Origin of the sequence: Pseudomonas sp. fls2-241-R2A-110, assembly GCF_030209165.1 — a bacterium.
Lineage (GTDB): Bacteria > Pseudomonadota > Gammaproteobacteria > Pseudomonadales > Pseudomonadaceae > Aquipseudomonas.
In genome coordinates this window covers 1-56,047 of sequence record NZ_JARVSN010000038.1, presented here as the reverse complement: position 1 = coordinate 56,047, position 56,047 = coordinate 1, and the positions used below count along the sequence as shown (strand labels likewise).

Annotated in this window: 45 protein-coding genes and 1 riboswitch; of the genes, 13 read left to right on the top strand and 32 right to left on the bottom strand. The window is 59.1% G+C overall.

All coding sequences use genetic code 11. The features are described from left to right. Nucleotides 1-103 precede the first annotated feature (103 nt). From cpdA to QRN31_RS28235, 3 genes are all read right to left on the bottom strand, one after another. Nucleotides 104-919, bottom strand: a complete 816-nt coding sequence (cpdA, locus tag QRN31_RS28245; RefSeq protein ID WP_285435975.1) for a 3',5'-cyclic-AMP phosphodiesterase — start codon at nt 917-919, stop codon at nt 104-106. A gap of 104 nt (nt 920-1,023) precedes the next feature. Next, nucleotides 1,024-1,476 (bottom strand): DUF1249 domain-containing protein, encoded by a 453-nt coding sequence (locus QRN31_RS28240; RefSeq protein ID WP_090176324.1) that lies wholly within the window; start codon nt 1,474-1,476, stop codon nt 1,024-1,026. Further along, nucleotides 1,467-2,084, bottom strand: coding sequence for an NUDIX domain-containing protein (locus tag QRN31_RS28235; protein WP_090176327.1), 618 nt, complete (start codon nt 2,082-2,084; stop codon nt 1,467-1,469). Before QRN31_RS28235 ends, QRN31_RS28240 begins: the two co-directional genes overlap by 10 nt. Before the next feature lie 227 nt (nt 2,085-2,311). Between QRN31_RS28235 and QRN31_RS28230 the strand changes: the two genes are divergently transcribed. Beyond that, complete coding sequence (locus QRN31_RS28230; RefSeq protein ID WP_285435974.1) at nt 2,312-3,055, top strand: RsiV family protein; 744 nt, start codon at nt 2,312-2,314, stop codon at nt 3,053-3,055. On the opposite strand, the gene cytX is transcribed toward QRN31_RS28230, so the two are convergent. Further along, entirely contained in the window at nt 3,024-4,316 is a 1,293-nt protein-coding gene (cytX, locus tag QRN31_RS28225; protein WP_285435973.1) for a putative hydroxymethylpyrimidine transporter CytX, read from the bottom strand. The two genes, QRN31_RS28230 and cytX, sit on opposite strands and share 32 nt — an antisense overlap. 151 nt (nt 4,317-4,467) lie before the next feature. Further along, on the bottom strand, nt 4,468-6,357 hold the full coding sequence (thiC, locus tag QRN31_RS28220) for a phosphomethylpyrimidine synthase ThiC (protein WP_285435972.1): 1,890 nt from the start codon (nt 6,355-6,357) through the stop codon (nt 4,468-4,470). Nucleotides 6,358-6,520: 163 nt separating this feature from the next. Further along, a riboswitch (TPP riboswitch) is annotated at nt 6,521-6,626 on the bottom strand. Nucleotides 6,627-6,818: 192 nt separating this feature from the next. On the opposite strand from thiC, the gene QRN31_RS28215 reads away from it, so the two are divergent. Further along, nucleotides 6,819-8,258 (top strand): TolC family outer membrane protein, encoded by a 1,440-nt coding sequence (locus tag QRN31_RS28215; RefSeq protein ID WP_285435971.1) that lies wholly within the window; start codon nt 6,819-6,821, stop codon nt 8,256-8,258. A 39-nt stretch (nt 8,259-8,297) separates the two neighbouring features. Here QRN31_RS28215 and waaA read toward each other — a convergent pair whose 3' ends face one another. Then, nucleotides 8,298-9,581 (bottom strand): lipid IV(A) 3-deoxy-D-manno-octulosonic acid transferase, encoded by a 1,284-nt coding sequence (gene waaA / locus QRN31_RS28210; RefSeq protein WP_285435970.1) that lies wholly within the window; start codon nt 9,579-9,581, stop codon nt 8,298-8,300. Between the two features lie 11 nt (nt 9,582-9,592). Further along, on the bottom strand, nt 9,593-10,495 hold the full coding sequence (locus QRN31_RS28205; RefSeq protein ID WP_285435969.1) for a LysR family transcriptional regulator: 903 nt from the start codon (nt 10,493-10,495) through the stop codon (nt 9,593-9,595). Nucleotides 10,496-10,598: 103 nt separating this feature from the next. Between QRN31_RS28205 and QRN31_RS28200 the strand changes: the two genes are divergently transcribed. The 4 genes from QRN31_RS28200 (at nt 10,599) to QRN31_RS28185 (ending at nt 14,119) form a co-directional block, all read left to right on the top strand. Then, nucleotides 10,599-10,931: a DMT family transporter gene (locus tag QRN31_RS28200; RefSeq protein WP_285435968.1), complete on the top strand. Its 333-nt coding sequence runs from the start codon at nt 10,599-10,601 to the stop codon at nt 10,929-10,931. A gap of 202 nt (nt 10,932-11,133) precedes the next feature. Then, nucleotides 11,134-12,309, top strand: a complete 1,176-nt coding sequence (locus QRN31_RS28195) for an NAD(P)/FAD-dependent oxidoreductase (protein ID WP_285435967.1) — start codon at nt 11,134-11,136, stop codon at nt 12,307-12,309. Further along, nucleotides 12,306-13,118, top strand: coding sequence for an aldo/keto reductase (locus tag QRN31_RS28190; protein WP_285435966.1), 813 nt, complete (start codon nt 12,306-12,308; stop codon nt 13,116-13,118). Before QRN31_RS28195 ends, QRN31_RS28190 begins: the two co-directional genes overlap by 4 nt. 32 nt (nt 13,119-13,150) lie before the next feature. Further along, nucleotides 13,151-14,119 carry a metal ABC transporter ATPase gene (locus QRN31_RS28185; RefSeq protein ID WP_285435965.1) on the top strand — a complete coding sequence of 323 codons (969 nt, stop codon included), beginning with the start codon at nt 13,151-13,153 and terminating at the stop codon, nt 14,117-14,119. Nucleotides 14,120-14,233: 114 nt separating this feature from the next. On the opposite strand, the gene hldE is transcribed toward QRN31_RS28185, so the two are convergent. From hldE to msbA, 4 genes are all read right to left on the bottom strand, one after another. Then, nucleotides 14,234-15,658, bottom strand: coding sequence for a bifunctional D-glycero-beta-D-manno-heptose-7-phosphate kinase/D-glycero-beta-D-manno-heptose 1-phosphate adenylyltransferase HldE (hldE, locus tag QRN31_RS28180; protein ID WP_131058771.1), 1,425 nt, complete (start codon nt 15,656-15,658; stop codon nt 14,234-14,236). Between the two features lie 102 nt (nt 15,659-15,760). Beyond that, entirely contained in the window at nt 15,761-16,366 is a 606-nt protein-coding gene (cysC, locus tag QRN31_RS28175; RefSeq protein WP_285435964.1) for an adenylyl-sulfate kinase, read from the bottom strand. Continuing rightward, on the bottom strand, nt 16,359-17,063 hold the full coding sequence (locus tag QRN31_RS28170; RefSeq protein ID WP_285435963.1) for a sulfotransferase family 2 domain-containing protein: 705 nt from the start codon (nt 17,061-17,063) through the stop codon (nt 16,359-16,361). The genes cysC and QRN31_RS28170 overlap by 8 nt, the downstream gene beginning before the upstream one ends. Nucleotides 17,064-17,220: 157 nt before the next feature. Further along, on the bottom strand, nt 17,221-19,023 hold the full coding sequence (gene msbA / locus QRN31_RS28165) for a lipid A export permease/ATP-binding protein MsbA (RefSeq protein ID WP_285435962.1): 1,803 nt from the start codon (nt 19,021-19,023) through the stop codon (nt 17,221-17,223). Between the two features lie 156 nt (nt 19,024-19,179). Here msbA and QRN31_RS28160 point away from each other — a divergent pair, with 156 nt between their 5' ends. Both QRN31_RS28160 and QRN31_RS28155 read left to right on the top strand, forming a co-directional pair. Continuing rightward, nucleotides 19,180-21,042, top strand: a complete 1,863-nt coding sequence (locus QRN31_RS28160) for a bifunctional O-antigen ligase/aminoglycoside phosphotransferase family protein (RefSeq protein WP_285435961.1) — start codon at nt 19,180-19,182, stop codon at nt 21,040-21,042. After that, nucleotides 21,042-22,265 (top strand): acyltransferase family protein, encoded by a 1,224-nt coding sequence (locus tag QRN31_RS28155; RefSeq protein WP_285435960.1) that lies wholly within the window; start codon nt 21,042-21,044, stop codon nt 22,263-22,265. The genes QRN31_RS28160 and QRN31_RS28155 overlap by 1 nt, the downstream gene beginning before the upstream one ends. Before the next feature lie 72 nt (nt 22,266-22,337). Here QRN31_RS28155 and QRN31_RS28150 read toward each other — a convergent pair whose 3' ends face one another. The 16 genes from QRN31_RS28150 to glnE all read right to left on the bottom strand — a co-directional run bounded on the left by QRN31_RS28150 (nt 22,338) and on the right by glnE (nt 41,471). Next, on the bottom strand, nt 22,338-23,222 hold the full coding sequence (locus tag QRN31_RS28150; RefSeq protein WP_285435959.1) for a glycosyltransferase: 885 nt from the start codon (nt 23,220-23,222) through the stop codon (nt 22,338-22,340). Beyond that, complete coding sequence (locus QRN31_RS28145; protein WP_285435958.1) at nt 23,219-24,373, bottom strand: glycosyltransferase family 4 protein; 1,155 nt, start codon at nt 24,371-24,373, stop codon at nt 23,219-23,221. Before QRN31_RS28145 ends, QRN31_RS28150 begins: the two co-directional genes overlap by 4 nt. Continuing rightward, nucleotides 24,370-25,254, bottom strand: coding sequence for a DUF6625 family protein (locus QRN31_RS28140; RefSeq protein ID WP_285435957.1), 885 nt, complete (start codon nt 25,252-25,254; stop codon nt 24,370-24,372). The genes QRN31_RS28145 and QRN31_RS28140 overlap by 4 nt, the downstream gene beginning before the upstream one ends. Nucleotides 25,255-25,307: 53 nt before the next feature. Beyond that, the gene (locus QRN31_RS28135; RefSeq protein ID WP_285435956.1) at nt 25,308-26,741 is read right to left on the bottom strand and encodes a PIG-L family deacetylase; all 1,434 of its coding nucleotides are present in this window, start codon (nt 26,739-26,741) and stop codon (nt 25,308-25,310) included. An 8-nt stretch (nt 26,742-26,749) separates the two neighbouring features. Beyond that, complete coding sequence (locus QRN31_RS28130; protein ID WP_285435955.1) at nt 26,750-27,646, bottom strand: antimicrobial resistance protein Mig-14; 897 nt, start codon at nt 27,644-27,646, stop codon at nt 26,750-26,752. Next, a complete protein-coding gene (locus QRN31_RS28125; RefSeq protein ID WP_285435954.1) occupies nt 27,646-28,776 on the bottom strand; it encodes a glycosyltransferase in 1,131 nt (376 codons plus the stop codon). The genes QRN31_RS28130 and QRN31_RS28125 overlap by 1 nt, the downstream gene beginning before the upstream one ends. Continuing rightward, nucleotides 28,760-30,517 carry a carbamoyltransferase family protein gene (locus QRN31_RS28120; RefSeq protein ID WP_208670371.1) on the bottom strand — a complete coding sequence of 586 codons (1,758 nt, stop codon included), beginning with the start codon at nt 30,515-30,517 and terminating at the stop codon, nt 28,760-28,762. The genes QRN31_RS28125 and QRN31_RS28120 overlap by 17 nt, the downstream gene beginning before the upstream one ends. A 163-nt stretch (nt 30,518-30,680) precedes the next feature. Continuing rightward, nucleotides 30,681-31,016, bottom strand: a complete 336-nt coding sequence (locus QRN31_RS28115) for a YceK/YidQ family lipoprotein (protein WP_285435976.1) — start codon at nt 31,014-31,016, stop codon at nt 30,681-30,683. Nucleotides 31,017-31,256: 240 nt separating this feature from the next. Beyond that, nucleotides 31,257-32,708 carry a lipopolysaccharide kinase InaA family protein gene (locus QRN31_RS28110; protein WP_285435953.1) on the bottom strand — a complete coding sequence of 484 codons (1,452 nt, stop codon included), beginning with the start codon at nt 32,706-32,708 and terminating at the stop codon, nt 31,257-31,259. Beyond that, nucleotides 32,708-33,460 carry a lipopolysaccharide kinase InaA family protein gene (locus QRN31_RS28105; protein ID WP_285435951.1) on the bottom strand — a complete coding sequence of 251 codons (753 nt, stop codon included), beginning with the start codon at nt 33,458-33,460 and terminating at the stop codon, nt 32,708-32,710. The genes QRN31_RS28110 and QRN31_RS28105 overlap by 1 nt, the downstream gene beginning before the upstream one ends. Then, nucleotides 33,457-34,191 carry a lipopolysaccharide kinase InaA family protein gene (locus QRN31_RS28100; RefSeq protein ID WP_285435950.1) on the bottom strand — a complete coding sequence of 245 codons (735 nt, stop codon included), beginning with the start codon at nt 34,189-34,191 and terminating at the stop codon, nt 33,457-33,459. Before QRN31_RS28100 ends, QRN31_RS28105 begins: the two co-directional genes overlap by 4 nt. Further along, nucleotides 34,191-34,997, bottom strand: a complete 807-nt coding sequence (gene rfaP, locus QRN31_RS28095; protein WP_285435949.1) for a lipopolysaccharide core heptose(I) kinase RfaP — start codon at nt 34,995-34,997, stop codon at nt 34,191-34,193. Before rfaP ends, QRN31_RS28100 begins: the two co-directional genes overlap by 1 nt. Continuing rightward, entirely contained in the window at nt 34,997-36,118 is a 1,122-nt protein-coding gene (locus tag QRN31_RS28090; RefSeq protein WP_285435948.1) for a glycosyltransferase family 4 protein, read from the bottom strand. The genes rfaP and QRN31_RS28090 overlap by 1 nt, the downstream gene beginning before the upstream one ends. Further along, nucleotides 36,118-37,179 carry a lipopolysaccharide heptosyltransferase I gene (waaC, locus tag QRN31_RS28085; RefSeq protein ID WP_285435947.1) on the bottom strand — a complete coding sequence of 354 codons (1,062 nt, stop codon included), beginning with the start codon at nt 37,177-37,179 and terminating at the stop codon, nt 36,118-36,120. Before waaC ends, QRN31_RS28090 begins: the two co-directional genes overlap by 1 nt. Before the next feature lies 1 nt (nt 37,180). Continuing rightward, nucleotides 37,181-38,215 carry a lipopolysaccharide heptosyltransferase II gene (gene waaF / locus QRN31_RS28080; protein WP_285435945.1) on the bottom strand — a complete coding sequence of 345 codons (1,035 nt, stop codon included), beginning with the start codon at nt 38,213-38,215 and terminating at the stop codon, nt 37,181-37,183. A 316-nt stretch (nt 38,216-38,531) separates the two neighbouring features. Continuing rightward, nucleotides 38,532-41,471, bottom strand: coding sequence for a bifunctional [glutamate--ammonia ligase]-adenylyl-L-tyrosine phosphorylase/[glutamate--ammonia-ligase] adenylyltransferase (gene glnE, locus QRN31_RS28075; RefSeq protein ID WP_285435943.1), 2,940 nt, complete (start codon nt 41,469-41,471; stop codon nt 38,532-38,534). A 383-nt stretch (nt 41,472-41,854) separates the two neighbouring features. Between glnE and aceE the strand changes: the two genes are divergently transcribed. The 5 genes from aceE (at nt 41,855) to msrA (ending at nt 51,915) form a co-directional block, all read left to right on the top strand. Continuing rightward, entirely contained in the window at nt 41,855-44,500 is a 2,646-nt protein-coding gene (gene aceE, locus QRN31_RS28070) for a pyruvate dehydrogenase (acetyl-transferring), homodimeric type (RefSeq protein ID WP_285435942.1), read from the top strand. Nucleotides 44,501-44,511: 11 nt separating this feature from the next. Continuing rightward, entirely contained in the window at nt 44,512-46,467 is a 1,956-nt protein-coding gene (aceF, locus tag QRN31_RS28065) for a dihydrolipoyllysine-residue acetyltransferase (protein ID WP_285435940.1), read from the top strand. Nucleotides 46,468-46,737: 270 nt separating this feature from the next. Continuing rightward, on the top strand, nt 46,738-48,132 hold the full coding sequence (locus tag QRN31_RS28060) for an alkaline phosphatase D family protein (RefSeq protein ID WP_285435938.1): 1,395 nt from the start codon (nt 46,738-46,740) through the stop codon (nt 48,130-48,132). A gap of 230 nt (nt 48,133-48,362) precedes the next feature. Beyond that, entirely contained in the window at nt 48,363-51,056 is a 2,694-nt protein-coding gene (locus QRN31_RS28055; RefSeq protein ID WP_285435936.1) for a sensor domain-containing phosphodiesterase, read from the top strand. A 211-nt stretch (nt 51,057-51,267) separates the two neighbouring features. Next, nucleotides 51,268-51,915 carry a peptide-methionine (S)-S-oxide reductase MsrA gene (msrA, locus tag QRN31_RS28050; RefSeq protein WP_285435934.1) on the top strand — a complete coding sequence of 216 codons (648 nt, stop codon included), beginning with the start codon at nt 51,268-51,270 and terminating at the stop codon, nt 51,913-51,915. 128 nt (nt 51,916-52,043) lie between these two features. Here msrA and QRN31_RS28045 read toward each other — a convergent pair whose 3' ends face one another. From QRN31_RS28045 to QRN31_RS28025, 5 genes are all read right to left on the bottom strand, one after another. Continuing rightward, nucleotides 52,044-52,883 carry a 23S rRNA (adenine(2030)-N(6))-methyltransferase RlmJ gene (locus tag QRN31_RS28045; protein WP_285435933.1) on the bottom strand — a complete coding sequence of 280 codons (840 nt, stop codon included), beginning with the start codon at nt 52,881-52,883 and terminating at the stop codon, nt 52,044-52,046. A 233-nt stretch (nt 52,884-53,116) separates the two neighbouring features. Next, nucleotides 53,117-53,440 (bottom strand): hypothetical protein, encoded by a 324-nt coding sequence (locus QRN31_RS28040; protein ID WP_285435931.1) that lies wholly within the window; start codon nt 53,438-53,440, stop codon nt 53,117-53,119. A gap of 556 nt (nt 53,441-53,996) precedes the next feature. Continuing rightward, nucleotides 53,997-54,482, bottom strand: coding sequence for a hypothetical protein (locus QRN31_RS28035; protein WP_285435930.1), 486 nt, complete (start codon nt 54,480-54,482; stop codon nt 53,997-53,999). 6 nt (nt 54,483-54,488) lie between these two features. Continuing rightward, a complete protein-coding gene (locus QRN31_RS28030; protein ID WP_285435929.1) occupies nt 54,489-54,905 on the bottom strand; it encodes a hypothetical protein in 417 nt (138 codons plus the stop codon). A 9-nt stretch (nt 54,906-54,914) separates the two neighbouring features. Further along, the coding region (locus QRN31_RS28025; RefSeq protein ID WP_285435928.1) for an RHS repeat domain-containing protein at nt 54,915-56,047 on the bottom strand (1,133 nt) is incomplete at its 5' end.

Genomic DNA, 56,047 nt, shown 5'->3' with positions numbered 1-56,047 from the left:
TCGCCGTCAGGGCGAAACCCTAAGCCGCCGTTACCGCAGCAACGGATATACACCCGCTCAACCCAAAACATGGTCGGCCCAAAGGCCGCCAAGACCAAACCCGTCAATACCCATCAGAACCGTGATCAATCTGGAAGGCAAACCCAGAAACCCGCTCAACGCCAGTCTCAACCCGCCCATCAGGCAAAAGCCGCAACCACCGATACCCCGGCGCCTCATCACTGACACTGAAATCATCACTCCCCGGCTCAAACTGAATGCACGTCGAAGGCGAAGCAATCAACCGCACCCCCTTACGCTCAAGATCAACCTCCTGATGCACATGCCCCCACAAAACCGCACGCACCTGCGGAAAACGATCAAGCACCGCAAACAGCGCCTCAGGATTACGCAACCCGATCGGCTCCATCCAGGCACACCCGATCGACACCGGATGGTGATGAAAACACACCAGATGATGCCGCTCCGGCGCCTCACTCAATGAACGAGCCAACAACTGCAACTGCTCATCCTGCAAATACCCCGGCACCGACCCCGGCACCGCCGAATCCAGCAACGTGACCCGCCAGTTGCCGACATCCACCACCGACTCCAGCAAAGCGCTTTGTACCGCCGCCTCGGCCATGATCCGCGGCTCATCGTGATTGCCAGGAATCCAGCGCGCCGGCGCATCAAGCGACCGCGTCAAATCGCGAAACAGCTGATAGGACTCCAGCGTTCCGTCCTGAGACAAATCACCACTGGCAATAATCAGGTCAATCTGCGGCTGTTGAAGGCGCACCAACTCGATGACCTTTTGCAGACTGTCGCGCGTATTCATGCCCATCAGCGTCCCGTTCGCGTCGGCAAACAGATGACTGTCAGAGAGTTGCACCAATAACGCCGAATCGGCGGTGGTCAAAGTGGATACGCTCGGCAAGGCGTTCTCCCAAGGCTGAATCACGGGATGGATGAGTGCCGCAATTATGCTGGGGGACGATCAAAAGGGGAAACCTGTGAACCGGACGCAGTTCACAACTCACGTTAACGGACGACTTCGTACTCATGCCCCAACGCCAGGCAATGGCTCAGCCATTCGCCCAGAAACATATTCAGTTGAGCCTTCTCGTCTGGCTGATGCATCGAGGCATTCGGATAAGGATAGATGCCACGAAAGCGTCGCGCATGTTCGGCGCTGACCACTTCAGCCATGCAGGCGTCGTGGTAGACCTGAACTTCCAGTTGCGGCACCGGCAACCATGGCAGGCTATGTTCCTGCCGAACCTGCAGCGTCGTGGTGTACGGACAGACTTGAAGCACCTCGAGGGCCAGCACGCCAAGCATCTGGTCACCGTTAGTCACGGCAATGCGCCGCGCCGCCGGCTCATTACGCATGTCCGGCAGCAGTCGCATCAGACGCGCGTAGTTGGCCTCGCAAGAGGCTTGCAGCCCTACAAGGTCAACCCGGTAGCGATCGCGCAGCTTGTTTACGACCATAGCCCCCTCACTTCAACGCGGTTCAAAGCCAGCCATTGCAAAGCAATGATACAAGGCGCGTTGGCAATTCTTCCGTCGCGTACGGCTTGCAAGGCGTCTTCGAATGCCCAGACCGTGACGCGGATATCTTCTGCTTCTTCCTCCAGCCCATACAGGCCGCCGACGCCGGTGCTGTCACAACGCCCCAGGTACAAATGCACAAACTCATTGCTGCCGCCCGGCGATGGAAAATATTTGATCATCGGCCAGAGCGCCCCGAACACAAGCCCAGCTTCCTCCTGCGCTTCGCGGTGAGCAACTTCTTCCGGCACTTCATCCTTGTCGATCAGACCGGCGACCAGTTCGATCAGCCATGGATTGTCGGTCTTGCCCATGGCGCCTACACGAAACTGCTCGATCAGCACCACTTCATCACGCTGCGGATCGTACGGCAGCACGCAGACTGCATCATGGCGGACAAACACTTCACGATTGATCTCACGACTCATGCCCCCGGCAAACAATTCGTGGCGCAAGTGCACACGATCGAGTTTGTAGAAACCCTCGTAGCACTTTTCACGCCGAACGATATCTACGGCGGTCGGAATGGCGTTGGCAAAATCAGTCATGACTATCCTCGTTTACTGCAGTCCGTTACGAGGCTCCTTTTGTGACTTGCAACCTCGACTTCGCGCCATCCTAACGCGCTCGCACCGTTTGATGCAGCCCCTTTCCAGTCAGCGAGATAGACGGTGAGGGCGAAACCAACTCTAATTAGCTTAGTGGCGAACTGACCGCTTCGTTGAGAGTCGAAGCGGATAACTTTTCGCCTTTCCCTGTTTTGTGAAGGACGCCCATGTCGTTTCTTAAAATCGCCTCCGTGGCCGCAATCGCCCTGACCCTGGGTGCCTGCCAGAGTTTGTTCCAGCCCAATTACCGGACACCGCTGGAGACCACCCGCGATGCCTCGGAAACATTGAAGCCGGGGTGCTCCAGTCCTGATTGCCCGCTGGTGAACATCGACACCGTGCACTTTCCGGCCGAGCCACAACTGGACGGCCTCGTGGAAAAAAACCTGCTGCAATTGACCCGCACCCCGGACGCCCCGGCAGCGCCGACCCTGGCCGCGTATCGCGATCAGTTCCTGCGCACCGCCGCACCGCATTCCAGCAGCTACTTGCAAGCCAAGGTACGTGAGCAGCATGACGGCTTGGTGATTGTCGAATTTTCCAGCTACCTGGACACCGGCAACGCGCAAGGCACACCGGGGCGCAGCTTCATCAACTATTCGCGCCAGCAGCATAAAGTGCTGACGCTGTCGGATATGTTGCTGCCGGGACAGGAAGAAGCGTTCTGGAAAGCCGCGCAAGTGGCGCACAACAGCTGGCTGATCAGCACCAAACTCGATCAGGAGCCGGAGTTCCTGAAGACTTGGCATTTCCAGAAAACCCAGAACGTGGCGCTGACCTACGGTGGGGTGATCCTCAAGTACGAAGTGAGCACCATCGCGCCTTACGCGCTGGGCCACATCGAACTGAAGATCCCTTACCCGCGCCTGAACGGCATTCTCAAGCCTGAGCTGTTTCCCGGCCGTAACTGAAGGCCCGACCCAGCACGAGCTGAAGCAACCCTGCCAGAATCAACGACGGCAGGGTTGCGCCGATGTCCGGATACAGATTGGCCAGCAAGTGATAAGTGCTCACCCCGCCCAACCAGGCGAGTAACGCCGGCCAGCGCAATGCGGCTGACGCCACCTGAGCACTGCGTTTGCGCAAGATGAAGTGATCCACCAGCACCACGCCGAACAGCGGCGCAAACACCGAACCGATCAACAGCAAAAAGTTCTGGTACTGGGCCAACGGCGCCAGGCACGCAATCAGTGTGCAGATCACGCCAATCGCCAGGGCCAGATGTTCGACCTTCAAGCGCAACAGAATCCCGCTGGACACCGCCGCCGAGTGAATATCGGCAAAGGCATTTTCTGATTCATCCAGCAGAATCAGCAGCAGCGGAATCCCCAGACCTGCACCAGCCAGTGCCAACAACAAGGCATTCACTTCACCGCTCGGCGCGAACGCCAGGGTGTACGCAACGCCCAGGCTCATCAGCCAGAAGTTACCGATAAAGAAACCCAGTGCCGTGCCACCGAACACGTCTTTCGCACGCTTGCCGAAACGTGAATAGTCGGCAATCAGCGGCAGCCACGACAGCGGCATGGCGATCGCAATGTCGAAGCCGACGGCGAATGGCATCGAACCGTCACCGGCCTGCGCCCACAAAGCGGCCAGATCGGCTTTGGTGAACAGGTTCCAGGTCAGCCAGATGCACGCCGCCAGCAACAGCCAGATGCCCCACTTGCGCAGAATCTGCCGCACGAATGTCAATGGCCCGCTGACTGCCAGCAAGGTCGCCAGTGCGCCGAAGAACAAGGTCCAGAGCAGCGGATTCGACAGCAGGCTGCCTTCGCTGAAGGCCCGCGCGCCGAGCAGGCTGGCCGCGTCGCGCATGACGATAATTTCGAACGAACCCCAACCGATCAGTTGCAGCAGGTTCAACACGGCCGGCAGGCTGGCGCCGCGTTTGCCGAGGCTGAGTTTGAGCGCAGCCATCGAGGACAGGCCTGTGTCGCTGCCGATCACACCGACGGCGGCCAACAGCAGAACGCCGACCAAGGTGCCGAGGAAGATCGCCAGCAACGAGCCGGACAGGCCCAGACCTGGCGCGAGCAAAGCGCCGGTTTGCAGCACCATCAAACCGATGCCGAGGGAAAACCACAGGGAAAACAGATCGCGACCGCCAAAGACTCGTTTGTCCGTCGGCACCGCGATGTCTGGAGAATAAGTACTGGGTTGAATGCTCAAGGGTGTTATCTCAGAGGGACATTTGTTGTTGTGTAGATCTCAATCGCCAGCAGGCTGGCTCCCACAGGGGACTCGTGAACGCCACAGATCCAGTGTGGGAGCCAGCCTGCTGGCGATGGGGCCTGTGCAGGCCCCACCGTTTCAGGTCAGATCAAACCTTCTTGTACAGCTGACTGCCTTCCTGCTTGAACCGCTCGGCCTGATCCGCCAATCCCTGGGCGACTTCGGCATCGACGGTTTCGATCCGTTGGTTGGCCGCGTATTCGCGGACTTCCTGGGTGATTTTCATCGAGCAGAATTTCGGCCCGCACATGGAGCAGAAGTGCGCGACCTTGGCCGAATCCTTCGGCAGGGTTTCATCGTGATACGAGCGTGCAGTGTCCGGATCGAGGCCCAGGTTGAACTGGTCTTCCCAACGGAATTCGAAACGCGCCTTGCTCAAGGCATTGTCGCGGATCTGCGCGCCCGGATGCCCTTTGGCCAGATCGGCGGCATGTGCGGCGATCTTGTAGGTGATGATCCCGGTCTTCACGTCATCCTTGTTCGGCAGCCCCAAGTGCTCCTTGGGCGTGACGTAGCAGAGCATCGCGCAACCAAACCAGCCAATCATCGCCGCGCCAATGCCCGACGTGATGTGGTCGTAACCCGGCGCAATGTCGGTGGTCAGTGGGCCGAGGGTGTAGAACGGCGCCTCGTCACAGCACTCGAGCTGCTTGTCCATGTTCTCTTTGATCAACTGCATCGGCACGTGGCCCGGGCCTTCGATCATGCACTGCACGTCATGCTTCCAGGCGATCTTGGTCAGCTCGCCGAGGGTTTCCAGCTCACCGAATTGTGCGGCGTCGTTGGCGTCGGCAATCGAGCCCGGACGCAGGCCATCGCCCAGCGAGAAGCTGACGTCGTAGGCCTTCATGATTTCGCAGATGTCTTCGAAATGCGTGTAGAGGAAGTTTTCCTTGTGATGCGCCAGGCACCACTTGGCCATGATCGAACCGCCACGGGAGACGATGCCGGTCACGCGTTTGGCGGTCAGCGGCACGTAGCGCAGCAGCACGCCGGCGTGGATAGTGAAGTAGTCGACGCCTTGCTCGGCCTGTTCGATCAGGGTGTCGCGGAACAGCTCCCAAGTCAGGTCTTCGGCCGCACCGCCGACTTTTTCCAGGGCCTGGTAGATCGGCACTGTGCCGATTGGCACTGGCGAGTTACGGATAATCCACTCGCGGGTTTCGTGAATGTGCTTGCCGGTGGACAGGTCCATGACCGTGTCCGAACCCCAGCGAATGCCCCAGGTCAGTTTCGCCACCTCTTCTTCGATGGACGAGCCCAAGGCGCTGTTGCCGATGTTGCCGTTGATCTTCACGAGGAAGTTACGGCCGATGATCATCGGTTCCAGTTCGGTGTGGTTGATGTTGGCCGGAATGATCGCGCGACCGCGAGCGATCTCGTCGCGGACGAATTCGGGGGTGATGATTTTCGGCACGCTGGCACCGAAGCTGTGGCCGGCGTGTTGCTGGTCCAGCAGACCGGCAGCGCGGGCGACTTCCAGCTTCATGTTTTCGCGGATCGCGACGTATTCCATCTCGGCGGTGATGATGCCTTTGCGCGCGTAGTGCATCTGGCTGACGTTGGCACCGGCCTTGGCGCGGCGCGGGTTGTTCACGTGGGCGAAACGCAGCTTGGTCAGCTCGGCATCGGCCAGGCGTTCCTGGCCGAAATTGGAGCTCAGGCCGGGCAGGCGCTCGGTGTCGCCGCGGGACTCGATCCACGGCGAGCGCACATCGCCCAGGCCTTTGCGCACGTCGATGATGACGTTGGGATCGGTGTACGGGCCCGAGGTGTCGTACACCACTACCGGCGCATTGACCTCGCCGCCGAAGTCGGTCGGGGTCACATCGAGGCTGATTTCGCGCATCGGCACGAGGATGTCCGGACGGGAGCCCTGAACGTAGATTTTTTGCGAGCGGGTAAACGGCTGAACCGACTGTTGATCGACTTGGGCCGAGTCACTCAGGTTCGTATGGTCTTTTAGTTTTATCGTCATCACGGGCTCTCCGAACACATCCAGGCAGTGGATTTTTGTCGGAGCGAACCTGTAAACGAATGGACGCACGTGCGCTGGGAAAACCAGCTGTGCTGTGCTCAGTGCTCGAGGGGTGTTCGATTGTCGAACAACATCCCGGACGAAGCACAAGAGGACTCGCCGGGTGACGAGAAATCTTGTTCCCTACGCAGGCGCTAACCTGATCAGGTTCAACGGGATCCGAAATTATTCGATCTCAGCCTCATAGCAAGGCACCCCGACAAGAACCCGGCCAGTCTAGACACAACCAGCAAAGAACGCCAACACCGCGGTAAACACCATGATGAATGGCGCAATTAACGGATTGTTGCCGAACGTGGCCACCACTACACTCGCAAGCCATGCCGCGCCTTGACGCTGTGTGGCCCGCGCCGTAGCCTTGGCGCTCAAATTATCAGCGTAATTTTCTTAGGGATGGCCTCATGCTGCGCAAACTCTCACTGGCCCTTGCCGTGTCTTGTGCGTCCAATGGAATGGCCTGGGCAGCAGAAGCGCCCTTATCGACAAAAAACGATCTGGTCAGCGTGTATCAGGAAGCGAAGGACAACAACGCCGACCTGGCCGCCGCCGTTGCTCAATATGGCGCGCAGAAAGAAGTCGTGCCTCAGGCTCGCGCCGGGCTGCTGCCCAATATCTCGGGCGGCGCAGAAATGGCCAACGTGCGCACTGTCATCGATCAGCCTTCGGCGACCGCCAACCGCAACGCCCACTCCTACCAGGCGACGTTGGCTCAACCGCTGTTCCGCGCTGATCGCTGGTTCCAGTTCCAGGCCGCCAAAGACGTCAACGAGCAGGCTGCACTGCAACTCTCGGCGACCGAGCAAAACCTGATCCTGCAAACCGCCAACAGTTACTTCAACGTCTTGCGCACGCAGGATAACCTGGCCTCGACCAAGGCAGAGGAAGCCGCGTTCAAACGCCAGCTCGATCAGTCCAACGAACGCTTTGACGTCGGCCTGTCGGATAAGACTGACGTGTTGCAATCGCAAGCGAGCTACGACACCGCGCGCGCCAACCGGATCGTCGCGCAGCGTCAGGTGGATGATGCTTTCGAAGCTCTGATCACCCTGACCAACCGTCAGTACAACTCGATCTGGGGTATTTCCCATACGTTGCCGATCCTGCCGCCCGCGCCGAACGACGCCAAGGCCTGGGTCGATACGGCGGCGAAGCAGAACCTTAATCTACTGGCCAGCAACTACGCCGTCAGCGCGGCGGAAGAAACCCTCAAGCAACGCAAGGCAGGCCATGCGCCGACCCTCGACGCTGTAGCGAAATACGAGAAAGGTGACAACGACGCCCTGGGTTTCAGCAACCCGAACGCCTTCCCCCAACCTTACGGTGGCAACGTCTCGCAAACGACGGTGGGCCTGCAACTGAACATCCCGATCTATAGCGGCGGCTTGACCAGTTCCCAGGTGCGCCAATCGTATGCGCAACTGGATCAGTCCGAGCAGCAGCGCGAATCCCTGCGTCGCCAGATCGTGGAAAGTACCCGCAACCTGCACCGCGCGGTGAACACCGATGTTGAACAAGTGGCGGCGCGCAAGCAGTCGATCATCTCCAACCAGAGTGCGGTTGAAGCCACTGAAATCGGTTATCAGGTGGGCACGCGAAACATCGTCGACGTGCTGGATGCGCAGCGCCAGCTGTACACCTCGGTGCGCAATTACAACAATACCCGTTACGACTATATCCTCGACAACCTGCGCTTGAAGCAGGCGGCGGGTACGTTGAACCCAGGAGATCTGCAGGATCTGGGGCGTTATTTGAAGGCCGACTACAACCCGGACAAAGACTTCCTGCCGCCGGATCTGGCCAAGGCTGCGGCGGCGCAGTTGAAGGCTAATCCGACGCAGTAAAAACAAAAGATCGCAGCCATAGGCTGCGATCTTTTTGTGTCAGGCAATCCGATCGATCAACCGTCCCAACCCGTCCAGCAATCGCTGCAAAGCACCCTGATTGGTGCGCATCACCTTCAAGCCCGCCTCCGCCATCCGCTGCGCATCGCGCGGCAATTCGAACAACCGCTGCACGGCCAGCGCCAGACCTTCGGCATCTTCTACTTCCTGTAACGCCCCGGCGCTGCGCAATTGCGCGGCGATTTCAAGGAAGTTGAACAGGTGCGGGCCACTCAGCACCGGCTTGGCCAGCGCCGCCGGCTCCAGCAGGTTGTGCCCGCCGTTTGGTACCAGACTGCCGCCGACAAACGCGCTGTCCGCCAACGCATACAGAAACAACAACTCACCCATAGTGTCGCCCAGCAACACCGATGTGCCGGCGGTGACCGGTTCGCCAGCGGAACGACGCACCGTGGAAAACCCCTGTTGCCGGCACAATTCGAACACCGAATTGAATCGTTCCGGATGACGCGGCACCAGAATCAGCAGCGCATCGGGATGATTGGCGAGCAACTGACGATGGGCCGACAGCACCACTTCGTCTTCCCCTTCATGAGTGCTCGCAGCGATCCACACCGGACGCTCCTGCGCCTGCCATTGCGCCCGCAGCTCGGCGGCACGCTGAAGCAATGCAGGGTCGATGGTCAGGTCGAACTTGATCGAGCCGGTCACTTCCACCGTTTCCTCACGCGCGCCCAATTCACGAAAGCGCTTGGCCTCGGCTTCGGTCTGCACCGCGAACAGGCTCATCTCGGCAAGCATAGGTTGAGTCAGTTTGTTGAAGCGGCCATAACCCCTGGCCGAACGCTCGGACAGTCGCGCATTGGCCAGTGCCACCGGAATGCCGCGTTTGGCGCATTGGTGAATGTGGTTTGGCCACAGTTCGGTTTCCATGATCACCGCCAGTGTCGGCCGGACCCGATCGAGAAATCGCTTGGCGGCACACGGCAAGTCGTAAGGCAAATAGCAGTGCTGGATGCGCGGTTCGTTGGCGAACAGTGCACGAATGCGCTCGGACCCGGTCGGGGTCATGCAGGTCACGGTAATAGGTAGCTGTGGATAACGTTGCAGCAAGGCGCGAATCATCGGCGCCGCCGCAATGCTTTCACCCACGGACACCGCGTGCACCCAAATTCCGCCCGGCTTCATTGCCGGCAGGCCCAGGGAGAATCGCTCGCCAATGCGTTTGGCATACGCCGGCGCCTTGCGCGAGCGCAGCCACAGCCGAATCGCTACCAGTGGCAGCCCCAGGTAAAACAGCGCGGTGTAGAGAGTTCTATTCATGGCGGCGGAGTTTATCGGCTTTTTTGACCGATCGCCTGCAAGTGCACGGCAAAACGTTCCGCCAACCAACGTGCCGCCGGGCCGAGGGGCTCGTCACGGCGCCAGACCAGTTCCACCACCAGCGCTGGCGGAGTCCATTCGCTATCCAGTTCGACCATCAGGCCCTGATACGCCGGGTATTGCACCACGTGTCGCGGCAGCCAGGCCCAGCCGAGGCCGCGCACCAGCCATTCCGCCATGACGTAGAAGCTGTCGGCCCGCCAGACCTGCGGACTGGCCGGCTCACTGCCGGGGTAGACGCTGGACTGCGTGGACATCAGCAGCTGTCGATGCTGCGCCATTTGCTGACAATCAATCTGCATCTGCCTGGCCAGCGGATGTCCGACACCGCACACAGTCACCATCTCAACGCTGCCCACCACGCGCCGCTCAAGGGCTTCGGGAATCTGATCGTGATAAAACAGCAAGCCCAGATCGGCCCGCCGCTCCACCAGTTTGCGCGCCACATCGCCTTGGGCGGCGCTGGTCAGTTGCACTTCAAGGCTGGGAAATTTTTCCGCCAGGGCTTCAAAGCTTTCGATGATCGGCTGATAGGGCATCGCCTCATCCTGAGCCACGCGAAGGCGTGCCTCCTGGCCGCGCATCATCGCCAACGCCCGACCATTGAGGCGTTCACATTGACGCAACACTTCGCGTGCCTCTTCCAGCAAGGCGTTGCCGGCTTCGGTCAGTTTGGGCTGACGACCACTGCTGCGGTCGAACAGGCTCACGCCGAGGTCGTCCTCCAGCTGCGCAATCGAACTGCTGACCGCCGATTGCGCCTTGCGTTGATCCCGCGCAACCGCCGAAAACGAACGCTGCTCCGCTACGCTGACAAACAGCCGCAGCTGCTCCAGATTCCATTGCATGCTCATGAGGCAACCCATCTTCAGAACAGATAGGTAATGACTTTACCGCATCTGGAGAATCTCTAGAATGCCGACCATAGAAAGCAACACTTCACACGAGGATGCACCCATGACCGCTTACTACTACCTGGCCATTGCCATCTGCGCCGAAGTGATCGCGACCGTTTCGATGAAAGCCGTCAAAGGCCTCAGCACTCCGCTGCCGCTGATTCTGGTGATTGTCGGCTACGGCATTGCCTTCTGGATGTTGACCCTGGTGGTGCGCAGCGTTCCGGTGGGTGTTGCCTACGCAGTGTGGGCCGGCATGGGGATCGTGATGGTCAGCGTGGCTGCGCTGTTCATCTACGGCCAGAAGCTGGATGTGCCGGCGATGATGGGGATGGCGCTGATTGTGTTGGGTGTCGTGGTGATCCAGCTCTTCTCCAAAACCGCCGGGCATTAAGGTTCGAAGCGCAATCCATTGTGGGAGCGAGCTTGCTCGCGATGGCGACATAACATTCAGCATCAATGTTGACTGCCCCACCGCTATCGCGAGCAAGCTCGCTCCCACAGGGTTTGTGCGTTGCCATCGATTGATCGCCAGCAAAACCTCCAATCTTCGAGTCTGTATACTGCGCCCTCGTCTTGAACACTGAGGTCGCTGCATGCCATCCGTTATTTCCACCGACGTTCTGATTGTCGGCGCTGGTGTCGCCGGCCTCTGGCTGAATGCGCGTCTGCGCCGCCAGGGTTTTTCGACCGTGCTGGTGGAAAGCGCCAGCCTCGGCGGCGGACAGAGCGTGAAGTCCCAAGGCATCATCCACGGCGGCGCCAAGTACGCGCTGCATGGCGCCCTGACCGGCGCCTCGGAAGCCATTGCCGACATGCCGCGCCGCTGGCGTGAAGCGTTGGCCGGCGACGGCGAGCTGGACCTGTCCGGCGTGCGCCTGTTGTCCGAAGCCCATTACCTCTGGTCCCCCGGCACCCTCGCCGGCAACCTCACCAGTTTCTTCGCCAGCAAAGCCGTGCGTGGCCGCGTCGATCAGGTCAAAGGCGATCAACTGCCGCCGGCTCTGCAAGACAAGCGCTTCAAGGGCAAAGTCTATCGACTGGCAGAGTTGGTGATCGATGTGCCGAGCCTGATCCAACGCCTCGCCGACCTGGCGGGAAACGGATTGCTCGCTGGCCAGAAGATTGAACCGTTGCTGGAGGACGGCGCTCTGGTGGGCCTGAAGGTCGACGAGCGCGAGATCCGTGCGCAACGCATCGTGCTCAGCGCCGGTGGCGGCACCGCCGCACTGCTCGAAGCACTGGGCCTGAGCCAGCCCGCCATGCAGCGCCGACCGCTGCACATGATCATCGCCAAAGGCCCGAGCCTCAAACCGCTGTACGCCCATTGCCTGGGCGGCGGCACCAAGCCGCGCATCACCGTGACCACCCACCCGGCGGCAGATGGCCAATGGGTCTGGTACCTGGGCGGCGATATCGCTGAAGCCGAAGGTGTCGCTCGCGAACCCGCCGAACAAATCGCCACCGCGCAGAAAGAACTCGGTCAGTTGCTGCCATGGATCGACCTGAGCACAGTGCAATGGGCAACCCTGCGCGTGGACCGCGCCGAGCCGCTGCAATCAGGACTGACCCGTCCTGACAATGCATTTGTGGCCGAACAAGGTCGGCTGCTGGTGGGCTGGCCAACCAAACTGGCACTCGCACCTGACTTCGCCGACCGGGTGATCGCAAGCCTTGCGCGTGACGGCATTCAACCCGGCCCCGCCGCACCGCTACCCGATCTGCCAAAACCACCGATGGGCATCCCCGCCTGGGAGCAACTGTTGCCATGAGCCAACCGACTCTGCACGAATTGCATCGACCACTGGGCAGCACCGGCCTGCTGGTTTCGCCGCTGGGCCTGGGCACGGTCAAGCTCGGCCGCGATCAAGGGGTGAAATACCCCAGCGGCTTCCAGATTCCCGATGACGACGAAGCGCGCATGTTGCTCAAGCTCGCGCGCAACATGGGCATCAACCTGATCGACACGGCCCCGGCCTATGGCCGCAGCGAAGAACGTCTCGGACCGTTGTTGCGCGGCCAGCGTCAGGATTGGGTGATCGTCAGCAAGGTCGGCGAAGAGTTTAGCGATGGCCAGTCGAGTCATGACTTCAGCGCCGCGCATACCCGACTGTCAGTGGAGCGCAGTCTGCAACGCCTGGAAACCGACTTCATTGACCTGGTGCTGGTGCACTCCGACGGCAACGACCTGGCGATCCTCAACGACAGCGAGGTCTATGCGACGCTCGCCGCACTCAAGGCCGAGGGCAAGATTCGCGGCTTCGGCTTTTCCGGCAAAACCGTTGAAGGCGGTTTGAAGGCTCTGGAACAAGGTGATTGCGCCATGGTCACCTACAATCTGAACGATCGACACGAGAAGCCGGTCATTGACTATGCTGCTGCTCACGGTAAAGCCATTCTGATCAAGAAAGCCCTCGCCAGCGGTCACGTCTGCCTGAGCCCCGGTGTAGACCCGGTGCGCGCCAGCTTCGAGTTGTTGTTTGAACATCCCGGCGTTGCCAGTGCTATTGTCGGGACCATTAATCCGCTGCACCTCGCCCACAACGTCGCGACCGTTGCCCAGGTCCTTCGTAGAAACTGATGCCGCCCACGCGGCCTTAAGCAGGAGCCGACATGCCGCGTACGCTCATAAGAAAGAACCCGAGCAACTTCAAGACCCTGCCGTTGTACGTCGAAGCGACTCCCGAAGGCCTGAGCTACCAGAGCGTCGGGATGCCGCTCAATTTCTCCCAGACCCTGCAACGTCGCCGCCCGGTGGCAGTGGCCGACACTCAGCGCTTTGCGCTGGAACTGGCCAACCTCGGGGTCTCGGTGCGCCTGACCCTGCATTGGCAGAATCGAGATTACTGGGTATTGGTGCGTCAGCGTCGGCAAGACCGTGGCGATGTGGTGCTCAAGCTGATCTCGGGTTACGTGCCAGCCCACGAACTGAACCTGCCGCTGCACACCGCGATTCAGGAGATAGCCGAAGAGTGCCTGCTCGAAACCCCGGAAGGCTGGCTCGGTGGACGCTTCAACGACACGTGGTTACCGGCGCCCTACTCGTCCGCGCTGCATTATCGCGAGGCATTGCCCTTTCGCCTGACACCGTTGTCCGGCTCTGCGCGGCCGGTGCGTTGCGCCAACATGCAGCTGATCGAACGTCCGAATGCCTATGTGCATTTGCCGACGGCTTCGTTGCAATTGATCTATGACTTGCGTCTGGAGGTGCCCAAGGAAGCCAAATCCCTGAGCCTGTTCCATGTCGACGAACGACTGGAGGGTGATCAACTGGTGGCCCGGCTCGATCGCAAGCGCCCCGATTTGTACCTGATGCCTCTGCAGGACGGCCAGCCGATGGCTGAGCTGTATACCTTGAAAAAGGATCAGCTATACCCGGCGAGTACACGTGGATTGTATCTGGCAGAGAGTTTTGCCCAGCAGGAAGGCTGGCTGGTGCGCGATGAACGGATTCGCTGGAAGGACTGGATGCGACAGCAGGGACTGAGTCCGCCAGGGAAAGATTCCGGTTTGGCGCGGCTGCGTGGGAAAGCGAAGCTACTACTGAAGAAAATTGTGCCGCGGAAAAAAGTCAGCTCCTGACCACTCTCACGTCGAACCGTCGGCGCGGAATGCTTCAATGGACGCGCTTCGCCCGCTCTGGGACGCAGAGCGTCCCGGGCTGCATTCCCACGCGGAGCGTGGGAACGATCAGTGTTACTCGGATTTGCGGATTTTCTCGACTATTGCAGTCGTAGAGCTGTTCGCAACCAGCCCCAGCACTTTCACCGTCCCGCCATAAGCAGTCACGATGTCTGCGCCGACTACCTGGTCGATTCCGTAATCACCGCCCTTGACCAACACATCCGGCTTGACCTCGCGCAGCAGGTTTTCCGGGGTGCCTTCAGGGAAGCTGATAACCCAGTCCACCGCGCCGAGACCGGCCAGTACGGCCATGCGACGGTCAACGCTGTTGATCGGACGGCCCGGTCCTTTCAAGCGGCTCACTGACGCATCGTCATTGACCGCGACGATCAGACGATCGCCCTGGGCCCGAGCCTGCTCAAGATACGTTACGTGGCCGGCATGCAGGATGTCGAAGCAACCGTTGGTGAAGACGATCTTCTCTTTATGCGCACGCGCATCGTCGACCGCCAGCAGCAATTGCTCCAGGCCCAGCACACCGCGTTCGGAACCTTCTTCACGCTGAATCGCACGACGCAGCTCAGGCGCGCTGATGGCCGCTGTACCGAGTTTGCCGACCACGATGCCCGCCGCCAGATTGGCCAGGGCCACCGCGTGAGGCAGTTCTTCACCCGCTGCAATCGCTGCCGCGAGGGTAGAAATCACTGTGTCGCCGGCACCGGTCACGTCGAACACTTCACGGGCACGGGCCGGCAAGTGCAGCGCAGGATGATCCGGACGCAGCAAGGTCATGCCATGTTCGCCACGGGTCACCAGCAATGCACCGAGATCGAGGTCGTGCATCAGCTGCGCGCCTTTGCTCACCAGCTCGTGCTCATCGGCGCAACCGCCAACGATGGTTTCGAATTCGCTGAGGTTCGGGGTGATCAGGCTCGCGCCCCGATAGATAGAGAAGTCCTTGCCCTTGGGATCGGCCAACACCGGAATGCCACGGGCACGGGCGGCCTGGATCAGCACCTGATGGTTTTTCAGCGCGCCTTTGCCGTAGTCGGACAGCACCAGCACCTTGATGCCTTCGAGTAATTCGTCGACTTGCTCGCCCAGTGCCAGTGCGTCGGTGGCGAACGGTTCTTCAAAGTCGATACGCAGCAATTGCTGGTGACGGCTCATGACCCGCAGCTTGACGATGGTCGGCTGGTGCGCGATGCGCTGGAACAAGGCGCGAACGCCTGCACCCTTGAGACTATTGGCCAGACTGTCAGCCGCTTCGTCGTCGCCGGTCACGCCGACCAGCGAGGCCGGAGCACCGAGGGCGGCAATGTTCAACGCAACGTTGGCGGCACCGCCCGGGCGGTCCTCGATTTGCTCGACCTTGACCACCGGCACCGGCGCCTCAGGGGAAATCCGTGAGGTACCACCATGCCAGTAACGGTCGAGCATGACATCGCCGACCACCAAGACAGGGGCTTGATCGAATCGCGGCATGGACAACTTCATGGAGCAACCCACATACAAAATGAACAGGGGCGCGATATTACCACAGGGTGGGCGCTGGCTTGCGCGACGGCTGCAACCGGATGATTCGACACTAAAACCTGGTCACTTATTGAGCAGAAATGACGATAACTGCAGGCAAGCGTCTGCCAGCGCCCGTTTTTCGGTGTCGATCTCGCACCCGGCAGACAGTGGCGCCTCGTAAGGGCTATCGATACCGGTGAAATCCTTGATTCGCCCCTCCCATACCGCTTGATACAGCCCCTTAGGATCGCGTTGCGCACACACTGCAAACGGCGTGCTCACGTACACCTCAATGAAGTCGCCCTCGGCGAACAATCGCCGCGCATTCTCGCGTTCGGCGCGAAACGGCGAAATGGCTGCGACGATCACAATCAGCCCGGCGTCGACCATCAGCCGTGCCACCTCGGCCATGCGCCGGATGTTTTCCCGACGACACTCAGCACCCATCCCCAGATCACGGCACAGGCCATTGCGCAGGTTGTCGCCATCAAGCACAAACGTGTGCAGCCCATGTTGATTGAGCTGTAATTCAAGGGCATTGGCCAACGTCGACTTTCCCGCCCCGGACAACCCCGTCAGCCACAGGCAACGCGGGCGCTGGGATTTGATTGAAGCACGGGCCTCTCGGGTCAGCGACAAATGGTAGGGCCTGATGCTGGTAACGGGCATGGACCGCGACTCATTCATAACCGAGCATCTCGTAATCACGTTGATACGCTCGCCGCACCAGCCGGCGTGTGCGCGCCGTGCAGAAATCCCGGGCCGGCATTGCAAGTCGTTGCACGGAGGAGTTGAGGTGAGGCAATGCCACCGACCGGCCCAACTTTTCGCAAACCAGCTGAAAGTCACGAGCCAAGTGCTCCTGATAGCCAACGAAATCCAGGGCGAGATGCCCCAGGGAGTCGGTGATAAAGTCCGTCTGCGCGGCGAAATGCAATTGCCGGTTGATGGTTTCCGGGTGCAGCCAGCGACCGACAAAATCATCGAAATCGCGGTAGTGACTGACCAGTTGCTGCGCTGCGTGATCACGCCGCCCCAACGCGTTACCCCTTAGAAATGCGTAGGCCGAGTAAGCCCTTTCAAGTGGATCACGAACGAAGGCGAACTTGAAACTGGCGGCATACTGCTGGGGAAACTGCTGCTCGTACCAGTACAACGGCAAGTGCCCCGGGCTCCAGTTATCAAACATCGCGGCACAGATGCTGCTCCCGGCACATTTAGGGACGTGGATGAACAGACAAGCCTGCTGCTCGAAGGCCCGTGGGAAACGCAGGTTGGCCGACATCGACTTGTTCACAACCTGACGGTCCACCACCGACAGGCGCCCCAGCAGGAAGGCCCTTTGCTGCTTGGGCAGGATTTTCCAGAGATAACGTTGAAACATGGCAGTACCCGCGCGAAAGGGACGACCCTCTCGTTGAAGTCAAGATTCATTCAAGAACCTTAGCAAGCGCGGCACGCAGTTTTATTCAGGTTTGGTCAAGAAGGGTAAAGGTCTGGATACAAATCACCGGGCGCATTGCACGCCCGGTGAACGATTGTCAGGCGATGTCTTCGGCCGGAGCATCGAGGCCCATGGCATTGAGTCGGGCGTAGTAACCATTGTGCGCCAGGAGCTCGGCATGGGTGCCGCGCTCGACGATCCGCCCCTGGTCCATCACCAGAATCAGGTCCGCCTTCTCGATGGTCGACAAACGATGCGCGATCACCAGGGTGGTCCGGCCTTTCATGACCTGATCCAGTGCTGCCTGAATGTGACGCTCCGATTCTGTGTCAAGGGCCGAAGTGGCCTCGTCCAGAATCAGCAGCGGCGCGTTCTTCAACAGCGCCCGGGCAATTGCCAGACGCTGGCGCTGACCGCCGGAAAGCAGCACGCCGTTCTCGCCGACCTGGGTGTCCAGGCCTTCGGGCAGTTGCGCGATAAAGTCCATCGCATAAGCATCCCGAGCCGCTTTTTCAATGTCTTCACGGGGCGCGCCGGCCAGATCGCCATAGGCAATGTTGTTAGCTACGGTGTCACTGAACAGCGTGACGTGCTGGGTCACCTGGGCGATGTGTTTGCGCAGGTTCAGCAGTTTGTATTGTTCCACTTCAACACCGTCGATCAGGATCTCGCCCTTGTCGTGGTGATAGAAGCGCGGAATCAGGTTGGCCAGCGTCGACTTGCCGCTGCCCGATCGACCGACCAACGCCACCATTTGCCCCGGTTCGACCGAGAAGCTGATGTCATCGAGCACCTGACGCTCGGTGTCGGGATAGGTGAAGCTCAGGTTGCGCACGTCCAGACGACCGCTGACGGCATCACGCTCGACGGTACCGGTATCGACTTCAGGCGCGACGTCCAGTTGCTCAAAGATGCTCTCGGCACCGGCCACGCCTTTCTGGATGGTCGAGCTGACTTCGGACAGTTGGCGGATCGGCTTGGGCAACAGACCGGCCAGAGTGATGTAGGCAACCATGTCGCCCGCCGACGCATCGCCGCGCAGGTACAGCACCAGGAACATCAGCACCGCCATCGCGGTGTAGATCACCAATTGCAGCAACGGCGTGTAGATGGCACCGGTACGGGTCATGCGCAGTTGCTTGTCAGTGTTGCCCTGACTGGCTTCGAAGAAACGCTTTTCTTCGTAGACTTCGCCGCCGAAGCTGCGCACCACGCGATAACCCTGGATGGTTTCCGACGCCACATGCGTCACGTCGCCCATGGCCAACTGGATTTTCTTGCTCTGCTTGCGGAATTTCTTGCTCGCGGTGCGCACCATTACTGCGATCAACGGCAGGATCGCAACCATGACCAGCGTCAGGCGCCAGTTCATGAACAGCAGCGAAGCGAACAGGAAGATCACCGTCATGCCTTCACGGATTACGACCTTGATCGCATCTGTGGCCGCCCCGGTGACCATTGTCACGTTGAAGGTGATACGCGAAATCAAATGACCCGAGTTATGCTTGTCAAAATACCGATTAGGCAAGACCAACAGGTTATTGAACAGCTGCACACGCAAGTCATGCACCAGCCCGAGGGAAACCTTGGCCAGAAAGTAGTTGCCCAGATAAGATCCCAGCCCCTGCCATGCGGCAATCAGGATGATCAGCAACGGCACCGCCTGCAGCAGTTGCAGATCTCGCAGGTAAGGCACGGTTGGAAACAGTGCCGCCTCGGGGTTGGACAATCCGTCGACGAAATACTTGAGGATGTAGCCGAGCATCGGCTGCGTCGAAGCGAAAATCAGAAAACCGACGATGCTGATCAGAAACAGACTGATGTACGGCCGGACATAGCCGAGCAGGCGGAAGTAGATTTTCAAGCTCGAAGGGCTTGCGGAGAGACTGGAGTCGGTCATATCACGCGAATGTCGATAAAAAGGACGCTGACTTTAGCACAGCTTCCTCAGGGTTCTGGCAATCGCACAAAGGCTGTTATTGTTAGACGTATTGTTCAGCATCAAATAGCCATCACCCCGAAATGGCCGATCAACTTCAGGATTGAATTTTTCAGCATGCAGCTCAGCGGTTTAAACAGCGTGTCCAATCGAGTTTTCGATTTCATTTGCCTCTGGATTCTTCCCGTTGGCTATTTTCTGCTCCTGTGCGCGATGTTTTTCCTGCCGGGCCGAAGTTTGCACCACAAGCTCTTTTATGGTCTGTTCAGCATTCCGGCATTGTTTGCCATTTGTCTGCGGCCTCGTGCATTCAAGGAGCTGCTACGCGAACCGATCTTCATTGCAGCGCTGGTGTTCGTCGCCTGGGCAATGATGAGTTTATCCTGGACCCCTGACAGCAAAAACTTCTTCGGCGAATTCAAGCCACCGCTGCATACATTGTTGTTGTTCGCAGGGTGTTACTTGCTGGTGCGTTATCGCAGCGAAATCGTTCAACCACTGTTGCTCACCGCCGCAATCGTGGGTCTGATTGGCACGGCCTACGACTTATTCATGTTTTCTCGCATCTACGAGCCCGGGCTTCGCCTGATCGGTGGCGGTGCGTTTGACAATCCTTTGCTCAGCTCTCACGTATTCGGATTTTTCTGCGCGTATTGGTTGAGTTTGAGCATGACTTGCAAGCGTAAGCAGGTGCTCTGGCTAAGCATCCCGGCGATGGCCGTGATGTTCGCCGCCGTCATTGCGACCGGCTCCAGAACCCCGCTGGTTGCCCTGACCATAGCCTCGTTGTGGCTAAGTTTCATCTGCTGGGGTCGCCGGTCCATGGTCTTGCTTGGCGTGCTGCTCGTCAGCGGGGCAACCGTAATCGTGCTGTTCTCACGGATGATCATTGAGCGCGGCGACTCTTATCGTTTCGAAATCTGGCAGTTGGCGCTGAACAAAATTGCTGAACACCCATGGATCGGTCATGGCTACAACGCTGACCTGGCCATAGACCCGGGGGTCGGAACGAACTTCCAGGAGCCTCATAGCTTTGCCTTGGGCGTTCTCTATTACGTCGGTATTTTAGGCTTGCTCCCGTGGTTGTTCTTTCAGGCCTGGGGTTTGTTGAGCAGCTGGCGTAATCGCCTGCAACCGCTGTTTATCATTGCCTCGACGTGGTTGATATTCGGGATTGGCGCGGGCCTGACCGAAGGTGGCGGCATTATCTCGCGACCTAAAGAGCACTGGTTTCTGCTATGGATTCCGTTGGCACTGATCGCCGCCCTGAGCATCAACCAGCGCGCCAAACGCCTGTTGGCAATGCCGGTCAAGGCACTGAAACCCGCAGACCTGCAAGCGCTGACGGCCAATGCGCAGGTAATCGAAGAAGATGGCCTGGGCCCTAAAGTCCTGCGTCTGGTTGATGGCAGCTTCCTCAAGCTGTTCCGCCGCCGCCGCTGGTACACCTCGGGCAGTTTCAACCCGTATTCCGAACGCTTTGCCGTCAACAGCGAACAATTGCGCGACATGGGGATTCCCACCCCGAAAATTCTTGACCTGTACCGGGTACACGATGGCAGCAGTGCCGTGCACTACTTGCCACTCCCGGGCAACACCCTGCGCCAGGTGATGCAAGGCATTACAGCTCCGGCAGTACGTCAGGCACTCGTGGAGCGGTTCGGCAAGTTCATGGCTCAACTGCATGAGCAAGGTGTGTATTTCCGCTCGCTGCACCTGGGCAACGTGTTGGTGCTTGAAGACGGTGAGTTCGGCCTGATCGACGTGGCCGACATGCGCATCTACCCTTCATCCCTGAACCTGTCGCTGCGTCAGCGCAATCTGCGCCACATGCAACGCTACACGGTGGATCGACGCTGGTTGTTCGAAGATCACTTCGAAGCGTTGCTCCAGGGATATGCCATGACGGCGTCAAAATCCGCTGTCGATAACCTGCACAGGCAAGTGCTGGCCGGGAGTATCCCGGTTCGGTCTCATTGATGACCGAAACCAACCCACTCATTGCGCTGGCAGCCTATCTGCTGGCCATCGTAACCTCCGCCCTGTTGTTGCGCGCTGTCCCGAAAATCGCCCGCCACCTGGAGCATTCCGGCGAAGGCCGTTACGCCAGCATTGACGGGTTGCGCGGCTATCTGGCGTTCGGCGTGTTCGTGCATCACTCAATCATTACCTGGATCTTCCTGCGCGTCGGGGTGATCGATTTTCCGCCGAGCAACTTTTACGCACAGCTCGGCCAGGGCAGCGTCGCGCTGTTTTTCATGATCACTGGCTTCCTGTTCTGGAACCGATTGCTCACCCAGGGACGTCAACACGACTGGCTCGCCTTTGCCGTGTCGCGATTGTTTCGCCTCTACCCGTTGTACCTGCCGCTGATGCTGATCGTATTTGTCACGGTGTTTTATCTGCAGAACTGGGAGCTCAAGGAACCTGTCATCCGTCTGATCGGCCAGATCCTGGCCTGGATGTCCTTCAACCTACCGGACGTCAACCAGTACCACCAGACCGGCATGTTGATCTCCAACGTCACCTGGACCTTGGTCTATGAGATGTTTTTCTACCTCGCCCTGCCGCTCGCCGCCATGGTGTTTATTTATCGCGCAACCTGGAAGCAAGCGGTGCTGTGCCTGATCGGCATCTATGCCGTTTACCAAGTGGTCGGCTGGGAACATTCGCTGAAAAAACATTTCCTGACGAGCTTCCTCGGCGGTATCGGCGCCGCATACTGGATACGCCGGCCACAACTGATGGCCTGGAGTCAGACACGAATGGCGGGCATTGTCGCATTGCTGGCATTGGCCATTGCATTCACGGCATTCAACCGCGCCTTCAGCCTTAGGCCATTGCTGCTCATGTCGTTGTTTTTCGTGATCGTGGCGTCAGGAAACAACCTGTTCGGCCTATTGAAACCGCGCAGCATCCGCTGGCTTGGGGAAATCAGCTACAGCACCTATTTGCTGCACGGGTTCGTGCTTTGGTTATTGGTGCAACGACTGCCGCCTATGCTGGAACTGGATGCTCGCGACACTTCGACCTTTCTGGCGCTGCTGGCTGTGTGCAGCTGCCTGTTGATCGTCATCAGCAGCCTGACGTTCCTGTACATCGAACAGCCGGGTATCACCGCCGGCAAGAAAGTCTTGCAGTGGTTGCGGCAAGGCAGGAGCAGAAAGGTCGACAAGGGCCTGACGGAAAAGATCGCTCGCTGATTCACACACCCTCTAGCAACTGGCGCAGCCGAATGCAGGCTCGCCAGCTGTTAAGAATAGTGCGTCAAGACCTTAGTCTTTCTCCAGAGGCGAGAAGTACAGCCGCCCGAGACCACGCCAGGTCTTTTTGTTCCAGGCTTTGAACGGGATCTGTGCCAGCAGCTCGCGGGCCAACTTGCGATCGCGGTTGGAGGTTTTGAGAAACATTGAACTGAGGAACTTGTAGCGCACCTCGTCGTACAGCGGATGATCGCTGAACAGCGCGTAGGAGCGCAGGATATTGTCGACCATGAAGCGGTGGTTCTTGTAGGAATTGGTGGGGTGCTTGCGATAGCGCGCCATCAATACATTCAGGCCATCGATGAAGTACCCGGCACGGGTCACCTTCAATTCGATCAGCAAGTCTTCCAGCCGAATGTTCGGATCGAACCCACCCACCTTGTCCAGCGCTTCCCGACGGATCATCAGGGTCGGTGCGGGCGGATAGGGTTTGCGCTCCAGGAACATGTCATCGAAGTCCAGGCGCCGAAACGGCACATCACGGCGCTGGCGCTTCTCGGGAAACAGATTGCCGTCGGCGTCGATCAGCTCGATGTTACCGGCGCAGATACCGACCTCAGACTTGCCATCCATGTAGGCCACCTGCGTCGCAATACGTTCCGGGAGCATGATGTCGTCGGAACCGAATGGCACTATCAGGCTGCCCTTTGAACGGGCAATGGCGGCATTGAGGGTATTCGTCAGGCCCTGGTTCTGTTGAACCCGGAAATCGAAGCCGTACTTTTCCTGCAATACCTTGATGCGCTCGACACTGTCGTCCCTGGAACCATCATCGACCACCAGCAGCTCGATGTTCTTATAGGTCTGATTGAGGACGCTGAGGATACTTTCCTCGATGTAGCGAGCGTGGTTATACGACGCGATGATGACGGTTACGAGAGGTTGCGCGTCGCTCATGGTTGTTCCTTGCGAGCTTTTTCAAGGCCCGATTCGATCAGATTCAGGTATTCCTGGCGGAACACCTCGATGTCATGCTCTTTTTGCAGATAACGGAACGCCTGCTCACCCTTGGCGTTGAGTTCGTCATCCGACAGGGCAAGGTAGTTATCCAGCGCCGCGATCAGGCTCGGCACATCCTTCGGCGTAATCGCCAACCCGCCAGCCCCTTCGATCAGCGGCAGCATTGCCGGTACATTCGAGGCGATCACCGGCAGGTGTCCGCTCATCCCTTCCAGCAACGCCAGGCCCAGCCCTTCAGCCAGGGACGGCATGGTCCAGACATCGAACGCACGAATGTACTGCAAGGCAATTTCCTTGAAGCCCAAAAGGTGTGCGCGACCGGTCAGGCCCAGGCGCTCGATCTCCGCTGCCAGTTTCGACTCTTCGCGACCGGCACCGATGATCGCCAATTGGGTGTTCGGGTATTTGTCCTTGAGCGCGGCAAACGCCTGCAGCAGATAGGTGTGTCCCTTGACCGGCACCAGGCGACCCAACGCGCCGATCAAGCGCACCGACGGATCGATACCCAGCATCTCGCGGGCGCGCTCACGACTGTGCTGCAAGCCTTCGGCCTGCTCGATGTCGATCGCGTTGGTGATGGCGTAGGTGTTCTGGTCGGTGAAACCGCAGTCGCAGTCCAGCAGGTACTGTTTGACGGCCGGCGATACGCCGACAAAACGCCAGTGACGATCGATCAGGCGCTGGGTCTGGCGACGCCGGTAAAACCGGTCGTACTCGCCAAAGCCGTGGGAGATGCCAATGCACAGCGGCACTTTCAACCAACGGTTGAGGGTCAGCATCATGTTCACGGGTTTGAAGCGGTTGCAGATCACCACGTCGAATTTTTCCGCGCGGCAAAATTTGTACAGCCGCCACATCGCCCGCAGACGCATGCCCTTGAGGGACTTGTCGGAGAACTCGAAATACACCGAACGGTCAGCCCGGCTCACGGCCTCGCCTGGCCCAGGCTTGCCACGCAGGAACGCGGCGGTCACTTCATAGCGCTCGCTCGGCAAAGCCTTGACGATCTGCTCCGCAAGGTCGGCAAAATCATGGGCTTTGACGTTGTAGTCAGGCTGCAACTGCAGAACCTTTGACCGTTGACTCATAACTCTCCCCGGTGAAAACCAGTCGCATCGATGACCCAGGTTGCTTCGGTGGCAATATGCCGGACCTCGGCTGGATCGGGTAGAGGCAACCGTGACCACTCATTGCGCTTCCAGCAAACGAAGTGGAAATACGGAAACCGGCGATCGCCATCGCGATCGTTACTCAAACAGCCATTGCGCCAATACCAGTGGCGCGGAAAATCATCCGTGCCGTCGTGCCACTTGATGCAGCCTCCCGGGGTGCTGAACGCCTCGGTGAATTCACTGCGTCGTCGAGACGGATTGAGCTTGCCCACCCAGGTGAACAAGGGCTCGGGAAAATTTTTGCGCCAGTGGAAGATTCGGCTGAATGCGCCCTCGTCCAGCGCGTGGTGCACTTGGTCGGTAAAGCGCTTTCGCCAGTCCTTCATCTTCATGAACAACTCACGCTTTCGGGTGTTATTGCGCATCAGGCAAAGATGGCCCGCGACCCGTCGCTCGTGAGTCGAGAACAGGTCATGACCGGCCAGTCGCTCCGAGGTGAAATAACTGCGAAGGTCACCATACACCAGATCAATATCGCCGAACCCCCAGAAATCATAGCCTTGCAGGCGGTCGGCATGAATATGCCCCAGCGCCGGCTTGATATCGCAGAGTTTATAATGCGCATCCGGCGCAAAGTCGATGCCGAGCCGTCTAGACACCAGCACACAGTACTCACTGAATGTCATGCATTCGACCGTGACGTTGGGCGGCAGACGCTCCGGGACACCGCAGTCGCTGAACATCAACCAGTCGATATCGGGGTTACGACGACAACTCTCCAGAAAGAACGGCATCCAGAACGGCCAGCAGCCGAAGTACGGAATCAAAAAAACTATACGTGGGCATGGGTTGATCACAGAGGAATCACTACAGTTGTTTGAGTCGCAGCCATGCTAGGCCGCGCAGAACTTCATTTCTGCTGCCTAGGTGTTTCAGTATGCTTCAAAAGCCATAGCAACTCGTGACGCCTGACCGCTTTACGAAAAAATTCGTTTTCGCCATACAGCGGCGGCGCTCTGCGAGCCAACAGTCGCTGTATCAACCGACGCACACGACGCTTGAATGGCATGGGCGGTTGCAGGTCATGCATCATGCCCAGCGCCATGGCTTTATCTCGCTGCAAATCCAGCGACAGCGGCAGGCAGCACGGCTCCATGGGCGTGACCGATTCAAAGGCAGGAGGCAGTGCGATGCCGTGCCCTGCATCACCCATTGGCCAACGGTCGTTGTCGTGCAAATGGTTGGCATAGCCGAGCAGTGTCGTCGGCTGCCATTCCAGCCCCTGCAAGGCTTCGAGGACCGCTTGCTGGGCGCAGATATGATCAGGGTGCGGATCGAGTATCGGGTGCGGCAACACAATCACTTCAGGCCGCGCGCGCAGCAGCAGCTCGCGCAGATCGGCCAGCAGATTGTTCCAGGTCGCAGCGCCGTCGACATCGCCTGGCAGGGCAAATGGATTCAACTGGCGAAACACTCGGGTGTCGCTCAGATCCGCTTCGCGCGAGCCCACCGGTTGAGCCGGTGCGGCCTGCATCGCCGCCAGTTGCAGACAGAAATAACCCAACTGAACGCAATGTGCTTCAGGCACCCCGGCCCAACGCGGCACCGCGATGCTGTCCCAGGCGCGCAAACGCCCCTTCAGGCGTGCTGCCTCGACTTTGTTCAGGCCCAGTTGTCGATAGTGTTCAGCTTCGATTTCGCCGGCGGTGAGCGTGACAATCCAGGCTTCATCGGCCTGGCTGTATAGACCATAGGCCGCCAACTCTGCATCGTCGGCGTGGGGCGCGATCACCATCACGCGCTGGCGTCGATAATCGGGTTGTTCGAATGCCCAGAGTACGGGCTCGCCGAGCAATCGGCAGAACCGCCCACGCAGCCGTAATTCACCACGCGACAGCACGTGTGCCTGTCCGCTGAGGTTCAGGTAACGCAGGCCGTTGACGCCCCGTTCGAAGGTTTGCCGATCGGGATTCTCGCCGCCCGCCAGCTCGACCACCGGATCGATAAAGCGTCCCAGCCACGTGCTTTTTATCCGCAGCGCCAGCACCAGCGTGGCGTCGTCGACCAGCATGACGCCTTCGTCCAGCCGTAGACGCTCACCGTCCAGATGAACCTTGGGCTGTTGGGTGTACGGCGCAAAACTGTATTGGTAATCGTCTTTGGGCGAATAGAACAAATGGTCGGCGAACCAGGCCTCGTGGGCAATCCAGCCCAACACCGCCAACACCGGCGGCAACCACCAGGCCACCCACACGCCGATGGCAATCAGCAGCACCAGTGCGATCAACAGACCGATGCGCTTGTTGCGACGATGGCGTTTGAGCAGTTGCTGTTTGCGGCTCATGGGCTGTCTCACACGGTGAAGACCGGCACGGGATTGCACCAGCGGTCCTTGTACTCACGATCCGCGCGACCGAAGGAAAACCGCAAGGGCTTATCCAGGGCCCGCGCATGCTCCCAGGCACTTTGAGTATTGAGAAAACTCAGCACGCTGCCGGGGCTGAACTCGCGCGTTTGAGGGTCGACTCCCCCGTTGATGTATTCAACGCTGATCCACTGCGGCGCCTCGACCCGATACACGAGCTGAATCGCAATCGGCGCATCGTTGAGGAAAATCACCGAGCCGATCAGGAAGTCGCGCAGCAGTTCGATCACCTCGCCCATGCGCTCGGCCCCGGTGGCCGGGAAGCCCCAGCGACGCTGGAACAGGTCGCAGTAAATCGCTGCCAGCTCAGCGCTGGAGAAATCGGCGACCGGGCGCACCACCCCGCCCGCCTCTTCCAGCAGGCGCAATTCACGGCGCTGGTTGTAGCGAAATTTTTTCGACAATTCTTCGGGCGTACGGGCCATTGCCAGCTGTTCGGCCTGCAACTTGATGTCGGTGAAGCGGCCTTCGCTCAAGGCCGACAAATACCGCCCGCGATGGCGCAGAGGTGCTTGAGCATCCGCGGCGGCCGGCAGGATCAGCTCGGCATTACCGAGGTCGAACAGGCCCTTTTTACCGCGGCGCTTGAGCACATCCTTGGACAGCGCCAGGTCGCGCCCCCAGGTCGGGATCGCAGCTTTGACTTCACCGTTTTGCTCCCAGGCCAGGTACCGCACCGGGATCTCGGCCAACTGCGCAAGGCGTTCAACCACCAGGGGATGAGTTGCGACGCTGCCGCCAAAACGCTGCCAGGCCTGGGCATAAGTCGGGGCGTCGACCACCGCCCAGCCACGTTCGCGCCAGCCTTGAAATCGGTTGAGCATCAGCCCCTCTGCGCCAGTTCTGTGACGTGTGGCAAATGCCAGAAAACCTCACGTACCGCGCGGTCGGAGAAATGCTCGCGCAAGCGATCAAGCATCAGTTCGGCACACTGGTGACGTTGCTGGTCGTCCATTGCGGCCAGGTGTCGCAGCCCTTGGGCCAAGTGCTCGGCATCGCCCAGCGGAAACAGAATGCCCACCCCTTCAACGATCTCCTTCGCCCCACCGCACGCCGTGGCGAGCAACGGAATTCCAGCGGCCATGGCTTCCAGCAGCACCATGCCGAAGGGTTCGTGATCAGAGCTCAAGGCAAACACGTTGAATGCGCGGAAATAGCGGCGCGCATCCGGTACTTGACCGAGGAACAGCACACGATCGCCGATACCCAATTCACGGGCCAGGGCCTTGAGGTCCTGTTCGAGTCGACCGCTACCGAGAATCACCAGCTGACTGTTGGCCGGCAAGCCAGGCAACGCTGCGGCAAAACCGTGCAACAGAGTGATCTGGTCCTTGTCCGGATGCAGCCGCCCGACGTTGCCGACAATCCAGGCATCCGCCGACAGGCCGAGGGTTTCCCGTGCCTCGCGGACCGACACCTGGCTGGTCTGCAACGCCGGCACATCGATACGGTTATAGAGTGTCTGAATTCGCTCGGCCGGCCATTTCGGCAGGCAACTGCGCATGTCATCACGCACCGCATCGGAAACCCCGAGCAGGCTCAGGCGCTTGCGAAATAGATTGGCGAAAAGTTTGCGGGTGCCGCGCTTGTAATCGCCAAACGCGTGGTGCACACCGATCACCGGCAGCGAGGTGCCGAGCAAGGCGATGTAGATCGGCTTGAACCGGTGAGCGATGCAGAAACTGAAATTGCGTGAGGCGGCAATCTTGCGCAGATCGCTGATGGCGCCCAGCTTCAGGCCACGGATGGCCTTGGAGCTGTACTCCATGAACAGCACTTCGTCGGAAGCGCAGCCTGCAGCGACGTCGCTGTCGGCGGCCCCGGTGAGGAACACCGTTGTCACGCGATATCCAGTCCCGACGAACAGGCTGGCGTACTGCCGGGCGCAGTCCAGAAACGGCCCGTCATAGCCGTGACAGAACTGCAGCACATGGCGTTCAGCCGAGCGTGTCATAAGCGTTCGCACCCTCTTTGACCACCAGAATGTCTTCCATGATCAGGTACTGCAGGTCCGAGCCGAAGAACATGTTCAGAGCGTCGGTCGGCGAGCAAATCATCGGTTCGCCGCGACGGTTGAGCGAGGTATTCAGTGACACGCCGTTGCCGGTCAATACTTCCAGCGCCTTCATCATGTCGTAGTAGCGCGGGTTGTATTCGCGCTTGAGCACCTGGGCCCGGGAGGTGCCATCTTCGTGGACAACTTCCGGCACGCGGGTCTTCCACTCTTCAGCCACTTCGAAGGTGAAGGTCATGAACGGCGCCGGGTGATCGATCTTGATCATCTGCGGCGCAACGGTGTCGAGCATCGACGGGCAGAAAGGCCTCCAGCGCTCGCGGAACTTGATCTGGTGGTTGATGCGGTCCGCGACGCCGACGGCACTTGGGCAGCCGATGATCGAACGACCGCCCAAGGCACGCGGACCGAACTCCATGCGTCCCTGGAACCAGGCCACCGGGTTGCCATCGACCATGATCTTGGCGATGTTTTCCGGCATGTTCTCAAGCTTGCGCCAGACCGGCTTGCTCGGGTGACGGGCACAGGCAGCGAGCACGTCTTCGTTGGTGTAGGACGGGCCGAGGTAGACGTGTTCCATCTTTTCGACCGGAACACCACGGGCGTTGGACACGTAAGCTGCAGCGCCCACCGCCGTGCCGGCATCGCCGGACGCAGGCTGCACGAACAATTCTTTTACGTCATCGCGGGCGATGATTTTCTGGTTGAGCTTGACGTTCAACGCACAGCCGCCGGCGTAGGCCAGCTTGCCGGTTTCCTTGAGCACATCGCCCAAGTAGTGGTCGATCATCTGCAGCGCGATTTTTTCAAACAGTGCTTGAATGCTCGCCGCGTAGTGGATGTACGGCTCGTCAGCGATGTCACCTTCGCGCTTGGGCCCCAGCCACTCGATCAGCTTCGGCGAGAAGTAGTAGCCTTTACCCTTCTCTTTGTAACGACGCAGGCCGATGACGTTGGCATAGTCGGTGTTGATCACCAGTTCGCCGTTTTCGAACGACGCCAGGCGCGAGAAATCGTATTTGCTGGCGTCGCCGTACGGCGCCATGCCCATGACCTTGAACTCACCATCGAGCATATCGAAACCGAGGAACTCGGTAATCGCGCCGTACAGGCCGCCGAGGGAGTCTGGATCGAAGAATTCCTTGATCTTGTGGATCTTGCCGTTTTCGCCATAACCGAAGAAGGTCGTGGCGTACTCACCCTTGCCGTCGATCCCCAGGATCGCGGTTTTCTCTTTGAAACCTGAGCAGTGATAAGCGCTGGAGGCGTGGGCCAGGTGATGTTCGACCGGCTCGATCTTGATTTTCTTCGGATCGAAGCCCAGTTGCTCGAGGCACCAGACAATCTTGTTGCGATAACGCTTGTAGCGACGGTTGCCCATCAGGATCGCGTCAAGAGCGCGGTCCGGGGCGTACCAGTAACGCTTGGCATACTGCCAGCGAGCCTTGCCGAACAGGCTGATCGGTGCGAATGGAATCGCCACCACGTCAACGTCGGACGGCTTGATACCTGCCTGTTCGAGGCAAAACTTCGCCGATTCGTAGGGCATGCGGTTCTTTGCATGTTTATCGCGCACAAAGCGCTCTTCTTCAGCCGCAGCGACCAGCTTGCCGTCGATGTACAAGGCTGCGGAAGGATCATGGCTAAGGGCGCCGGACAGGCCAAGAATCGTCAATGCCACAGGGGTCTAGCCTCTTTAGTCTGCATGCAGGCGACAAGCGCCTCAAAAATTAATGTGCCCTCGCAAGGGGCGAGAGACAGCTAAAGGGCGGGATTATAGCGTAAACATGGCGGGAATGACCCAGCGCTTATTACCCTGCCTGGACTTAAGCGTGGCGCCCTGCTTATCCGCGCCCTGCTCGCCAGTAAATACCCAGATTGCCGTCAGTAGCCTGGCGGAAAATCGTATAGGGCAAGGACACCGTGTCGCAGATGCCCGAGAGCGTCAGATCGAGCAGCACCAAGGGTACCAGGACGCCCGTGGGATCCGGCGGAGCATGCAGGAGGCAGAAGTTGTAGGCCATACCGCTGTAAACACGGGGAATGGATTGGCAGTAGGTCTTTTGTTTTCGCAGGCCGCGAGCCGCGTCTTCGTCGTCTTGCAGCACTGTAAGCGCTGTTCCGCAGCCCGTTAAGGCCAGTGAAAAAGCCCCCATCGCAACAGCCATTTTTATCGTCAAAATCTGCCCTCCGTAAACGTCAGGCAAACTAGCATCGTGACTATTCAGGGCACAGTTCATGGAGTCTGCGGATCATGTAGGACAGTTCACAAAAACTTGTCCCCTTAATCTCGACTGACTGTTCTGGCCCCATCGCGAGCAAGCCCGCTCCCACGGTAATTCTGCGTCGGACAGATATTTTGTGTGTGACGCAGATACCCTGTGGGAGCGGGCTTGCTCGCGAAGGGTCGAAGACCCGATTCAGGCAGCGCCAGAGATGTCTTTGGGAAGCCGCTGATCGATGACTTTGTAGAGCGCGCTTTCTTCAGGCCAGTTACGCATGAACCGCGCCCGATCCCGCGCATACGCCGGAGCAAAGCTGCCCGTCGAGCCATGCTGACACATCGAATCCAGGTCGATCAGCGCCCAGCGATCCTGCTGCCAGAACAGGTTGTGACCCTTGAAGTCGCCATGGCTGATGCGCTCGCGAATCAGCTCGGCAAACAAATGATCCAGCGCGGCCAGCTCAGCCTCGGGCGCATCACCGCTCTCAACGTAAGGCGCAAAGCGCTCGATGATGTCCGGTCCCGGCAAGTATTCCGTAATCAGGTAAGCCCGACCGCGCAACCAGAGAAACCGCTTCTCCAGCAACGCCAACGGTTTGGGCGTAGCGATGCCCAGAAACGCCAGACGATTGCCTTCGCGCCACGAGTGCCATGCACGGCTCGGACGCCAGAAGCGTTTGAGCCAATGTGCAAAGCCTTTGATGTTGTAGCGCTTGATCACCAGCGTCCGACCCGCCACATCGACCTTTCCTACGCTCGCCGCACCGCCGGTCTTATACAGGTGCCCCTGATCGAGCAAGGCATCGGCCTGTTCCAGCACCGGCAGCATCGCCGCTTCTTCCTCGCGACGAATAGCCCGCAGTCCAAACGGCCCGCGCTGAACGCTGAACAGCGTGCAATCGCGGCCCACCTTGGTCAGGTAGTCCTTCAAGCGCCAGCTGCGAACCTTGTCGATCTGCTTCTGCAACGCTTCCATTGGCAAGGCGTGCTCGCCATTGCTCAACAGGTAATACACCAACAACTCTTCGGTGAACGGCTCCAGCGACTTAGGTAGCTGGGCGAAAAACACACCGAGGTTCTCCAGGACTTTCTGCCGTGACAGCGGTTGGCCCGGTGTTTCGGCGCAAACGCCGCCACCATCGATCAGATACAGCCGACCGCGCTGACGCAATAGGTTGTCCAGATGCAGGTCTTCTTGCCAGAGCCCCTTGCGATGCATTTGGCCGATAGCGCCCAACGCCTCGGCCAGCACGGCCCCTTGCATATCGGCCAGCACTGGCAAGTGCTCGACCTGTTTCCAGGTATCCCCCAGGCTCTCGGCGCCTTCGAGGAAGTCAAACAACAGCCAGCCACCCTCGCCTTCTATCAAACCATCCGCCAGCAATTGCGGCGTGGTCAGGCCTTGATCGGCCAGCAAGCGAACACCGGCCAGTTCACGTTGAAAATGCCGGGCCGCCTTGCTGCCAACCAACAACTTTGCCAGCACTGGCCGACCACGCCAGACGCCGGCGCCAACATAACGCTGTCCCGGCAATACGCGTAGCAAACTCAACAACTGCAATTGGCCGGGGCCGGCAGCATCGGCCAGGGAAATACTCATCGGCAAGCTCGGGCTGCGGCCGGCGTTTTTCAGCTCGGACAAATGCATCAACGTGTCTCCTTATGACTGCGCCGGGCAGTCAGGCGCGACATCCAACTGTCCACCAGTGAACTGTCCTGAGGCTGCTCGAGATAGACCGCCAAAAACTCGCGCAACTGCGCATCGGTCCATTCCGGGGCGCGCCGCAGCAACGGCTCCAGGTCTTTGATACGGTCACGCTGACCAAACAGCAACGGCCGGGTTTTCTCCAGGTCGATCAGCTGCGCCTCATAACCGTCGCCCGTGGCTCGCAGGAAAATATGCTTGGGGTAGAAACACCCGTGAACCTGGCGCACGCCGTGAAGCTGCCGCGCCAGTTCGCCACAGGCTTTCATAATGGCCGAGTGTTGCTCCTCGCTCAGCTCCGACCAGCACTGCAACAGTGAATCCAGATCATCCCAGCCATCCAGGGCGCGAGTCAGCAGCACCGCACGGACTTCGCCATCGAATTTTCGCTCGCCAAAAAACGCCGCCTGCAGTGCCGGAATGCCGAGCTTCTGATAGAGACTGATGTTGCGAAACTCACGAGCGAAACTCGGCTCGCCGAAGGGCGCGCGCAAAGTGCGGGTCAGGTAATTGCTTTGGCGCTTGAGGTAAAAGCCCTGACCTTCCAGATCCAGCCGAAACACACTGCTCCAGCCATCGCTAACGGTATTGGGCTCATCGACTGCGTCGAGCTGCTTGGCCCAAAGTTCGTCGAAGGTGCCGAGGCCGTGATGCTCAAGGAGCATACGGTCTTCGGCAGCCAGAAAATCAGTCATTCACGCCCCTTAAAAAATCTCACCACGTGCCGTATGCGTTTTTTGTCGTCGGCATCGAGCCGATCACGCTGGCGGTATTGCAGATAAAAACGCAGGCGCTGGGTCGCCGACAGGTGATATTTGGCCACCTTGTCGAGACAGGCCAGGTCTTTAGTAATTCGGTACTTGAGCCAGAAGCCGCGCCAGAAATCGCCGTTGGGGCAATCGATCAGAAACAGCTTTGCCTCATCGTCGACCAGCAGGTTGCGCCACTTCAGATCGTTATGGGTGAAGCGCTTGTCGTGCATGATCCGGGTGTACCCAGCCAATTGGCGACTGACGACGTCAACCCAAACGCGGTCCGCGAGCCTGGGATCGTGCCGGTTAGCAAGGACTGACAAGTCTTCGGTATTGGGCAGTTCGCGGGTAATCATCGCACCTCGGGCATACGCCGCACCGCGCCGTTCCAGGCCCCAGGCCACGACTTCAGCGGTGGGAATGCCCCACTTGGCGAAACGCTTGAGGTTCTGCCATTCGGCCTTGACCCGGGGTTTGCCCAGATAGCGGCGCAGGCCCTTGCCGGCGCCCACGTAGCGCTTGACGTAATAATTGACGCCATTGCGGTTAACGCGGATGACCTCGGACAACGGGTCGAGGGTCACGCGCTCACCCTGAAGGGCGAACACCGCTTCCAGGCTGCCAAAATCTTCCGCCAGATCGCTGTAAGCAGACCCCAGTTTCCAACCCGGCATCAGAGCGCGTCTCCGTATCGCTGTTTACGGTCGTAAAGTTTGTTGGCTTTGCCTTCAAGCCAGGCAAGCAGCGAGGCTTCTTCGGCCAGAATCTGGCGCAATGGCTGCTGGAAATAGCCTTTGAGGAAGCGCAGCTTGTCACGCCGGGTCAGGCCAATGTCCAGCGCTGAGAAATACAGCGCCGCCAGGTCTTTGTCGCGCCAGCGCCGGGTAATTGCCGGACGGGTCTGGGCGCGGTGCAGGTCAATCACCGAGAGTTTGAAGTCATCGGCCGTCACCGGTTTATCGGTGTGCAGCAGAAAGTGGCAGATGTAGCAGTCGCGGTGGTTGACCCCGGCGCGGTGCATCATGCCCGTCATCCGGGCGACTTCAGCGATCAGCGCGCGCTTGAGCCTGGGCTCGGGCGGCTGCTTGACCCAATCGATGCTGAAGTCTTCGAGGCTGACAGTGGGCGCCAGCTCTTCGGTAACGATAAACGAGTGCTGATCCGCCGGGTTACTGCCCTTCTCGCCATAAGCCACGGCGGTCATGGTGGGCACGCCGACTTCTTTCAGGCGTTGAATGGCTTTCCATTCCTGACCCGCGCCAAGGACCGGCAGCTTGGCGGTCAGCAGGTTCTTGAAAATCTCACCCCAGCCAATGCCGCGATGAATCTTCACGAAGAAACCATTGCCGTTCACTTCAGTACGCAACGTCCGGCGCGCTTCCAGCTCACGGTAAACCTCACCCTGCAGGCCTTCGACTTCAGTGAACGCATCCCGTCCGGCCCATAGGCTCTTGAACGGTTCAGCCAGCATCAACTTCATTAAGCGTGCTCCGCCAGAATCACATCGGCCGCGTGCTGCGGCATGCTATAGAGGTCGGCCGTCTCGGCGAAAGCCAGACCGTTGCGGCTCCAGGCCGCCCGTGCCTGAGCGTCGTTCAACATGCCGGTCAGGTACTGCGTCAGTTGCGCCTGATCGAATGGTTCGTCCAGCACCAGGCCGGCGTCGGCCTCGGCAATGTAATGGGCGTAACCACAGACTGCGCTCACCAATACCGGCAACCCGGCCACCACGGCTTCAAGCAACACGGTCCCGGTGTTTTCGTTGTACGCCGGGTGGATCAACAGATCGGCACCGAGCAGGAAACGCGGAATATCGCTGCGACCCTTGAGAAACGTCACGTTGTCGCCGAGCCCTAAAGTGGCGCTCTGCATCTGGAACAATTTGGGGTCATCCTGGCCAATTACAAACAGCCGGGTGCGTTTCTTCAGATCAGCGGGCAATGCGGCCAGCGCCTTGAGGCTGCGATCGACACCCTTGGTCTTGAACCCGGAGCCGATCTGCACCAGCAGCAATTCATCGTCCTTGAGGTTGAATTCGCGACGAAATCCAGCGCGAATCTCAGCCGCATTGGCTGGCGCGCGACGGTCCTGGGAGATGCCCGGTGGCAGCAAATGAAAGCGTTCCAGCGGCGTGTCGTAATACTTGATGAACAGCGGCTGCTGGACCTCGGAGATCATCAGCACTTCGGTCTTGGCGTCCTTGGCGAACACCGCGCGCTCGTACTCGGCGAAGTGCCGATAGCGGCCCCAGCGACGGTACAGCGAATTGCGCAGATTTTGCGCCTTGTCTTCGAAGCAGCCGTCGGCGGCGTAGTAGACGTCCAGGCCCGGCATCTTGTTGAAACCGATGAGTCGATCCACCGGACGCTTCGCCAGATCCGCTTCCATCCATTCGCTGAGCTTTTCGTTGCGGCGATGATTGAAGAACGCTTTGACCGGCGCGACGAGCACTTCGAAACCCGGCGGCACGTCGCCCTCCCAGATCAGCGTGTAGACACGAATCTGATGGCCGCGCTGCTGGCATTCCAGGGCAATGCGCATGAAGTCGCGCTGCAAGCCCCCGAATGGAAAGTACTTGTACAAGACGAATGCCAATTGCATCAGCGCAGCTCCTCAGCCAGTAACAACGTGCTCAGTCGAGTCGCGACACGCTCGGGATTCAGGCGAGTGAAGCACAGCGGCCACTCGCGCTTCAGGTCGAACCGACGGGCATCTTCGGCCGTCGGTTGATAGGTGCATTTCTTTTGCAGGCACGGCGCACAGGGGAAATCGCTGGCGATGTGAATCTGCGCCTTGCCGTAGGCGCCGGTCAGGCCCGGGTTGGTCGGCCCGAACAGCGACAAGGTCGGCACGTCGAGCGCCGCGGCCAGATGACCGAGGCCGGTGTCCACGGCCACACAGGCCTGGGCACCCGCCAATACTTTGCCGACGCCCGCCAGGTTCAGCTTGGGCAACACTTCGACGTGGCGAAAGCCTGCGGCGATGCGCTCGGCCCGGGCCTTCTCGATCGGGTTGCCCCACGGCAGCTTCACCTCGACGCCGAGGTAACCGACCCGCTCGGCCAATTCGCGCCAATAGGCTTCCGGCCAGTGTTTGGTGTCCCACGTGGTGCCATGCAGGAACAGCACGTAAGGATTCTTGCGCGGCAGTTCCACCAGGCGCTCGACATTCAGGCCGTAATCGCCCAGCCCTTTGGGCAAGTCGTAGCCCAAAGCCAAGGCGAACAACTGACGCACCCGCTCAACCGCGTGCTGCCCACGCCCCACCGCCAGGCGACGGGAATAAAAGCGCGCGGCAATTGGTTCGCGTGCTGAATCCTTGTCCAGCCCGGCGACCGGTGCTTTGACATAGCGGGTCAGCCAGGCGCTTTTCAGCAGGCCCTGAGCATCAATCACCAGATCGTATTTCGAAGCGCGAACGCTTTGTTTGAAGCGCTTCCACTCGCCGCTTTTGATGGTTTGCCAGAGGTTCTTGCGCCAGCGACGGATCGCCACCGGAATCACCTTGCTCACGGCCGGGTGCCAGGTCGGGATTTCGGCGAAGCCTTCTTCCACCACCCAGTCGAACTGGATGCCGGGGATCGCCCGCGCCGCGTCGGTCAGCGCCGGCAACGCGTGAATCACGTCGCCCAGCGATGAAGTCTTGATCAGCAGAACGCGCAAACTATTTGACCTCGACCACAGTGCCCTGCAACCGCTGCAAAGCTTCGTTCACGGCTTGCGGCATGAGCTGGCGCAGGCAGTTGTAATGACCGAAACGGCAGGTGCGGTCGAAGCAAGGGCTGCACTCCAGGCCCAGGCGCACAATCTCGACGTGTTCGGCCAAAGGTGGCGTGAAACCCGGCGATGTCGAGCCGTAGACCGCGACCAGCGGGCGGTTCAGCGCCGCAGCAACGTGCATCAGGCCGGAGTCGTTGGACACCACCGAATCAGCACAGGACATCAGGTCGATGGCTTCAGCCAGCGAGGTGCCGCCGCTGAGGTTCACCGACTCTTCACGCAGACCCGGAATCAGCCGCGCGCGAATGTCTTCGCCGACCGCGTGATCGTTTTTCGAGCCGAACAACCAGACTTGCCAGCCTTCGCGGATTTTCGCTTCGGCGACTTTGGCGTAATGCTCGGACGGCCAGCGCTTGGACTCGCCGAACTCAGCGCCGGGGCACAGCGCCAACACCGGACGGTCCAGGGTCAGGCCGAACTTGGCCAGCGCCGTCTCGCGAGTGACCGGGTCGATCCGCAGGCTCGGCCGCGGATACGGTTTCGGCAGCTCGACACCGGGCTCGAAGGCCAGGGCCATGAAGCGCTCGATCATCAGCGGATAACGTTCTTTATCCAGGGTCCGCACATCATTGAGCAGACCGTAGCGGAACTCGCCACGCCAGCCCGTACGTTTCGGGATGCCGGCAAAGAACGGCACGAGCGCCGACTTCAGGGAGTTGGGCAACAGGATCGCCTGGTCATACTGGCCGGCCAGGGATTTACCGATGCGTCGACGCGTCGCCAGTTCCAGGGCGCCATGGCCGAGCGGAAAGCTCAAGGCCTGACGGACTTCGGGCATACGCTCAAGAATCGGCCGGCTCCACTCGGGGGCCAGGACGTCGATTTCGCACTGCGGGTGGCGCTGCTTGAGGCACTGAAACAGTGTCTGCGCCATCACCATGTCACCGACCCAGCTGGGCCCAACGATCAGAATTTTCATGTGGTTTCCAAAAACGAAACCGGGGAGGCATACGCCTCCCCGCCTCGAGAATCACTGTGGGAGCAGGGTTGCTTGCGATGGGTCATCACCTTCAACATTGCTGTCGACTGTCACTCCGCTATCGCGAGCAGGCTCGCTCCTACATTGGGTATTGGTGCACATCCAGTGCTGCAGCCTAGCTGCCTCAATCTACAAAACAACGCAGATCTACTGTGGGAGCGGGCTTGCTCGCGAAGAGGCCATCACATTCAACATCCATGTCGACTGACACTCCGCCTTCGCGAGCAAGCCCGCTCCCACATTTGAATCGTGTCGCTTAACTCAATCCCAGCTCACGCCAGATCCGCATTACCTGGCGCCGTTCGTCCACGAACTGATCACCCGGTATCACGCCAGGGTCCTTCTGCAAGGCCTGTCGGTGAGCGGCGGAACGGTAGGCTTTATAAGCCTCTCGCAGCAGACTGGCATCTTCGGCGGGCATCAGCCCTTCGTGTTCCAGCTCTTCCAGAATGCGGATATTGTCCGTCCAGCGCAGCAATGGCGGATGTGTTTCGGACCACGCCAAGGCCGCGTATTGCACCATAAATTCAATATCGACGATACCTCCGGCGTCCTGCTTGAGGTCGAATGGCGCCGTGGCCTCGAAGGCATTTGCCCCGGTGCCGGCCATCGTGCTCTTGCTGCCGAGGTTATCGCGCATCTTGGCGCGCATCTCGCTGACCTCCTGACGCAAGGTCGCCAGATCGCGCGTTTTACCCAATACCGCCGCGCGGACTTTCTCGAAAGCCTGGCCGACATCCTTGCTGCCCACCAGTACCCGCGCCCGCACCAGCGCCTGATGCTCCCAGGTCCAGGCTTCGTTTTCCTGATAGCGGGCAAACGCCCCGACCGAACTCACCAGCAACCCCGAGGCGCCTGACGGCCGCAGCCGCATATCGACTTCATACAGCTGACCGGAGTTGGTCTGCGTCGTAATCAAATGAATGATCCGCTGCCCCAGGCGGGTGAAAAATTGCGCGCCGTCGATGGGTTTCGCCCCGTCAGTCTCGGCCTGCGGATCGCCGTCATGGATGAACACCAGGTCCAGGTCCGAACCATGCCCCAGTTCCAGACCACCGACTTTCCCATAACCGACAATGATGAAGCCGGGATCGCACAACGTGCCGTCGGTGCGCAGCGGCGTGCCATATTTGGCCACGGTCTGGCGCCAGGCCAGGGCCAGCACTTGTTCGAGGATCGCTTCGGCCAGCCAGGTCAGGTAATCGCTGACTTTCATCAATGGCAGGCTGCCGGCGATTTCCGAAGCGGCAACCCGCAAGCGGTGCGCCAGTTTGAAATGGCGCAAGGCTTCCATTTGCTGTTCGAGGTCGTCTTCGGGAATCCGCGTCAGGCGCTCGCGCAACTCGGCGGCCAGCTCCGGCGCCAATGGCGGTTTGAACAGCCGGCCTTCATTGAGCAATTCATCCAGCAACAGCGGGAAGCGGGTGATCTGCTCGGCGATCCACGGGCTCGCTGCGCACAAGGTCAGCAAACGCCGCAGCGCGCCGGGATTCTCGGTCAGCAACACCAGGTAGGCAGAACGGCGGGCCACGGCCTCGACCAGCGGCAGCACGCGCTCCAGCACCAGATCGGGGTTGGCATGCTCGACCGCCTGGGCCAGCAACCGTGGAATAAAGGCATCGAGCCGCTCGCGACCCAGACGCTGCATCGCGCGCAATTGAGGGCTGCTGCGCAAACTGGCCAGCGCTTTCAAGGCTTTGGTGGCATCGGCGAAACCGCCCTCTTCCAACTGTCGGCACGCGGCCTCTTCATCCTGGGCTTCTTCCCACAGCGGCAGCCATTCGCCACCGACCACCACTTCGCTTTCGGTGCCTTCCTCTTCATCGGGATCGGCGATCACCTGCCCAAAATGCCAGGCCACGCGTCCACGCCAATGCATCAGTTGCTCTTGGAACGCCGCCCAATCGGCAAAACCCATCATGAAGGCAATACGCGCCTGATCCTGTTCGCCGTCCGGCAGCATCTGGGTCTGGCGGTCGGCGATGGCCTGGATCGCGTGCTCGGTGTAACGCAGGAATTCGTAGCCTTCGCGCAGTTCGCTGATCACCGCGGGCGGCAGGTAACCCTGACCTTCCAGCGTGCTCAGTACTTTTAATAGAGGACGCTGCTGCAGGCTCAGGTCACGGCCACCGTGGATCAATTGGAAGGCCTGGGCGATAAACTCGACTTCACGAATGCCGCCAGAGCCAAGCTTGATGTTGTCGGCCATGCCCTTGCGCCGCACTTCCTGCTGGATCAGCTGCTTCATGGTGCGTAGCGCTTCGATGGCCGAGAAGTCCAAGTAACGTCGGTAAACGAACGGGCGCAACATTTCCTGCAACTGCGCGCCGGCCACTTGATCGCCGGCCACCACCCGCGATTTGATCATCGCGTAGCGTTCCCAGTCGCGGCCCTGATCCTGGTAATACTGCTCCAGAGCATTGAAGCTCAAGACCAGCGCCCCGGCCGAACCATAAGGGCGCAGGCGCATGTCGACGCGAAATACAAAACCGTCGACGGTCATCGGGTCCAGGGCCTTGATCAGGCGCTGGCCAAGCCGGATGAAAAATTCCTGGTTGTCCAGCGGGCGTTTCACCCCGACGGTTTCGCCGCCCTCGGGGTAGGCGAAAATCAGGTCGATGTCCGACGACAGGTTGAGCTCGACGGCGCCGAGCTTGCCCATGCCCAGGATGACCATCTGCTGCGGCTCGCCGCTGCGCCGACCGGTGGGCACGCCGAACTGCTGGCAATGGCGCGAGTACAACCATTGATAAGCCTGATCGATGCTGGCATCGGCCATGTCCGAGAGGTCGCGACAGGTCTGGATCAGATCAGCCTTACGGGTCAGGTCACGCCAGACGATCCGCACTTGATGACGGGTGCGCTGGCGGCGCAAGGCGCGGCCGAGTTCGTCTTCGGTCTCGGCGGCGTTGACCGCGCCAGCGATCTGCGCGCACAGCTCGCCGGGCGCGAAGCTGCGGTCCAGTTCGCCGGACTGCACCAGCGTCAGCAACATCAAAGGGTCACGAACAGATTGTTCAATCACGAAGTCGCTGGCGGCTGTGACGCGGGCAAATTGCGCCCAGCGATCAGGCGTCCACGAGGAAAGACCATGATCGTCGTCCAGCCCGGCAACGGCGGCACGGAACGACTGCTCGGCACGGGTGACAAACGGCAGGAGAATGTCGGGCAGTTCAGCAAGCGTGGGAAGGCTCATGGTCTATCCTTGATCGGCGTGTAAAGGGCGGCATGTAGTGATTTTGCGAAATGCACTACGTGATCGACTGTCGAACAAAGGTTAGAAATAGCTGAAATTTCTTTATTTTTGGCAGACAGCATCAAGCTTTCACCTTTTCCGGTTGGCAAAAGACCAACCTTAACGATTATTCTCACAACGCAGCTGGAGGCCACAAGCCGCTCATCTGTAGTTTTACTACTCGTATATACATTCGAAAGGCTGAAATGCCCGAAGATTTGTAGTAAAACTACACGCCGCCGGAACAACCTCTCGGCAATCCAAGAATTTATATCGTCTGCCCACAAGGCCAGTCGCAAACTCAGGCAACCGATTCTGGAAGCCTTTCCGCCCTGGAGCAAGCCATGCAAGACCTCGATCCCGTCGAAACCCAGGAATGGTTGGACGCCCTGGAATCGGTTCTCGACAAAGAAGGCGAAGACCGCGCTCACTATCTGATGACCCGTATGGGCGAACTGGCGACCCGCAGTGGCTCGCAGCTGCCTTACGCCATCACCACGCCATACCGCAACACCATTCCCGTTACCCACGAAGCACGCATGCCTGGCGACCTGTTCATGGAACGCCGCATTCGCTCGCTGGTACGCTGGAACGCGATGGCCATGGTGATGCGTACGAACCTGAAAGATTCGGACCTGGGCGGTCACATTTCCAGCTTCGCCTCCAGCGCCACGCTGTATGACATCGGCTTCAACTATTTCTTCCAGGCCCCGACCGACGAACACGGCGGCGACCTGATCTACTTCCAGGGTCACACCTCGCCAGGCGTTTACGCCCGTGCGTTCATGGAAGGTCGCATCACCGAAGACCAGATGAACAACTTCCGCCAGGAAGTGGATGGTCACGGCCTGTCGTCCTATCCGCACCCTTGGCTGATGCCTGATTTCTGGCAGTTCCCGACTGTATCCATGGGTCTTGGCCCGATCCAGGCGATCTACCAGGCACGCTTCATGAAGTACCTGGAAGCCCGTGGCTTCATCCCTGAAGGCAAGCAGAAAGTCTGGTGCTTCCTGGGCGACGGCGAGTGCGACGAACCAGAATCCCTGGGCGCGATCTCGCTGGCTGGCCGCGAGAAGCTCGACAACCTGATCTTCGTCATCAACTGCAACCTGCAGCGCCTCGACGGCCCGGTTCGCGGCAACGGCAAGATCATCCAGGAACTCGAAGGCGTGTTCCGCGGTGCTCAGTGGAACGTGACCAAAGTCATCTGGGGCCGTTTCTGGGACCCACTGCTGGCCAAAGACGTCGACGGTATCCTGCAACGCCGCATGGACGAAGTCATCGACGGCGAGTACCAGAACTACAAAGCCAAAGACGGCGCGTTCGTGCGTGAACACTTCTTCAACTCGCCAGAACTCAAGGCGATGGTTGCAGACCTGTCCGACGACGAGATCTGGAAACTCAACCGTGGCGGCCACGACCCGTACAAGGTCTACGCGGCGTACCACGAAGCGGTCAACCACAAAGAACAACCAACCGTCATCCTGGCCAAGACCATCAAAGGTTATGGCACCGGTGCCGGCGAAGCGAAGAACACTGCGCACAACACCAAGAAAGTGGATGTTGAAAGCCTGAAGCTGTTCCGCGATCGTTTCGACATTCCAGTGCGCGACGAAGAGCTGGAAAACCTGCCGTTCTTCAAGCCGGAGCCAAACAGCGCCGAAGCCCGTTACCTGAGCGAGCGCCGCACTGCACTGGGCGGTTTCGTGCCACAGCGCCGCGCGCAGAGCTTCAGCGTGCCGACGCCATCGCTGGACACCCTCAAGGCCATTCTTGATGGTTCGGGCGACCGTGAAATCTCCACCACCATGGCCTTCGTGCGCATCCTGGCGCAACTGGTCAAGGACAAGGAAATCGGCCCGCGCATCGTCCCGATCATCCCGGACGAAGCCCGTACCTTCGGTATGGAAGGCATGTTCCGTCAGTTGGGCATCTACTCGTCCGTCGGCCAGCTCTACGAGCCAGTCGATAAAGACCAGGTGATGTTCTACAAGGAAGACAAGAAGGGCCAGATCCTCGAAGAAGGCATCAACGAAGCGGGCGCCATGAGCTCCTTCATCGCTGCCGGTACTTCGTACTCCAGCCACAACCAGCCAATGCTGCCGTTCTACATCTTCTACTCGATGTTCGGCTTCCAGCGTATCGGCGACCTTGCCTGGGCCGCTGGCGACAGCCGTACCCGTGGTTTCCTGATCGGCGGCACCGCCGGCCGTACCACGCTGAACGGCGAAGGCCTGCAACACGAAGACGGTCACAGCCACATCCTGGCTGCCACCATCCCGAACTGCCGCACCTTTGATCCAACCTACGGCTACGAGCTGGCGGTGATCATCCAGGACGGCATGAAGAAGATGACCGAAGAGCAGCAGGACGTTTTCTACTACATCACCGTGATGAACGAGTCCTACCAGCAGCCAGCCATGCCGGCCGGTGTCGAGGAAGGCATCATCAAGGGCATGTACCTGCTCGAGGAAGACACCCGCGAAGCGGCGCACCACGTTCAGCTGATGGGCTCCGGCACCATCCTGCGTGAAGTCCGCGAAGCGGCGAAAATCCTGCGTGAACAGTTCAACGTCGGCGCCGATGTGTGGAGCGTTACCAGCTTCAACGAACTGCGTCGCGATGGCCTGGCCGTTGAGCGTACCAACCGTCTGCACCCTGGCCAGAAGCCTAAGCTGAGCTACGTCGAAGAGTGCCTGAACGGCCGTAAAGGTCCGGTCATCGCATCTACCGACTACATGAAGCTGTTCGCTGAACAAATTCGTCAGTGGGTCCCGTCCAAGGAATTCAAAGTCCTGGGCACCGATGGTTTCGGCCGCAGTGACAGCCGCAAGAAGCTGCGTCACTTCTTCGAAGTCGACCGTCATTTCGTGGTGTTGGCAGCCCTGGAAGCCTTGGCTGACCGTGGTGACATCGAACCTAAGGTGGTGGCTGAAGCCATCGTCAAGTTCGGTATCAACCCGGAAAAACGCAACCCACTGGACTGCTGAGGAGACACTCTGTGAGCGAACTCATTCGCGTACCTGACATCGGCAGCGGTGAAGGTGAAGTAATTGAACTGTTTGTGAAGGTCGGCGACCGTATCGAAGCCGATCAGAGCATCCTGACACTTGAGTCGGACAAGGCGAGCATGGAAGTGCCTGCGCCAAAAGCCGGCATCATCAAGAGCCTGAAAGTAAAGCTGGGCGATCGCCTGAAAGAAGGCGACGAACTGCTGGAGCTGGAAGTCGAAGGTGCCGCTGCTGCGGCCCCTGCGGCTGCCGCTGCGCCAGCTGCCAAGGCTGAAGCTGCACCTGCTGCCGCGCCTGCCGCTGCTCCTGCTCCAGCTGCCGCACCGGCTGCCGCTTCGGTTCAGCAAGTGCACGTACCGGACATCGGTTCGTCGGGCAAGGCCCAGATCATCGAGATCCAGGTCAAGGTCGGCGACACCGTCGAGGCTGATCAGTCGTTGATCACCCTGGAATCCGACAAGGCAAGCATGGAAATCCCATCGCCTGCCGCTGGCGTGGTCAAGGCCATCAGCGTCAAGCTCAATGACGAAGTCGGCACTGGCGACCTGATCCTGGACCTGGAAGTGGCGGGTGCTGCGGCACCGGCTGCAGCCGCTCCAGCTCAGGCAGCTGCACCGGCCGCCGCTGCTCCGGCACCTGCCGCTGCGGCCCCGGCTGCACCGGTTGCTGACAGCGTTCAGGACATTCACGTCCCGGACATCGGTTCGTCGGGCAAGGCCAAGATCATCGAAGTCCTGGTCAAGGCCGGCGACACCGTTGAAGCCGACCAGTCACTGATCACCCTGGAATCCGACAAGGCGAGCATGGAAATTCCATCGCCAGCCGCTGGCGTGGTGGAAAGTATTTCCGTCAAGCTGGACGACGAAGTCGGTACTGGCGACCTGATCCTCAAGCTGAAAGTCAAAGGTGCTGCTCCGGCAGCAGCTCCGGCACCAGCCGCCGCGCCTGCTGCACCTGCGGCGGCCAAGGCTGAAGCGGCACCTGCTGCCGCTGCACCTGCTGCCGCTGCACCGGCCAAGCCGGGCGCCAAGGTCCACGCAGGCCCCGCTGTACGCCAACTGGCCCGTGAGTTCGGTGTCGAGCTGAGCGCCGTCGGCGCCAGTGGCCCGCACGGTCGCATCCTGAAGGAAGACGTGCAGGTTTACGTCAAAGCCATGATGCAGAAGGCCAAGGAAGCACCGGCAGCCGCTGCTGGCGCAACCGGCGGCGCGGGCATCCCGCCGATTCCGGTCGTGGACTTCAGCCGCTTCGGTGAAACCGAAGAAGTGCCAATGACTCGCCTGATGCAAATCGGCGCGTCGAGCCTGCATCGCAGCTGGCTGAACATTCCGCACGTGACTCAGTTCGACTCGGCTGATATCACCGAGCTGGAAGCGTTCCGTATCGCTCAGAAAGCCGTTGCAGAGAAGGCTGGCGTCAAGCTGACCATCCTGCCGCTGCTGCTTAAATCCTGCGCGCACCTGCTCAAGGAACTGCCGGACTTCAACAGTTCGCTGGCACCAAGCGGCAAAGCGATCATCCGCAAGAAGTACGTCAACATCGGCTTCGCCGTCGACACCCCTGAAGGCCTGCTGGTACCGGTCATCAAGAACGTCGATCAGAAGAGCCTGTTGCAACTGGCCGCCGAAGCCGCCGCGCTGGCTGCCAAGGCCCGCGACAAAAAGCTCACCGCCGACGACATGCAAGGCGCCTGCTTCACCATTTCCAGCCTCGGCCACATTGGCGGCACCGGCTTCACGCCGATCGTCAACGCGCCGGAAGTGGCGATCCTTGGTGTCTCCAAGGCAACCATCCAGCCAGTCTGGGACGGCAAAGCCTTCCAGCCGAAACTGATGCTGCCGCTGTCGCTGTCCTACGATCACCGTGTGATCAACGGCGCCGCTGCTGCACGCTTCACCCAGCGTCTGAGCAGCCTTCTGGCGGACATCCGCACCATCTTGCTGTAACAACGGCCGGCCCTCCTTCATTGGAGGGCCGTTCGCGTTCCACGTTTTCCGAGCGCCACGCTCGTACCTCAACCCCGCCAATTTGGCGGGGCTTTTTTTGCCTGGGATAAAGCATTTTCCTACGGCCCCAGCTGACCCCGCCCACAACTCAGGTCCACTTTCGCGCGATATTTTTCTTCGCTCAATAACTAGGCTTAGTTCAACCGGAAGTTCTAATAAACCCTGAGAACTTCCTTTGCTTAGTTAGCGTTATTTCGAATGGATTCGAACATGCTCAAACCGACTGTTGGCCCAATCATTGGCCACACCACAACTAATCACGTGCGTATTTTTCTGCGCGGTGAACATCAAGATGACTCACTGGTCTTTGCCGGCATCCGCTACCGGCGTGAAGGAGAAGTGCGTTGGTCCCAAGGTGTTTTTTCCAAATTGTCCATCCTGCGCGACATGTCCGATGTGATCGCTCTCAATGACTTATCCACCGACACCGAGTACGAATATCAAGCCGGATGGTTCAGCCCCATGAGCCCGGTGCACACCGTCGAAACGGTTCAGGAGTTACCGCTGCAATGGCCTCGGGAGACGTATCGTTTCCGCACACAGTCCAGCAAAACCACGACACCGCGGGCGTATATCGTTGGATCCTGCCGCTATCTGCGAATGACCGCAGGAGTGCCATCGGCGCCGCATCTGGGCGACAGGATCTTCGGTTCGATCACCCGGCTTGCGCAGCAGGCTGAACCGCCCATCAGCGCCATGCTGATGACCGGCGACCAAATCTATGTCGATGACTTGAACGTTATTGCTCCCGACCGGGAGTACAAGGAAATACTCAGAAAGTATCGCATTGCCTTTTCTCAGCCGCACATCGCAAAGTTAATGTCCGGCACGCCGACTTACATGATCCTCGACGACCATGAAATAGAAGACAACTGGCCCGCCAACAAAAGTAAGGCTGATGCCTATTTATATAAAAATGCCATGGCCGCCTATGAGCTCTATCAAGCCAGCCACGGCCCAGCGCATGAACTTCTGCCCAGCGGACAACCCAGCAAGAAACTGGAACAGTATTGGTATCAGTTCACCGAAGGTGACATTGAATGGTTTGTCACTGACAGCCGGACCCGACGCAATTTGTCCGCCGATGATCGACGGATACTCGACGAAGAGCAGGAACAGGCGCTGAGCAAATGGCTGATCCACAGCCCGGCCAGGGTCAAATGCGTGGTCACCAGCGTGATGTTCTACCCCGACCGCAAATCGCAAGGCGATGACGCCTGGAAAGCGTTTCCGGAACAACGACTACGACTGCTGGAAACCATTCGTACACAGCGCATCAAGAATGTCCTGTTCATTTCCGGCGATGTCCATGGCTCCCTCACCAGTCGCCTGACCCACAGCGAGGATCCTGACTTCGAAGTGCACACCATCGTGTCTTCGCCGTTGTGCAACAGCAAATTGCTGCCGTATGCCAAGGCGTCAACCTTCATGCTTGATCAGCCACTGGTACAAACCGCGGCCGGAGACTATCGGCATCAGCTGACCAGCGACGTGATCAGCCAGGACAACTTTGCCCACCTGATCGTTGATCAGGCGCAAATACGGGTCAATTATCACGACCGTGATGGCAAGCCACTGCAATCGATCACGATTGCTTTGCGTTAACCGAAAAAAATCGCAGCCCTGGGCCACGCCTGTGGCTGTGATTTCTTGCGCAAAAGCATTACTTTCGGTCACTGGCTGGAGAAATCCTCGTCGCTGCCGACATATTCTTATAGCACTTGGCCTTCATGTCTCTTGTCAGTCAGTGTCGCAATGATGCAACCTTGCCGCAGGCAACAGTTAAGAGGGCGAGAGCCCGGCGCGATCAGCACATTCGAAGCGAGTTTCCCTCAATGAAAAGCCAACCCGATGCCGCCAGCCGTATGGTGGCCGAGGTAGTGACGCAATTGCCTGTGCCCTCGCGGCTCGGCATGCTGCGTTTCGAACGGCTGAATGAAGCTAGCTGGGCGCTGCTGTTCCTCGATCCCAATTGCGAACGACAGTTTGGTGTGCCCGCCGTGGAGCTCTGCGCCCTGGTCGACTCGCCTTACGCCAGCCTGATGGAGCCCGAAGCGCGCTATCAACTGCACGACGCGATTCAGCAGCAACTCAGCGACGGCCCCAATTACCTGATCCGCTACAAACTGCACACCGCCAAGGGCTCCCTGAGCCTGCTCGAACTCGGCGAAGCCTACCGACAACACAATCGACACCTGCTGCGCGGCTACCTGATGGTCGTGGACGGATTGTTCGAGGACGGACAACTGCTGCCCACGCTTGACCTGGAAACCCAGAATTCGCGCCTGCAAATCGCCCTGGAACTCAATCAGCGCGCCCAACTGGAACAATTGCAGCATCTGGATCGGGTGCGCGCCCAGCAAGACCTGATCCTGCTGCTGACCCGCCAGCGCTACAGCAGCAACAACTCCCTGCAAGAAGCCGCTGAGCTGATCACCCGCAGCGCCTGTGATATCTACGAAATCGACTGCGCCAGCCTGTGGAACCTCGAAGGTTCGCTGCTGATACCGATCTCGGCCTATCACCGCGCCTGCGGGGAATATCAATTGCCCGAGCCGATCGATGTCAGCGGCTTCCCGGATTACCTCGAGGCCTTGCACAGCAGCCGCGCCATAGACGCGCACAACGCCATGCGCGATCCGCGCACCCGGGAAATGGCCGAAAGCCTGCGTCCGCGTAATGTGAACGCCATGCTTGACGCCAGTATCCGTGTCGACGGCCAGGTGGTTGGCGTGCTCTGTCTGGAGCAGACCGGCGTGACCCGCGCCTGGCAGTCGGACGAAATCGCCTTCGCCGGCGAGCTGGCCGACCAGTTCGCCCAGGTCATCAACAACCATAATCGCCGCACCGCCACCAGCGCGCTGCACCTGTTCCAGCGTGCGGTCGAGCAAAGCGCCAACGCCTTTTTGCTGGTCAATTGCGACGGCGTGGTGGAATACGTAAACCCCAGCTTCACGGCGATCACCCAGTACAGCACCGAAGAAGTCCATGGCCAGCGGCTATCGGAACTGCCGGCGCTGGAAAACCTCAGCGAGCTGCTGTTCGACGCGCCCTCGGCGCTGGCCAAGAGCAACAGCTGGCAGGGTGAGTTCAAGAGCCGGCGTAAAAACCTCGAACCGTACTGGGGCCAGTTGTCGATTTCCAAGGTTTACGGCGACAACCGTGAGCTGACGCATTACATCGGCATCTACGAAGACATCACCCAGACCAAGCTCGCCCAGCAGCGCATCGAGCGCCTGGCCTACACCGACAACCTGACCAACCTCGGCAACCGACCGGCGTTCATCCGTAACCTCGATGAACGCTTCGCCCGAGACAGCGATACCCCGATCAGCCTGCTGCTGGTGGACATCGACAATTTCAAGCGGATCAACGACAGCCTCGGCCACCAGACGGGCGACAAGTTGTTGATCAGCCTGGCCCGACGCCTGCGCAACAGCCTGAGCCCGAGCGGCAGCCTGGCGCGTTTCGCCAGTAACGAATTCGCCGTGTTGCTCGACAACACAGACCTTTCGATGGGCCAAGAAGTCGCCAATCAATTGCTCGCGACCCTCGACAAGCCGATGTTCGTCGACAACCAGCTGATCAGCGTCACCGGTTCCGTAGGCCTGGCCTGCGCGCCACTGCACGGTCGCGATCCACAGACCCTGATGCGTAACGCCGGCCTGGCGCTGCACAAGGCCAAGGCCAACGGCAAACATCAGGTCCAGGTGTTCACCGAAGCGCTGAACGCCGAAGCCAGCTACAAACTGTTCGTCGAGAACAATTTGCGCCGCGCCCTGACCCAGAATGAGCTGGACGTGTTCTATCAGCCCAAGCTGTGCCTGCGCAGCGGTCGCTTGCTGGGCATGGAAGCGCTGCTGCGCTGGAACCATCCGGAAAAAGGCATGATCCGCCCGGACCAGTTCATCAGCGTCGCCGAAGAAACCGGGCTGATCATTCCGATCGGCAAATGGATCGCCCGCCAGGCCTGCCGCATGAGCAAAGACCTGACTGCCGCCGGCCTGGGCAATCTGCAAGTGGCGATCAACCTGTCGCCCAAGCAGTTTTCCGACCCGGACCTGGTGTCGTCGATTGCCAACATCCTCAAGGAAGAAGCGCTGCCGGCGAACCTGCTGGAGCTGGAACTGACAGAAGGCCTGCTGCTGGAAGCCACCGAGGACACACACCTGCAGCTCGATCAGCTCAAGCGGCTGGGCCTGACCCTGGCCATGGATGACTTCGGCACCGGTTACTCATCGCTCAGTTACCTGAAAAAATTCCCGATCGACATCATCAAGATCGATCGCAGCTTCATCCATGAAATCCCGGACAACCAGGACGACATGGAAATCACCTCCGCCGTGATCGCCATGGCCCACAACCTGAAACTCAAGGTCGTGGCTGAAGGCATCGAGACTGCCGAACAACTGGCCTTCTTGCGCCGCCACCGCTGCGACGTCGGCCAGGGCTACCTGTTCGACCGCCCTATCCCGGGTTCCGAGCTGATCGAAAAGCTCAAGCGCTACCCGCGCGGCCCGCTCGTCTGACAGCCCACATCCTCGTGTGACACCCCCCGCCCCCTGTGGGAGCGAGCTTGCTCGCGATGGCGGCGCGCCAGTCAGCGTCCATGCCACTGATACACCGCTATCGCGAGCAAGCTCGCTCCCACAGGGGCACACGGGTAGTGCGTAACCGGACAGCATTGGGCAAACTGGCGGTCTGATTCCCTACACCCCAACCTGACTGAGAGGACTGATCATGGTCTTGCGCTCGGAAATCCTGGTGAACAAAAACGTGCTCCCTACCAAAGAACAAGCTCTGCCCGGCCGCGAAACCCCAATGACCGTGCCGGAAAAGCACTTCGTCCACGACGCCCCGCTGCTGGGCCCGTTCGCGATGGACGTGGATTTTGCGATCTTCGGCCTGGGTTGTTTCTGGGGCGCCGAGCGCAAGTTCTGGCAGCGCGAAGGCGTGGTCAGCACGGTGGTGGGTTACGCCGGCGGCTTTACCCCGAACCCGACGTATGAAGAAGTCTGCTCGGGCCTGACTGGCCACAGCGAAGTGGTATTGGTGGTCTACGAGCCGGCGAAAGTCAGCTACGAAGCGCTGCTGAAGATGTTCTGGGAGCTGCACAACCCAACCCAAGGCATGCGCCAGGGTAACGACATCGGCACCCAGTACCGTTCTGTGATCTACGCCACCAACCCGACGCAACTGGCCGCCGCCAAGCACAGCAAAGACGTGTTCCAGGCCGAACTGACCAAGGCTGGAAAAGGCGAAATCACCACTGAAATCGACGAAGCGCCGACGGTCTACTTCGCCGAGGCGTATCACCAGCAATACCTGGCCAAGAACCCGGAAGGGTATTGCGGGATTGGCGGTACAGGCGTGACCTGCCCGATCTGACCCCGCACTGATCGTTCCCACGCTCTGCGTGGGAATGCCTCAATGGACGCTCTGCGTCCGCTTCGGCTGGGACGCGGAGCGTCCCGGGCTGCATTCCCACGCGGAGCGTGGGAACGATCGATCAACGATCAACTCTCGGCGATCAACCAATCCATCTGCCACCCGCCCTGGGTCTGCCCAAGCTTCTTGGACAACCACGGCAGCAGTTCACGCAATTCCTCTTCCAGGCCCCACGGCGGATTCGCAATCGCCAACCCGGAACCATTCAAACTGTTCGGCGTATCCAGCGGATGCACCAGCAACTCCACACGCAACAACTTCGGCGCGCCGCTGCCAGCCAGATCCTGATAAAAACGCCGCAACAAACGCTGGTCCTTCACCGGGTACCAGATCGCCGCCACGGTTTGACGCATCCGGCCAATCGCCTCTTTCAGCGAAGCCGCACAGCGCTGCATCTCATCAAGCTGTTCAAACGGTGGATCAATCAACATCACCGCCCGCTTCTCTTGCACCGGCAACATCGCGCGAGGCACATGCCAGCCTTCGCCCAGGTGCACCTTCACCCGACGGTCGCCGGCCATGTTGTCCTTGAGCAACACGCCGTCTTCGGGGTGCTTCTCATTGAGCATCACCCGATCCTGCGGCCGCGTCAGGCGCCGCGCCAACTCAGGCGACCCCGGGTAATAGCGCAACTGGCCATCCGGGTTCATGTCGTGCAGCACCTTCATATAGTCGGCGGTCAACGCGGGCAGATCCGGCTGATCCCACAAACGCGCAATACCTTCCAGGTACTCACCGGTACGGCTCGCCTGATCACCCTGCAGGTCATACAGACCAATGCCGGCGTGAGTATCGAGATAGGCAAACGGCTGCTCCTTGCGCGACATCAAGGCGATGAGGCGGGTCAAAGTCAGGTGTTTGAACACATCGGCGTGATTGCCGGCATGGAAGGCGTGACGATAATTCATGATTGCTCCTGCGAAGGCCGGGAAGTTTACCTTGTACGGCGCCGAACGTCAGGGCCTCACAGCCGAGCGGACACTCCACAAGCTGATCGTTCCCACGCTCCCGCGTGGGAACGCCTCAAGGGACGCTCCGCGTTCCAGTCGCGCCGCCGGTGTCGAGTCGGGCATCGAATGTGACGCAGAGCGTCACGGGCTGCATTCCCACGCGGGAGCGTGGGAACGATCACTCTGCGGCGCTACTCCGAAGACCGAGCCCGCAACCGCCGCCCAATCACGTCCAACACATCACAGCCATCACGCAATGGAATGGCGCAGAGCAACGCAAAATCACTAAGAATGAACGACTCACACTCGACGGAGCCGCGCATCGACATGTTCTCCAGCACTTGGGTAACGGCTCGGATTCGATAGTTGGCGGCGTCGTATAAAACATCGAGCGGCGCATGGGTATCGACGAACAGCGTGGGCATGTCAGTGCAGTTGCTGGTGAGGGCCATGAAGCGGTTTTTGGGGTGGGGGATTGGTTTTTCGTAGGGTGGATCGGGGTGAAGATTTTTCATAATTAAAACCTCTGGTAGTAATGGGCGCTACCATCGGCCTTCCTACAGGCTTGGGTGGCAGCTATACGCGGGGTAGGAATATCGAGACCAGAGAACTCGACCACACCGAAGCGTGCCCGCGCACAGCCGCCGCAACTGATCTTACGGACGCATGTTGATGGCCGCAATTCAGGTGTCGACGCCGAAGCGTCCTCTCTAGTCTTGAAGGGTTCCTACACCCTGCCACTGAATTTTCAGTGACCACCAGAGACTATCGATGGAATGCATTTCAAACCAGTTCATGGAAACCGATACGAGTTGAAGGAAACTTCCGAAGACCTTGCCCAGAAATTTCGCTATATCGGCCTATCGGGATGCTTCGTCACTCACCACGTGGTTCTATCTTCCTGACTCGCTTTGAGCAAATCGCCTTCCCAAACTTCTAGCGCCAGCGTGTAGACATGCTGCCCCCCCCCCTGGGGCTCTCCAATTTGTACCACTCCTCACGAAATCCCTTACCCTCCAACGAAATCCGACACACCTATGTAAACGCTGCAAGCGGCACAAAAAACCTTTATTACTCAAACTGCTTCAATGTTAACTTGGCATAGCACTCATAATAAAACTTCGATCCACCGTCACTTTGATCATTCCTAAAATCAAGAACCTGCTTATATAGCGACTGGACCGCAGGATCATTAATCGTCCGCATACTGTCTAAAACCAAGCAAAGCTTGTAAAACTCATCCTCTCGTTTCAAATTTTCCTGTCGATACTCATCCCTCGACATAATTCCGCGAAACCGAGAGCTATGAAACGGCAATTTTGCACATTGGCGAAACATCCATAAAAAACATTTAGAAAGCAAACGTGCAAAATACAATCTACTCGGGCAAGCTGGATCGGCCGCCAACTCCAACAAACCTTTTGCACCAAAGATATCCATTACTGCGCTTTGGAAAATTGCAGCTTCACCATCATCGCCACTTTCATACATGTCAATAACGATATCGTCGTTATACGCCCATTCCAGTACCAATTCTCGCGTTATACTCTCAGACATTAAATCTCACCACTTAGATCGATCTTCAAAACTAGCTTTTTGAAGATCACTCTTCCACTTCTCACCAGCCAACTTATAAATATCCTCAAAAAAACCTCGATGATCGTCTATCTCCGTTTCATCCCAAGCCATAGACGTATTTGTCTCGTAATCGCTTTCAAACTGTTTAGAAAAATCAAAATTCAACTGTGCTAAAGCATCCTCAAGTATTTTAAACATCAAAAAACGATGCCTATACGGCAAATGCTCGAGACGAGCCAAGATGAACTTCCTAATAATTTTCTCTCTATCACTACTATCATTTGGGTTATATACCCGCAGTGCCTCACCGAGTGTTTCCTCACGATCAAAAACAGAGACACCTCCCAGCCAGTACAATAGCGTTGGCTCAAAAGGAAGGTCATACATAGGCCACTTCAACATTTTATTATCCTAATCTGGGAATGCAGTATAGGGCTTGACAAGACCGCCCTGACGAAACCTGACCTCTGAGTAATTCAACTCATCTATATAGTGTGGATTATCTAGATCTTTTTTATTTGGTTTGTAACCTCTACCACCACCCGGCATTTCCTTCCTTACAACGGGATCCCCTGATTGGGTAAAACCCGTGGGAGCAGGTGGGTTTCGCCTCATCCTAGAAACCGCATCATTTATCGCATTCATCTGGAGTAACCAGCTTTTGAACTGTGAACTGGGATTAATTTTTTCCTTTTTTCCTTTTTTTGTTGGATGACTCCCATCAATCGATCTCTGCTTTAGCGGTACATCTGGAATTTCGGGATTATGCTTCGCAACAGTGTGCATGTCGTACTCGTCCTCCCATTCCAAAACCCGCCGCTTAGCGTTCGCCTCAGCCAACACATCAATCCGCGCCCTCCGCTGATCACCCGACAGCTTCGGCAGCGCCGGCTCACCCTCATCAACCCTAACGCCAGTCGTATCATCAGGCGCCTGACACCCTGGCTTATTCGGCGGCGGGCAGCTCCCGCTCAACCCCAACGGATCAACCCACCCCGTCGGATTCGGCGTGTATTGATACTGGTTCAGCCCACCCGCCAACTTGACCGGGTCCGGCGTCAGGTAGCGGCCGATCTCTGGATCATAGTACCGATGCCGGTTGTAGTGCAGGCCGCTCTCGGCGTCGAAGTATTGGCCCTGAAACCGTAACGGCTGCTCAAGCTGCTCGCCCCCACCAAATGCCAAATGCGTGACTTTGCCGTAGGCGTTGTACTTCGCCGACCATACGATCTCACCACCAAAATCGGTCAGTTCCTGCGGCGTACCCAGGTGGTCGAGTTGGTAGTAGAACGGACAGGCTTTTCTCGGGCCTTTGCCGTCGAGCATGGCCAGGGGGCGGAAGGTGCCGGGTTCGTAGACGTAGCTGCGGTAGTGTTCGTGGCTGCTTTCGGCGACGAGGTGATCGCCTTGCCAGAAGAATTCGGTGGTTTTGCCGTCGACGGTTTTGGCGATGCGGCGGCCGAAGGCGTCGTAGCGGTAACTGGAGCAACGACCGTCCGGGGTGGTGACGCCGATCAGACGGTGTTGGCAGTCGTAGCGGTAGT

Coding starts and splice junctions, on each gene's coding strand:
- QRN31_RS28240 (WP_090176324.1), bottom strand. CDS start 1,476: ATGGTCGTAAACAAGCTGCGCGATCGCTACCGGGTTGACCTTGTAGGG.
- QRN31_RS28235 (WP_090176327.1), bottom strand. CDS start 2,084: ATGACTGATTTTGCCAACGCCATTCCGACCGCCGTAGATATCGTTCGG.
- QRN31_RS28230 (WP_285435974.1), top strand. CDS start 2,312: ATGTCGTTTCTTAAAATCGCCTCCGTGGCCGCAATCGCCCTGACCCTG.
- thiC (WP_285435972.1), bottom strand. CDS start 6,357: ATGACGATAAAACTAAAAGACCATACGAACCTGAGTGACTCGGCCCAA.
- QRN31_RS28215 (WP_285435971.1), top strand. CDS start 6,819: ATGCTGCGCAAACTCTCACTGGCCCTTGCCGTGTCTTGTGCGTCCAAT.
- waaA (WP_285435970.1), bottom strand. CDS start 9,581: ATGAATAGAACTCTCTACACCGCGCTGTTTTACCTGGGGCTGCCACTG.
- QRN31_RS28205 (WP_285435969.1), bottom strand. CDS start 10,495: ATGAGCATGCAATGGAATCTGGAGCAGCTGCGGCTGTTTGTCAGCGTA.
- QRN31_RS28200 (WP_285435968.1), top strand. CDS start 10,599: ATGACCGCTTACTACTACCTGGCCATTGCCATCTGCGCCGAAGTGATC.
- QRN31_RS28195 (WP_285435967.1), top strand. CDS start 11,134: ATGCCATCCGTTATTTCCACCGACGTTCTGATTGTCGGCGCTGGTGTC.
- QRN31_RS28190 (WP_285435966.1), top strand. CDS start 12,306: ATGAGCCAACCGACTCTGCACGAATTGCATCGACCACTGGGCAGCACC.
- QRN31_RS28185 (WP_285435965.1), top strand. CDS start 13,151: ATGCCGCGTACGCTCATAAGAAAGAACCCGAGCAACTTCAAGACCCTG.
- hldE (WP_131058771.1), bottom strand. CDS start 15,658: ATGAAGTTGTCCATGCCGCGATTCGATCAAGCCCCTGTCTTGGTGGTC.
- cysC (WP_285435964.1), bottom strand. CDS start 16,366: ATGAATGAGTCGCGGTCCATGCCCGTTACCAGCATCAGGCCCTACCAT.
- QRN31_RS28170 (WP_285435963.1), bottom strand. CDS start 17,063: ATGTTTCAACGTTATCTCTGGAAAATCCTGCCCAAGCAGCAAAGGGCC.
- msbA (WP_285435962.1), bottom strand. CDS start 19,023: ATGACCGACTCCAGTCTCTCCGCAAGCCCTTCGAGCTTGAAAATCTAC.
- QRN31_RS28160 (WP_285435961.1), top strand. CDS start 19,180: ATGCAGCTCAGCGGTTTAAACAGCGTGTCCAATCGAGTTTTCGATTTC.
- QRN31_RS28155 (WP_285435960.1), top strand. CDS start 21,042: ATGACCGAAACCAACCCACTCATTGCGCTGGCAGCCTATCTGCTGGCC.
- QRN31_RS28150 (WP_285435959.1), bottom strand. CDS start 23,222: ATGAGCGACGCGCAACCTCTCGTAACCGTCATCATCGCGTCGTATAAC.
- QRN31_RS28145 (WP_285435958.1), bottom strand. CDS start 24,373: ATGAGTCAACGGTCAAAGGTTCTGCAGTTGCAGCCTGACTACAACGTC.
- QRN31_RS28135 (WP_285435956.1), bottom strand. CDS start 26,741: ATGAGCCGCAAACAGCAACTGCTCAAACGCCATCGTCGCAACAAGCGC.
- QRN31_RS28130 (WP_285435955.1), bottom strand. CDS start 27,646: ATGCTCAACCGATTTCAAGGCTGGCGCGAACGTGGCTGGGCGGTGGTC.
- QRN31_RS28125 (WP_285435954.1), bottom strand. CDS start 28,776: ATGACACGCTCGGCTGAACGCCATGTGCTGCAGTTCTGTCACGGCTAT.
- QRN31_RS28110 (WP_285435953.1), bottom strand. CDS start 32,708: ATGCATTTGTCCGAGCTGAAAAACGCCGGCCGCAGCCCGAGCTTGCCG.
- QRN31_RS28105 (WP_285435951.1), bottom strand. CDS start 33,460: ATGACTGATTTTCTGGCTGCCGAAGACCGTATGCTCCTTGAGCATCAC.
- QRN31_RS28100 (WP_285435950.1), bottom strand. CDS start 34,191: ATGCCGGGTTGGAAACTGGGGTCTGCTTACAGCGATCTGGCGGAAGAT.
- rfaP (WP_285435949.1), bottom strand. CDS start 34,997: ATGAAGTTGATGCTGGCTGAACCGTTCAAGAGCCTATGGGCCGGACGG.
- QRN31_RS28090 (WP_285435948.1), bottom strand. CDS start 36,118: ATGCAATTGGCATTCGTCTTGTACAAGTACTTTCCATTCGGGGGCTTG.
- waaF (WP_285435945.1), bottom strand. CDS start 38,215: ATGAAAATTCTGATCGTTGGGCCCAGCTGGGTCGGTGACATGGTGATG.
- glnE (WP_285435943.1), bottom strand. CDS start 41,471: ATGAGCCTTCCCACGCTTGCTGAACTGCCCGACATTCTCCTGCCGTTT.
- aceE (WP_285435942.1), top strand. CDS start 41,855: ATGCAAGACCTCGATCCCGTCGAAACCCAGGAATGGTTGGACGCCCTG.
- QRN31_RS28060 (WP_285435938.1), top strand. CDS start 46,738: ATGCTCAAACCGACTGTTGGCCCAATCATTGGCCACACCACAACTAAT.
- QRN31_RS28055 (WP_285435936.1), top strand. CDS start 48,363: ATGAAAAGCCAACCCGATGCCGCCAGCCGTATGGTGGCCGAGGTAGTG.
- msrA (WP_285435934.1), top strand. CDS start 51,268: ATGGTCTTGCGCTCGGAAATCCTGGTGAACAAAAACGTGCTCCCTACC.
- QRN31_RS28045 (WP_285435933.1), bottom strand. CDS start 52,883: ATGAATTATCGTCACGCCTTCCATGCCGGCAATCACGCCGATGTGTTC.
- QRN31_RS28040 (WP_285435931.1), bottom strand. CDS start 53,440: ATGAAAAATCTTCACCCCGATCCACCCTACGAAAAACCAATCCCCCAC.
- QRN31_RS28035 (WP_285435930.1), bottom strand. CDS start 54,482: ATGTCTGAGAGTATAACGCGAGAATTGGTACTGGAATGGGCGTATAAC.
- QRN31_RS28030 (WP_285435929.1), bottom strand. CDS start 54,905: ATGTTGAAGTGGCCTATGTATGACCTTCCTTTTGAGCCAACGCTATTG.